This is a genomic window from Streptomyces sp. NPDC090798, assembly GCF_044768965.1.
In the GTDB taxonomy this organism is placed as follows: Bacteria; Actinomycetota; Actinomycetes; order Streptomycetales; family Streptomycetaceae; genus Streptomyces.
Genome location: NZ_JBIVXA010000004.1, coordinates 282,796 through 338,755 on the forward strand (window position 1 = coordinate 282,796; position 55,960 = coordinate 338,755).

The window sequence follows — 55,960 nt, forward strand, 5'->3', positions numbered from 1 at the left end:
GGCGAAACCGAGGAAGACACTGTTGGTACGCGGGGCTTCGCGGCTCGGCGCATCGGCCTGCGCATCGGTCGCCGGCATTCCGGACGTCGGCATGCCGGACGGCGGAGACTGGTCGCTCCCCGTCGCTCCGCGTCCTCGATTCGCGTCGGGTTGAGCCATCGGACACCTCCGCGGACGGCGCCTCCAGGTCGGAAACCGAGAGCGCGAGGAAACCCCCGGCCGAGCGCTGAGGCGAGGGCCTCTGCTTCTCATGCTGCGACCGCCCCAACCCCGCCGCATCCGCTGCGAAAGTCCCCCGGTATCTGTGCGGCATTCCGTTTGCAGGCGGCAGACCTCGGCGTTTGACGGAAGGGTGACGGCCGGCTGCCCGTCAGCGACGGGACAGTTCGCCCGCTCCCCGCCGCGCCGGGAATCACCATGACCTCGCACCCACCCACCACGTTGGACCCCGCCCGCGTCGCGCACCTCATGGGCTCCTTCGCCCCGGTCACCGAAGAGGTCGACGTCATCGATCTGGACGTCCAGGGGCGCCTGCCGGACGAACTGGACGGGCTGTACCTGCGCAACGGCCCCAATCCGCGCTTCAGCCCCCTCGGCTCCTACCTCTGTCCGCTCGACGGCGACGGCATGCTGCACGGGGTGTGGATCTCCCAGGGCGAAGCGCGCTACCGCAACCGGTTCGTGCGCACGCCCGCCGCGCTCGCCGAGGAGCAGGTCGGACGAGCGCTGTGGGGACCCTGATCGGCCGCCGCCACAGCCGCTGCGCGCCGGCAGCGCGTACCCCTGGCGCGGAACTCCTGTCGGGCGAATTCGACGCGTTGCGCTGGTACGACACTCAGGGCGCCGCGGGCTCGTGGCATGCGGGGAACCTGTCGGTTCGGGGAGCCGGTGTTCGCGCCGGTGCCGGGTGACCCGTCGGAGGATCACGGCTACTGGATGACGTACGCGACGGACAGGACGGACGGGACGAGCCTGCTGCTGGTCTTCGCGGCGCAGGAACGGGAGGCGGGCCCGGTGGCGCGCGTACGGATCCCCGTGCGAGTACCGCTGGGACTGCACGGATGCTGGCCGCCGACGGAGGAGTGACGGCGCGCACGGCGGATGAACTCGGCGATCCGCAGGGTGACGGGAAGTGCGCCCCGGGAACCTCTGTCCCGGGGCACACATCGGTCAGTTGAGTGAGCCGTCTATCGAGGACAGCGGTACGGAGAACAGCACCCGTTGCGGAATCGCGTTGTCGGTTCCTGTCCAGTGCCCCGTGCTGTCGGCCGCCCATTCGGTGAGCGTCCACACCCGGCCCGTACTCCACCAGTAGGACATGCTCTCGGTGTGCTGGCCCCAGCAGGCGTACATGATGTCCTGCCCGCAGTTGGCGGCCGCCGTGGCTCCGCTGGTGTTCTGCCGCCACAGGATGCCGTGCTGGCCGACACCGCCGCGCGCGTCGTCGACGTAGAAGTTCGGTGTGCCACCGCTGGTGGCGCTGTGCGACAGCACGCCCTGCAGCCCGACGGCGTTGGTCTCGTACGCCTTCGAGGCGTTCACGTCACCGTTGCCGTCCGTGGCGAGGTAGCCGGGCTCGGAGCTGAAGTTGTACCGCCAAATGCGCGCCGGCTGCGTGCCGCCGGAGGAGAACCACTCGGTGGCGACCAGGCTGTCCGGCACGCTGCTGCGGTCCAGCGAGATGGAGCCGAAGCACGGCCGGGAGTCGTCGTTGGCCGAACTACAGGACCCGCCGGCGAGGCTGTAGGAGCCGATGGCCGGCATCACGTACTGGTAGCCGTCCGCCGACCATCCGCCACTCACCTTGCCGACCGCGGAGCTGTTGACCGTCGCCTGGAGGATGCGCTTCATGTCGAAGATGTACATCACGTTGTTGTCGGCGTCCCCCTCCCACGACGTGACGATCAGCTTGTCCTGGTACCAGACCATGCCGCCCATGTGGGACTTGAGCGCGCGGTAGTCGGTGCCGCCGTTGAGCGGGATGACCGGCAGCACCCAGCGGTACTTGAGGTTGCTCGGGTCGTTGGCGTCGATGAAGGCGATACGGCCCATGTGGTCGGTGGTGGTGGTGCCGTTCTGTCCCCACCCGGACAGGATGACCTTGTTGGTGCCCCACGCGCCGTCGTTGTCCGCGTCTCCGGAGGAGGTCACCGACTGCGGCAGCCAGTCCTGTGTCACCGCGTCACCGGTGTCCCAGCAGTACGCGGACTCAGCGGTCGGTTTCACCGGTAGAGCGGCGGTCTCGGTGCTGTGGCAGTTCGCCGCGTTCCGCATCGGGTGGTTGGCACTGGCGAGGACCTGGTCGACCCCGCGGGACGTGCCCATCTCGCTCGCCAGGTTGTCGAGAGAGGCCGTCGGGACCCGGTGCTCGACCAGCTGGAGCTTGGACAGCTCCGAGGACGAGGTGATCGTGGTCAGCTTGTTGGGGTTGTCGCCGGGAGCCGCCTGAGCGGTGCCCGCCCCCACCAGCAGCATGGCCACCGCCACATACGCGGTGGCCGCAGCGGGTCTCAGGCCCTTGTTGAATATTCCATGGATCTTCACCTGACAGATGCTAGGACGATGTTGACCACGGTTCCCGGTAATTGAGGACGGAACTTCATCCTTCGTCAGGTCGAGCCCCGCGTCGGGGTCGGCCGCTGCCGTGGAGGCCGCGGAGACACGGAGCCGACCGCCACCTGCGTGGTTACCGAGGCTCCCTGACCGGCGCGTCTTGTGCGGGCACCGAACGTCGTTCACCTCGACCCGGCGCAGGCGGTGGCCGAACTCACCGCTCAGCAGCGCGAGATCACCCACGAGGTGCCGCACGCGCTGCCCCAGACCAGCCCCACACGCCACCTCCTTGGACGTTACGTAAGGCGATGGAAGGCTGGAGAAAATGATTGAGCGAAGGAAATTCCTCATGGCCGGTGGCCGACCCCTCGGGGACGCCGAACACCCCTTAGGACGGATGCTCCGGGCCCAGTCGCGCCTCGAAGTTACGGCTGCTGCTGGGCCGGAGCGGGGTGAGCGCCCACAGGGTGGCGGACCTTGGAGACGGCCGAGGCCGCGTCGGACGCAGGCACCGCCACCGTGCGCCACCACGGGGCTTGAGGCAGTTCGCCGCCAGGTTCGAAAGGCTGACCCGGTATGGGCACGGCAACCCGAACACCTGCTTCAGCAGCGGCAGCGTACGTGCGCTCGGCGGGCTCCTCCCACGGATGCGGAGCGAGGTTGAAGGTGCCCCAGTGGATCGGCAGCAGCACGCCGTGCGGCTCGCCTCCGGCCAGGTCGAGGTGGGCACGGAGGCCCTCCTCCGGTGTCATGTGAATGTCGGGCCAGAAATCGCTGTAGGCGCCGATCTGCATCATCGCCGCGTCGAACGGACCGTGCGCCGCCCCGATTTCGGCGAAGCCGGGAAAGTAACCCGTGTCCCCACTGTGGAAGACCCGGTGCCTGGGACCGGTCGCCACCCAGGATGCCCAGAGCGTGCGGCGGTGCAGCGCTCGTCCGCAGAAGTGCCGGGCGGGTGTGGCGGTCAGTGTCAGGCCTGCGACCTGTGTCGACTCGTGCCAGTCCAGTTCCGTGATCCGCCCGGGTGCGACTCCCCAGCGCTCCAGGTGCGCCCCCACGCCCAACGGGGCCGCGAACTGGGCGCCCGTGTCGGCGAGGGCGCGGATGGTGGGCATGTCCAGATGGTCGTAGTGGTCGTGCGAGATCACCACCACGTCCACGGGGCCGAGGTCCTCAAGAGGCAGCGGGACCGGGTGCAGCCGTCGGGGGCCCGCGAAGCCCACCGGTGAACAACGCTCGCCCCATACCGGGTCGAACAGCAGCCGTGCGCCGTCGATCTCGGTGAGAACGGTGGAGTGCCCCATCCAGGTCAGCCGCAGACCGGACTCCGGCGCCGCGTCGGGTCCCGTGAGGGCCGGTCGATGCAGGGGGATCGCCTCGGCCGGCCTGCGCCGGACGCGATCGGCCCGGCGGACGTTCGTCCGGGCCAAGTCGAGCGCGGAGCCGGAGGCCATGGTCAGGGTGGCCGTCGGGTTGCGGAAGCTGCCGTCGGTGTACTGGGGAGATGCCTGCATACGCTCCAGTCGTGCACCGGTGGGGATGCCGCCGAAGGCGGCGGGGCGAAGCAACCGCCCGAGGCGCGGCAGAGGCATGAGAGATCTCCGTAGTGATAGCCGGGTGGGCCGAGGCCGTGATGAGACGGAAGGTTCACTGTCGACCTGCCGCCTCGAACGAACAGCCCTCGGGGTTTCCGCAGGATCTGCGACCTTGAATGTAGTCACTGGAAACAATGATGTCAACGACAACAATGATGCCAGTGTCTACATCTTCCGCAGGTCGGCTTCGCGCTCACGCGCTCAGACCGTGCGCCCTGCGCCCGCACACCGCACGCCGCCCGGACGACCCCCTCCGTGCGGGACGGGCGGTGCCGTTCAGGCGTTGTGCGGCCGCCGGATGTCGTGGACGAGTTCGGCCGTGGCCTCCCACAGCGCACGCTGAATCGCTTCGCCTCGCCCGATCTCAGGGCACTGCAGGGGCTTCGCGGTCTTGGCGGTGAAGTAGCCACCGGCGCTGTCGGCGAACCCCGGGTCGGTCACGAGCTTCACGATGACGTCGTCCCCGTGCCGGGGGTTGCCGATGCTCAGCGCAGTGAGCACCTTTCCCAGGGCGCCGGCGACGGGGAGCTCACGCCCCAGGCCGGTGGCGTTGAAGCCGGGACAGCAGCAGGTGACCGCGACGCCCGCGCCCGCGAGGCGATGGCCGAGTTCCTGGGTGGACTGATGTCCATCAGCTTGGACCGGCCATACCGTGGGCTCGACCCGAGGCGCGCAACTCCGCCGTGTCGGTCAGGTCATTCAGCGGGTCGACGGTGCGCCGGCCCGCAGTGAGGCCCGGGAGGCGACCGTGACGATCCGGGCGGGTGCGGATGCCGTGAGCCTGTCACGCAGGGCGTCGGTGAGCACCCACGGCGCGAGGTAGTTCACGGCGGTCATCTCGGCGTACCCCTCCGAGGTGACCCGCTGGGAGAAGGCATGCAGGCCCGCGTTGTTGGTCAGTACGTCGATCCGTGGACAGTGCGCAGCGATCTCGTCGCCCGCCCGACGGCACTCGGCCCGCAGGGACAGATCGGCCTGGAAGACATCGATCGGCGTCCCCGGCGCCACCTGTTCGATCTCCTGCCGCAGGGCATCGGCCTTCGGTCGGCCGCGGGCGACGACGCCGAGGTGGGCACCGCGGCGGGCCAGGTCGAGAGCGGCGAGCCGGCCCGTGGGTCGAGATCCCCCGTTCGACGGACTCCATCCTCAGACTTGCGCCATTCCGCCGTCGACGCTCAGTTCCATGCCTGCGCGGAAGCCGCTCTCAGGCAAAGCCTTCGGGGCGGTGAAGAGGGTGCCACGGGCGCACCTTCCTCCACGAACTGTTGCGCGGCCGCAAACCCGATACCGCTACCCCCGCCGGTGGCGACGGCGACCTCGCCGTCCAGCCTGTTCATGGCTGTGACCTCTCATGTGTGCGTCGTATCAGCCCCGGTGCCCGATCCCTGCGTGAAGAGCGGGCGGGATCAGATGGCGGTGCGGCCGCCGTCGACGGCGATGGTCGCGCCGGTGACATAGCCGGCCTTCGGCGAGACGAGGAAGGCGACGACCTCGGCGACCTCGGCGGGCTCGGCCGCGCGTTTCATCGCGGTGGTCTCGGCGAGGGCGTCGAACAGGTCACGAGCCTCTGGCCGGGTGTAGACGGGACCGGGGGCAACGGTGTTGAAGCGGACGCCGCGGCCGCTGTACTCGGCCGTCCAGCCTTGCGTCAGGGATGCCAGCGCGGCCTTGGTCGCGCCGTACGCGGCACCGGTGGCCAGGCCGAGGCTGCCGGCCATGCTGCCGATGTTGATCACGCTGCCCGATCCCTTCGCCGCCATCGCCGGCGCGAATGCCGCCACGAGGAGGAACGGCGCGCGGACGTTGCCGGCGAACATCGCGTCGTAGTCGGACACCTTCATCTCCTCGGTCGGTGCCCAGACCGCGTGCCCGGCGTTGTTGACCAGGACGTCGATCTCACCGGCCTCGGCGGCGAGCCGGTCGATGCCGGCCGGGTCCTCGAGGTCCGCCTGGACGAACCGGGCGTGGCCGCCGTCCGCGGTGATTTCTTTGACGGTCTCGGCGCCACGCTGGGCGTTGCGGCCGGTCACGACGACGGACATTCCGTCAGCGGCGAGCCGCTTGGCGATCGCCCGGCCTATGCCGGACGTGGCCCCGGTGACCAGGGCAGTAACGGGTTTCAGGTCGAGGTTGTCCTCGCGCTCCACAGACATGGGATGCGCCTTCCGAAGATGTCATCCAGACAGGTCTGTCTGGCAACAAATCCAACCTAGACAGACCTGTCTGATCGCGTCAAGGCCGGCGAGCGATCAATTGAAGACAAACAGACCTGTCTGCTAATGTTCATCCATGTCTGAGAAGGTGCTCTCCCCCCGGGAACGCAGCGTGGCCGCACGGGCGCGGCTGCTGGCCGCCGCCAACGAGCTGTTCTACGCCGAGGGAGTCCAGTCGGTCGGGATCGACCGCGTCATCGAGCACGCCGGAGTCGCCAAGGCAACGCTGTACAGCGCCTTCGGCAGCAAGGACGGTCTGGTCCGCGCCTACCTCCAGGCACGGCACACCGCGACCGCCGAGCGTATGGCACGCGAACTCGAAGCCCGTTACGAGACTCCGAAAGAGCGGCTGGTCGGCGCGTTCGAGGTGCAGGGTCTGTCGTTCACCGAGCCGGGGTTCCGCGGCTGCGCGTTCATCAGCGCGAGTGCCGACGCCCCGCCCGGCGGTGTCGTCGAACAGGCCGCGCAGGACTACCGCACCTGGCTGCACGAGCTGTTCTTCGACCTCGCGCAGCAGGCGGGCGCCACGGACGCGAAGTCACTCGCCCACCAACTGATCCTGCTCTACGACGGCGCCGGGATCAGCGCCTGGCTGGACCGCGACCCCAGCGCCGAGACAGCGGCCCGGACCGTGGCCGCCGCCCTGGTCGACGCCGCCATCCCGGCCTGAGACGGACCGCCCGACGGCGCTCGGGCGTCGGCCACTCAGTCGCCGACGCCCGGGTCGACCGAGTGCCCGTTGGCGGTCAGGGTGACGTCGATGTTGCCCCGGGTGGCGTTCGAGTAGGGACACACCTGATGTGCGGCCGCGACGGTCCGCACTGCCTGCTCGGGATCCGAGATCTGCGGCAGCGTCACGTGGAGCTCCACGGCGAGTGCGAAACCACGATCCGCGGTGGGCAGGAGGCTGACACGGCTCTCGATCGAAGCGTCGCCCGTCTCGACCTTTTCGCGACGGCCCACCACGCCCAGTGCGCCCTCGAAGCAGGCCGCATAACCCACCGCGAAGAGCTGTTCGGGGTTCGTGCCACCCCCGTCGCCGCCCATCTCCTTCGGCACACGGAGCTGGACGTCCAGCACTCCGTCATGCGTGCGCCCGTGACCGCTTACGCGGCCGCCGGTCACGGTCGCCTCCGCGGTGTAGAGAACTCGTGCCATCTCGACCTCCGTTCCGGACCTGCGGATTGTCCCGGCCCACGGCCGGGACCTTTCCAAAGTCTGCCGCTGATCGCACCCCGACGAACCCATCCGTATGGCGCGAGCGACGCTCGCTCGGCCCGGTCGGGAAGCGTGCGCCTCGTCAGAAGGCGTGCAACTCGTACGTGGGCTCGGGGATTCGACGAGACGCCCTCATGTGAGTTGACCTCGTCGCCGCGGGTGGCCGTGTCGTGCCGCACCCGGCTCCGGTTCCTCGAGCCGTCGTGGAACGTGACGCGGCATCGCGGTGCCCGGCACAGCTTCGGCCGCCGGAATGAGTCCTGAGCGCGCCGAAAGCACCACGGTGGCCAACACGTTCATCGACTGGGGCACCCGCACCATCACCTACAGCAGCGCCGGCCACCCACCGCCGGCCCTTCTGACCGACGGCACCGTCGTGTTCCTGGACCGGGCCACCGACCCCCACTCGGAGCCCGCCCCGAACACGGCCCCCGACTCGAGGCGACCACGTCCTTCACGCAGGGCTCCGTCCTCGTGCTGTACACGGACGGCCTGATCGAACGCCGCCGAGAGGACATCGACACCGGCCTCGCGCGGCTCGCCGGCTCCCTGGCCCGCCACCGGACAGCCGAGCCCGAGGCCCTCGCCGACGCGCTGCTGGCCGACCTGCACCCACCAGGCGGCGCCACCGACGACACGGCCCTGGTCATCGTGCGCCTATGACCCGACCGGTCAGGAGAGTTGGCCGAGCAGTTCCTGCCGGTGCGCGGCGGCCCATGAGCCGAGGTGGACGGGCTCTCGGCCGAGCAGGTCCTGGACCGTGCTCGTGGTGACCGCGGAGTAGTCCATGCGGCCCTCGTAGGTCTGTCGCGCCCAGATCAGCGTGCTGGCCGCGTACGCGGCGTCCATGTTGGCAGGCGCGACGTCCAGCCCGGCATCGATCATCCGCTGCAGATCGTCCGGGCCCAGGACCAGCGCGGGGATGTCCTGCCCGAGGGTGGCGCTGAGGACCTCGGCCACCTCGGCACCGTTGAGGAGATCGGCGGACAGGTAGTAGTCCTTGCCCGTATGGATGTCGGGTCCGTCGGCCAGGATCCTGGCCACGACCGCCGCGATGTCGTCGCCGGCGATCCAGCCGACCTGCTTGTCGCCCATCGGCCACACCATCCGGCCGTCCCGCAGCCGGTTGATGCCCAGCAGGTTCTCCATGAACACGTGCGGATGCACATTCGCCCAGGCCACCTTGGAGCCTGCGATGTAGCGCTCCACCAGTTCGTGCCAGGCGAAGTGCGGGTCGGTGGAGCGTTTGTCGCCGAACACGCCCAGGTGCACCAGGAAGCTGACACCGGCATCCTCGGCGGCGTCCACCAGAGTCTTGGTCTGGTGGTTCATCGCCGACGTGTAGCCGGTCATCAGGAACACCCGGTCGATGCCCTCCAGCGCGTCCGGGAAGGTGTCGGGGTCATCGAGATCGATACGGACCGCTTCCTTCCCCTCTTTGATCCACTGCTCGACGGTCGTCTCGCTGCGCGAAGCCCGCACCGGGACCACTTGGCCCGGTGTCGCCTCCAGCTCCTTCACTACCGCCGCTCCGGTGCGGCCGGTGGCGCCGAGGACCAGCACCCGCGGAGTGTCCGTGTTCTGCATCCGTCTCTCCCTTGAACCATACGACAGCAATCACTTTCGTATGACACGATAGTGGTTGCTGTCGTATGCTCTGTCAAGCCGACGCGAAACCGGAGGAAGAACCGTGCGCACCTGGGCCGAGAACGACCCCAAGGCGCGCCTGATGGCGCGCAAACGCGAGGCGATCATCAACGCCGCCCTCGCGGCCTTTCTCGAAGAGGGGTACGGCGGAAGCTCGGTCAACCGCATCGCCGCGAGCGCAGGCGTGTCCATCACCACGCTGTACCGGCATTTCGAGAGCAAGGACGACCTCTTCGTCGCCGTCATCCAGGAGGCGTGCGACACCTCCCCGCGGACCGCGGCCCCGGAGTGGCTGGACCTGCCGCCCCCGGAAGGCCTGACGGAAGCGGGGTGTGAGCTTCTCCAGCACATCCTGTCCGAGCAGCAGTTGGCACTCTTCAGAGTGGTGGCCCGGGATGCGCGGCGCTTCCCCGAACTCGGCCGTCGCTACCAGCAGGAGATCCTCGGGGACCGCACAGCCCTGTTCACGCGCCACCTGTCCCACTGGCCGACGGAGCTGCGCGCCAAGATCAGCGACCCCACACGGGCCGCGCACGTCTTCTCCGCCCTCCTCCAGGCGGAGATCGTGGACACCGCCCTGCTCGGCGGGCCGGTCCCCGACCCGGCCGCCATCCGCATCCGCTCGCAGGAGGCCGCGAACGACCTGCTCGCCCTCGCCCAGGCCGGGCGGCTGTAACCGACGTTCACCCCTTGGATCATCGGCCTCGACGCCCCGGTCCCCCCGTGCGGCGTCTCACCCGGGTGGGTGTCGATGTCATCCGCCGGGCAGGTTCTCCGTCTGCCGAGGACATCCGTCCGGCGGGAACGGTAGGTCCAGCTGCCGAACGCCGCGGAGGGGGTTGTCGAGCGGCGTGAGGACGAGCGTCGCCGCGCAGGCGGCTTTCGGCGAACGGTGTCAGCGAAGGGTCGCGACCGAAGTGCGGTAGAGGAGTTCCCCGGCGCGGTCCCATGACCAGCCGTTCTCCACCACGAGCGTCCGCCAGCGGGTGGGACCGAACCAGTACCGGAGAAGGCGAGCCGGCGGGTTCCGGACCCGGCCGACCCGACCGTTCGCCGGCGTCCCGCCGACCGATCCGCCCCCTCCCCGGCGGGACGACAGCATCGGGGAGGGGCCGTCCGCCGTCTCCGGCCGGCGGGAATACCCGCCAATGATTTAATGCTAAACAATATGGACCTGATCGCGGACCGTATGGGAGGCTCACATGGGCACCACCGCCGAGATCGGGGATGGAACTATGTCTGAGCTGGGGCTCCTCGACACCGGCGGCATCCTGCGCCAGGCATGGGTCGCCCCGGACCGGACGAGCTCGGGTCTGGGCTGGGAGCACGCATATCTGTCCACCCAGCGGGAGACGCCGTACCACTCGACCTTCGACGGCGCCCCCACTCACCTGCTGATCCTTCACCTCAGTGGCCCGGTGACGGTCCGACGCCGGTCGGGCCGGTCGATGCGGGCCCAGCGGATTCCGGCGGGGGGGCTCTTTGTCCACCCGGCAGGTCGCGCACTGGATGTCGAACTCCAGGGGGGTCTCGACACCGTCCACCTCTATCTCAGCGACTCGGCCCTCCAGGAAGCGCACGGCGGCCGCGAGGCGGTGGAACTCGCCGAGGAACTGGGCAGCTCGGATCCCCTGATCGAGCAGGTCATGCTGACTCTGGACGGCGTCGTGCGGCAGTGGGAGCCCTCCGCCCGTACCTACGTCGATCACCTCGTCGGCATGCTCGCCGCCCAGCTCGCCCACGCACACACGGCCGGTCGGCCCGCGGCCCCGGCCGGCGCGATGTCGGGGCTGACCACTCAGCAGCTCGTGTCCGCACGGGAGTTGATGGAGCACCACATCTCCGATCCGCTGCGCGTCTCCGACCTGGCCGCGGCCACCGGGCTGAGCGCGAGCCAGTTCAGTCGGCAGTTCAGGACGAGCACCGGGAAGTCTCCGCACCAGTTCCTGTTGCAACTCCGGCTGGACCACGCACGCCGGATGCTGCGCACCACGGTCCTGCCCATCCCCGACGTGGCCGTCCACTGCGGTTTCTCCCATCAGGAACACCTGACGCGCGTGATGCGCGCCAAGCTCGGCACGACCCCCGCCGCGGTCCGGCGCGCGGGCTGACGTCGCTTTCCGCGGCCTGACCCGCGGCGCCCCTTTCCTCCGGTGCACCACAGGCACCGCACCCGCCACACGCCCCCGCATCGCGCCGATCCTGCAGAAACACGCTCGAAACGTGCAGGAGTCCGGGCGCCTGCCGTCCCCACACTCGGTGTCAGAAATTCAGGGACCCACGGCGACGCGAAGGCGGACCCCCATGAGGAATTTCGTGTACACCTCTCATCCCTCGCGGATCGTCTTCGGCACCGGAACGGTCAGCCAGGTCCGTGAGGAGGTCGAGCGACTCGGCTGTTCCCGAGTCCTCCTGCTGTCCACTCCGTCGGTGGCCAAGGCCGCCGCCCGGGTCCGTGACGTCCTCGGTGACGTCATCGTGGCGGAGTTCGACGGTGCCACCATGCACACTCCGGTGGACGTGACCGAGCGGGCCCTCGACGTCCTTCGGGAACACTCCGCCGACTGCCTGGTGGCTGTCGGCGGCGGTTCCACCACGGGGCTGGCCAAGGCCCTCGCGCTCCGCACCGATCTCCCCCAGCTGATCCTTCCCACCACCTACGCGGGTTCCGAAGTCACCCCCGTCCTCGGGGAGACGCAGGGCGGACGCAAGACCACCGTAGCCTCGCCCGCGATCCTGCCCGAGACCGTCGTCTACGACGTCGAGTTCACCCTCGGCATGCCGGTGGGCCTCTCGGTCACCAGCGCGGTCAACGCCATGGCACACGCCGTGGAAGCCCTGTACGCGCCACAGGCGAACCCCGTCATCGACGCCATGGCACTCGATGCGATCGCGCTGAGCGCCCGCGCCCTGCCGGCTCTCGTCGCCGAGCCGTCCGACACCGCCGCGCGCGCCGACCTCCTGCATGCCGCATGGCTGGCCGGTACCTGCCTCGGCTCGGTCGGTATGGGCCTGCATCACAAGCTGTGCCACACGCTGGGGGGTTCGTTCGACTTGGCGCACGCCGCAACGCACACCGTGATCCTGCCGCACGCGATGGCCTACAACGCCCCGGCCGCTCGGGACGCCATGAGCCGCATCGCCGGCGCACTCGGCGTGCCGGACGCTCCGAGCGGGATGTTCGATCTGATCGCCTCGCTCGGGGGCCCCACCTCGCTGCGCGAACTGGGCATGGCGGAGGCGGATCTGCCGCAGGCCGCGCGGCTGGCGGTCGCCACGCCGTACCCCAACCCCCGTGAGCTGACCCCCACGGGAATCGAGAGCCTGTTGCGCGATGCCTGGCAGGGCCGCCGTCCGACGGTTCCCGCGGCGTCGGCTCCCGCGCCGCGGGCCCCCGGGCTGTCGGCTCCCGCGGCGCACGGAGTGGCTTCGGACGTGGAGCGCCTCACCGCCCAGGTGGTGGCGAGCTTCGCGGACGCACCCGATCCCCGGGGCAGGCAGCTGCTCAGCGACCTCGTACGGCACCTGCACCACTTCGTGACGAGCAATGACGTCACCGAATCCGAGTGGCAGCGGGCCATCGACTTCCTGACCCGTACCGGACAGATCTCCAGCAGCACCCGCCAGGAGTTCGTGCTGCTGTCCGACACGCTCGGTGTCTCCAGCATCGTCGACCTGCTCACCCATTCACGCACCCCGCAGACCACACCGTCAGCGGTCCTCGGTCCCTTCTACACGGACGGGCCGCCGGAAACCGCGCAGGGCGGCGACCTCTCACAGGGGGTGGCCGGCACTCCGCTGTGGGCCGACATCCTCATCACCGATACGGACGGACGGCCCGTGCCGAATGCCGTCACGGACGTCTGGCAAGCCAACAAGGACGGTTTCTACGACGTCCAGTTGCCCGAGTTCGACGGACCGGTGCTGCGGGGCCGCCTTCGCACCGACGAGGCGGGACGCCTGCGCTTCTGGACCACCCTGCCGGCCGAGTACCCGATCCCGGACGACGGACCGGTGGGACAGCTGCTCCAAGCCGTCGAACGTCACCCCTACCGTGCGCCCCACCTGCACTTCATGATCTCCGCCGCCGGCCACCAGCGCCTGGTCACCCAGCTGTTCGTGAAGGGCGGCCACTACATCGACTCCGACACGGTGTTCGGCGTCAAGGAGGGCCTGATCGTGGATTTCACACCCCGGGTCGGGCCGACCCCGGACGGCCGTGCCGTCGACGGGGAGTGGCGCAGCCTGCAGTTCACCTTCCGCATCGCCCGCCTGGCCGACGGCCCCGCACACTGACCTGGAGCAGTCTCATGGACTCGACCCACACCTACGACACCGACGTCCTCGTGGTCGGCAGTGGCCCCGCCGGTGGATCCGCGGCCCTGCTCCTGGCCACGTACGGCATTCGCACCCTGCTCGTCACCAAGTACGGCTGGCTCGCCGACACCCCCCGTGCGCACATCACCAACCAGCGCACCATGGAGGTACTGCGCGACCTCGGCGTGGACGGCGAAGCCGCCGCGGCCGGGAGCCCCGCCGAACTCATGGGCGATACCGTTCTGTGCACCGCCCTGGCCGGCGAGGAGATAGGCCGGATCCGCAGCTGGGGCACCGGCCCGCACGCGGCGACCGAGTACGGTGCGGCCAGCCCCGCGCAGATGATCGACCTTCCGCAGACCTTTCTGGAACCGATCCTGGTGAAGAACGCCGCGGCGCGGGGAGCCAAGATCCGCTTCGACACCGAGTTCCTCAGCCTGGAACAGGACGCCGACGGCGTCACCGCCCGGCTCCGGGACCGGGTGCGCGGAGACGAGTTCACCGTGCGGGCCCGCTATCTGATCGGTGCGGACGGCGGACGCAGCAGCGTGGCGGAGCAGATCGGACTGCCGATCGCCGGGCAGAGCGGCAAGGCCGGCAGCATGAACATCGTCTTCAAGGCCGACCTGTCCCGGCACGTGGCCCACCGCCCGAGCGTTCTGTACTGGGTGATGCGTCCCGGCGCCCACATGGGCGGCATCGGCATGGGGCTGGTGCGCATGGTGCGGCCGTGGAACGAGTGGCTGCTGGTGTGGGGATACGACATCGACCAGCCCCCGCCCCATATGGACGAGGCGACCGCCCGGGACATCGTCCACGACCTCATCGGCGACCGCGACATTCCCGTCGAGATCATGTCGAGCTCGCTGTGGACGGTCAACCACAGCTATGCCACGACGTATTCGGCCGGGCGGGTCTTCTGCGCCGGGGACGCGGTGCACCGGCATCCGCCGTCCAACGGCCTCGGTTCCAACACCTCGATCCAGGACTCGTACAACCTCGCCTGGAAGCTCGCCATGGTCATCCGCGGTCAGGCAGGACCGGGGCTCCTCGACACGTACACCGCGGAGCGGGCACCGGTCGGCCGGCAGATCGTCGATCGCGCCAACCTCAGCCGTGACCAGTTCGGCCCGATCTTCCAGGCACTGGGACTCGACGAGTACAGCGAGGAGGAGGACATCGTCGACGGTCTCGCCGCGTGCCGCAGCGGGACGGCCGACGGCACCAAGCGCCGGCAGGCGCTGGAAGAGGCCATCCAGCTGAAGAACTACGAGTTCAACGCCCATGGCGTCGAGATGAACCAGCGCTACGACTCCTCCGCGGTCGTCCAGGACACCGGCGCCGCCGAGGAATGGCCCCGGGATCCGGAACTCTTCCACCAGCCGACGACCCGCCCCGGCGCGAAACTCCCGCACGCCTGGCTCGTCGACGGCAGCGGCCACCGCCTGTCCACGCTGGACGTCGTCGGCAAGGGAACCCTCACGCTGGTCACCGGCCTGTCCGGCGGAGTGTGGGAGTCGGCCGCGGCCGACTGCGCCGAAGCCCTGGGGATTCCCCTGAAGTGCGTCCGCATCGGCGCCGAGGACAGCCGCGACGCCTACGGCGAGTGGCGCCGGACCTCGGAGGTGGCCGAGGACGGGTGTCTGCTCGTCCGCCCGGACGGACACATCGCCTGGCGGGCCTCTTCGGCGCCGGACGCCGACTCCGCGGCATACGGCGAGCTGCTCGAAGTCCTGAGGACCGTACTGCACCGTTGACGACCGCGACGCGACACCCGCGTACAGCCACAACACTCACACCCCCACACGGAAACCCGAACAGAGGCAGACACCGCTCAGGGTGGGTCTGCCGGACCGGAACGGAGCGCAGTGCCCATGGACAAGGTGGTTGCCACGGCCGAGGAGGCACTGGCCGGCGTCATGGACGGAGCGTCCCTGGCCGTGGGCGGCTTCGGCCTCAGCGGCGTCCCCGACGTGCTGATCCACGCGCTGCACGCGACCGGCGTGACCGGGCTGAGCGTGGTCTCCAACAACTGCGGCGTGGACGGCGGCGGCCTGGGCATCCTGCTCGCCGCCGGCCGCATAGCCCGCGTCACCGGCTCATACGTCGGCGACAACAAGGAGTTCGCCCGCCAGTACCTCTCCGGGGAACTGCTGGTCGAACTGACGCCGCAGGGCACGCTCGCCGAGCGTCTGCGCGCCGGCGGATGCGGCATCCCCGCCTTCTTCACGCCCGCCGGTGTCGGTACCCAGGTCGCCGAGGGCGGCCTGCCCTGGCGCTACGCCCCCGACGGCACCGTGGCCGTCTCCTCACCGCCCAAAGAGGTCCGCGAGTTCGACGGCCGGAGTTACGTGCTCGAGCACGGCATCACCACCGACTTCGCACTGGTGCGGGCCGCCAGGGGCGACCGGCACGGCAATCTCGTCTTCCACCGCTCGGCCCGTAACTTCAACCCGCTCGCCGCGATGGCCGGCCGCGTCACGATCGCCGAGGTCGAGCAGTTGGCCGAGCCCGGCGAGCTCGACCCGGACGAGATCCATCTCCCCGGCGTATTCGTCCAGCGTGTAGTGGAACTGACGCCGGATCAGGCCGCGGACAAACACATCGAACGGCGCACTGTCTCCGCGCCGTCGGCACGAGGGACGGTGCGGCACTGATGCCATGGACCAGGGACGAGATGGCCGCGCGCGCGGCGGCGGAGATCCAGGACGGCGACTACGTCAACCTCGGCATCGGGCTGCCCACGCTGGTGCCCGAACACGTGGCCGAAGGAGTGCACGTGGTGCTCCAGTCGGAGAACGGTGTCCTCGGCGTCGGGCCGTACCCGGCCGAGGAGGACGTGGACCCCGATCTGATCAACGCGGGCAAGGAGACGGTCACCGTACTGCCGGGTGCGAGCTTCTTCGACTCCGCGTTGTCCTTCGGAATGATCCGGGGCGGTCACATCGACACCGCCATCCTGGGGGCCATGCAGGTCTCCGCCACCGGTGACCTCGCCAACTGGATGATCCCGGGCAAGATGGTGAAGGGCATGGGCGGTGCGATGGACCTCATCCACGGCGCCCGCCGAGTCGTCGTCGTGATGGACCACTGCGCCAAGGACGGCAGTCCGAAGCTCGTCGCCGCGTGCACCCTGCCTCTCACCGGCGTGGCCTGCGTCGACCGCGTCATCACCGACCTCGGCGTGCTGGACGTCACCGAGGACGGACTCGTCCTCGTGGAGACCGCTCCCGGCGTCAGCACGGACGAGATCGTCAGCCGTACCGCCGCGCCCGTGCGCGTGCCGGACCCCGTCGGCTGACCTCGCTCCAGCACTCCCCCTCCCAACTCCCCCCACCACAAGGAGTCCCGATGAACGAGCGCCTGCGGGACGTCTACGTCGTCGACGCCGTCCGCACCCCGATCGGCCGTTACGGCGGTGCCCTGTCCACTGTGCGCCCCGACGACCTCGCCGCCGGAGTCGTACGTGAACTGCTCCGCCGCAGCCCCGCCCTGGACCCGTCCCTCATCGGTGACGTGTTCTTCGGAAACGCCAACGGCGCCGGGGAGGAGAACCGGGATGTCGCCCGTATGGCCGTGCTGCTGGCCGGTCTTCCCGTGACGGTCCCCGGAACCACCGTCAACCGGTTGTGCGGCTCGGGGATGGAGGCGGTCATCCAGGCCGCCCGCGCGGTGGCGCTCGGCGACGCCTGCGTCGCCGTGGCCGGCGGAGTGGAGTCCATGAGCCGCGCCCCGTGGGTCCTGCCCAAACCGGAACGGGCCTTCCCGGTCGGCAATCAGCAGCTGTACTCCACCACCCTCGGCTGGAGGATGGTCAACCCGCGGATGCCCGATGAGTGGACCATCCCGCTCGGCGAGAGCGCCGAGCTGATCGCAGACAAGTACGGCATCACCCGCGAGGCCCAGGACGCCTTCGCACTCGCCAGCCATGAGAAGGCCGCCCGGGCGTGGAAGGACGGCGCGTACGACGCCGAGGTGGTCCCCGTCGAGGGTGTGGACCTGCCCCGCGACGAGGGGATCCGGGACGACACCTCACTCGAGGCGCTGGCCCGCCTCAAGCCGGTCTTCCGTGTGGGCGGCACGGTCACGGCCGGAAACGCCTCGCCTCTCAACGACGGCGCGGCGGCCCTGCTGCTGGTCGACGAGGCCGGGCTGGCCGAGACGGGCCGCGAACCGCTGGCCAGGATCCGGGCCAGTGCGGTGACGGGCATCGAGCCGCAGTACTTCGGTCTCGGCCCGGTCGACGCCATGCGCAAGGCCCTGACGAAGGCGGCCCGCAGCTTCGACGCCCTGCACACCGTCGAGCTCAACGAGGCATACGCCGCCCAGGCGCTGGGCTGTCTCGCCGCCCTGCCGGAACTCGACTCCGGCATCCTGAACCCGAAGGGCGGCGCCGTCGCCATCGGGCATCCCCTCGGCGCCTCCGGCGCTCGTATCACCGGAGCGGTCGCCCATCAGCTCGCGGCTGCGGGCTCGGGCACGGGTCTGGCCGCGCTCTGCATCGGCGTCGGGCAGGGCCTGGCCCTGGTCCTGGAGCGCTGAGGCGACCGCCGCAGGAGGGTCAGGGGGTCGTCGCCACGCGTTCGAGTGCGGCGGCGAGTGCGGCGAGGTCGTGGCCGGCGAGGTTGTCGAGGACGTGCCGTCGGATACTGGCCAGGTGGGCGGGCCAGGCCTCCTGGAGGCGGGCGAGGCCGTCGTCGGTGAGGACGGCGTTCCAACCGCGCAGGTCTTCCTGACACTTGGCTCGTTGGATGAATCCCTGCTTTTCGAGGCGGTTGACGACACGGGTCATACCGCTGAGCGAGAGGTTGCAGGCGAGGGCGAGCTCACTCATCCGCATCCGGCGGTGGGGCGCCTCGGACAGGAACATGAGGGGGGTGTACTCGGAAAGGGGCAGCCCTCCGTCGCCGACCATGTCCGCGTCCACTAGTCGTGGCAGCGCCATCATGACGTGAGCCAAGGCGCGCACGAGCGATTCCTCGGTCTGGTCCAAGGGGCGCAGGGGCTGTTCGTCGTAGGGCATGCCTCACACCCTATCTCCTTGACACGGCAAGCACCCATACATTTACTTGACTCGACAAGCACACATACAAGCGAAGGTGCAAAACATGACAAGGATCGGGATCATCCTCGGCAGCACGCGCCCCGGACGCAACGGCGAGGCCGTCGCCCACTGGGTGCACGAGCTGGCCACGCACCGCACCGACGCGCAGTACGAGCTCGTCGACCTGGTGGACTACAAGCTGCCGCTGCTGGATGAGGCCTACCCGCCGGCGATGGGCCAGTACACCCAGCCGCACACGCAGCAGTGGGCCGCGAAGATCGCCTCGTTCGACGGCTTCGTCATCGTGACCCCCGAGTACAACCACTCGGTGCCCGGCGCCCTGAAGAACGCCATCGACTTCCTGGCGGCCGAGTGGGCCAACAAGGCCGTCGGCTTCGTCAGTTACGGCTCCACCGGCGGCGTCCGCGCCGTCGAGCACCTGCGCCTGATAGCCGGTGAACTGCAGATGGCGGACGTCCGCTCCCAGGTGGCGCTCTCCCTGTTCACCGACTTCGAGAACTTCAGCGTCTTCAAGCCCGCCGAGAGCCACCGGGACGCCGTCACCGCCACCCTCGACCAGGTCGTGGCCTGGAGCAACGCTCTCGCTCCGCTGCGCGCCGCCTGACGCGAGGAATCACGGGGCGCCGCCCACCCATACCCCGCACCGGCGTCCGACACCGGTGCGGGGTGCGGGGCCCGAGCCCCCTTTCGACCGTTATGGGAAAAGAGAAATCCGCCGATGTCAGAACGTGCTGCCTCCCCCGCGGGCGGGCACCCGATCACACTTGGACTGGACACGTTCGGCGACGTGACCGACGACGCCCAGGGCCGACCACTCTCGCACGGAGAGACGATCCGCAACCTGGTGGCGGAGGGTGTCCTCGCGGATGAGGTCGGACTCGACCACTTCGCCATCGGTGAGCACCACGTCGACTGGATGCCGCTCTCGGCGGCGGATGTGGTGCTCGGGGCGATCGCGTCGCGTACCTCGCGCATACGTCTCGGCTCCGGTGTCACCGTCATCAGCTCGGACGATCCCGTGCGGGTCTACCAGCGGTACGCGACCCTCGACGCCGTGTCCGACGGCCGTGCCGAGCTGATTCTGGGCCGGGGCTCGAGCACGGAGTCCTTCCCGCTGTTCGGCTACGACCTCGGCGACTACGACACCCTCTTCGAGGAGAAGGTCGGCCTCTTCGCCGAACTGCGCAAGGAGAAGCCCGTCTCCTGGTCCGGCAGCACCCGGCCGGCGCTGGCGAACCAGCCCGTCTACCCGCGCAGCGAGTCCGGAGCGATTCCCACCTGGATCGGCGTCGGCGGCAATCCTCAGTCCGTCGTCCGTGCCGCACGCTACGGATTCCCGCTGATGCTCGCGATCATCAGCGGTCCGACGGCGCGGTTCGCCCCCTTCTCGCGGCTCTTCCGCCAGGCGCTGGAGAAGTTCGGCCGGCCTGATCAGCCGGTGGGCGTGCACAGTCCGGGGCATGTGGCCGCGACCGACGAGCAGGCGGTGGAGGAGTTCTGGCCCTACTACGAGAAGACCATCCGCATGATGGCCCGGCAGCGAGGATTCCGCGTCCCGACATTCGAGCACTTCATGAACGATGTCGGTCCCGGCGGCGGGCTGTTCGTCGGATCACCGCAGACCGTGGCACAGAAGATCGCCACCACCCTCCGGGAGCTCGACGCCAGCCGCTTCGACCTCAAGTACGGGATGAACGGTCTGCCGCACGAGACGCTCATGACCACCATCGAACTCTTCGGCACCAAGGTGGCCCCACGGGTGCGGGAGCTGATGACCTCGTGAGGTGTTCCACCCTCAGGCCGACCGGCGTCGCCTGCCAAGCCGCCTGCACCCCGTGATGGCTGACACGGGGGCAGGAGGGTCGCGACTGTGGGAGCACGCGCCCCATCGGACACGGCTGTAGCCGTGTCCGTCGGGGCGGTGTCCGTGGCCCGCGCACTGCGTGCGCGGGCCACGGACACCGCCCCCGGCGCGTGACGTTCGGCCGGTACAGGACCGGCCACAGTTTCAGCTCACGAACTCTTCGTCCCCGTAGCGCACCTCGGCTCTGTTCCAGTCGACGCCGAGTTCGGCCGTGAACCTCTGGGCCACCGGCAGGTCGGCGAGCGGGGCGAGGAGGATGAGCCGCCCGTCCACAGTGACCGAGCCGCCGCCGAACCGGTCGCGGGCCTCCGCGTCCGCGAGCAGCGCGTCATGCAGCCGGGTCCGGCCGACGCCGGGGGCCTGGATCTCGACCGCGTCGGTGTCCGGCGAGGTGCGCGGCAGACAGCGGAACGTGAGCACCGATTCCTGGTGGTACTGCTTGGCGACGACGTCGGCGATGTGATGGAGCCCGTCGCGGCCGACCTGGCTGACGTCGAACTCGCGTGAACGCTCGTAGGTGGCCCTCTTCAGGTCGCCGGACCAGAAGACGCCGTCCAGGAGGGTCGAGAAGCCGGGCCTTGCGCCGTTGGCGTGGATGATCTCGCGGACCTCGTGGTCGAAGCGCGTCAGGCGGGTCCGGAGCCGGGAGTCGGCCGGATCCGTGACGGTCGCCGTGTTGTCGGTGGCGAAGATCTCCGCAGTGGGGCAACCCCGGGCCGCCGGGCTGGCCTGTGCGCTTCCCGCACCCGCAACTCCCGGCGTCAGGGCGGCAACCGTGGCCAGGACGTGCAACCGCCGCCGCGTGATGACGTTCTTCATGCGGTGATCAACGAGCCTTGGCCGACTTCGTCGCGTCACCGCCCGCGCCGCACCGCGGATCCGACCGCGGGCCCCGGCCACCGCATCCGGCCACCTACACCGGATACTCCGGTGCCTGGGTGCTCGGGCGTCTCACTGCGAGGGCCGCGATGTCGTCGTTGAGCCTTCCGCCGCTGTGGTGGACCAGGTCCTGGTGAAGCCGGTCGAGGAGCTCACGGGGCGGCTTCGGGCCCTGCCTCCGCATCCAGTCCGGAAGCGGGAAGAACTCGCCGGTGCGGTCCCGGGCCTCCGATACGCCGTCGGTGTAGAGCAATAGCTGATCGCCCGGGGTGAAGGCGATGGTGTCGACACAGTAGTGGTCTCCGATGAGCGCCGCGAGGTGGAGAGGCGGCGAGGGAGTGGTGGGATCCAGGACGCGGATCTTCCCGCGATGCGAGAGCAGCGGCGGAGGGTGCCCGCAGTTGAGAAGTCTGACATGGCCGCCGCCGTGCGGGATCTCGGCGATGAGAGCGGTGGCGAAGCGCTCCGGGAGGTCCTGCGTCGGAAACGCGGCGCTGTGGCGGATGATGCTGACTTCCAGACGATGGACGACGCCTCTCAGGTCGGGCTCGTCGTATGCGGCCTCCCTGAAGCAGCTGATCACCGCCGAGGCGGCCCCCACCGCGGACAGGCCCTTGCCGCGTACGTCGCCGATGAGCAGCCGGACCCCGTACGGCGTGGCGACCGCTTCATAGAAGTCGCCGCCGATCCGGGCCTGTTGTTGGGCCGCCAGATACAACGACTCGATCTCGACGTCGTCCATGCGGCGTGGCAGGGGGCGCAGCAGTACCTTCTGTGCCGCGTCGGCGACGAGGCGGACGTGGAAGAGCGCCTCCTCCCGCTGGAGTCGGACATGGCTCGCGTACGCGGCCGCCAGGGTGACCGCGACGATCGCAGCCGCGGTGTACTGCGTCCCCAGGTCGGCGTAGACGAAGCTGAGGCTGATCATGACCAGCAGGCAGAACGTGCCCAGCAGGATCGTGGGGATCACGGGCCACATCGCGGCGGCGAGGGCGGGGGCGGCGGGCAGGAGCCGGCTGACGGCGATCTCCCTCGGTGTGGAGAACGCCAGGCAGGTGATGAGGAGGGTGAGGAGTACCGGTGACAGCGGGGCAGCTTCCCACCTGCCACCGCCGAGGGAACGACGGCGCCGCAGCCGTCCGGACATGATCACAAAAAGCATCATATCGGTCAAAGTGGATATTGAGCGGGGCACCGGGCGGTCAGGCCCAGCTCGGGGCGGGTGACGCGCGGTGGGACGGTGGAGCGGCGGAGCGGTGGAGCGGTGGGGCCGAAACGTTCGGTGCGAATGGTGGCGGTATCCGCCCCGTGCACGAGGAGCCCGCCGACCGCCTCGACGAAGCCGATGGAACCGCCGACGTGGACCGGGGCACCCGGAGGGAGCCGGGCCGTCGGCCTGGTCCAGATCGGCCCTGACCGTTGCGGCCGGGCTTGTGGGGGCTGCCGGACGGAGCCTGCCGGTGGGCGGGATCACGGCTGCCGGCGGAGGGACGCCTTGCCACCGCCGGCTGCCGCCCGGGCGATGACCGCCACTGCCCGCGGAGCGCGTGGTGGGCTCGTGTCCGAGTCCACGAGACCGGGCTCCCCGCCCGCCAGCCGTCACCGCCCTGCTCGCAGGCGACGCACCGCCCGTAACAGGCCACCGGGCACACCCGTGACCGCGGGACGCACCACGGCGAGATCACGCCCGCCGGCGGACCGTGAGTCGCGCTCCGTATTCCGCCTGTAGTGCTCACATATCTTCCCCGTCGAACTGTCGACCATGAGGAAAGGAAAGGAGTAAGGATGGGAGGGTGCGGCCGTGTCGCTGCACGAGAAATCGACCGGCGGCCTGACGCGATCCGACGCGAGAATTTCCTTTCCGGCCGCGTGCGGCAGCGTTGTGGCCCTCCATACATGGCGTCTTGAAGCTCTTGAACGCGCCATGGTGACCGGACAATCAACTCTGCGAGCTCCTGGATGGTCAGCCGGTACCGCTCCGGGGCACGTTGCAGAGAAGAGCACCCCGTGAATTACATATCGCAGCGAATGCGTCCCCCTGCCACCCCGACAGTCGACGCCCCCGCACGGGCAGCGGTCTCCGCCGGTGACTGCGGCCTGCTTCTCATCAGGCTTACGTTCGGCCTCCTCATGGCAGCACACGGTGCCCAGAAGCTCTTCGGGATACTCGGTGGCGACGGCCTCACCGCCACAGGCAAAGGTTTCGCCGCCCTGGGGTACCGTCCCGGAAACGTCTACGCCGCCATAGGCGGCGGCTCCGAACTGCTGGGCGGCATCGGCTTGGCCCTCGGGCTGTTCACGCCGCTGGCAGCGGCTGCCGTGATCGGCGTGATGATCAATGCCATGGCGACCGTGACCGGGGCGCATGGATTGTGGGATACCCAAGGCGGCGTGGAGTACAGCGTGTGTATCACTGTCACCGCACTCGCCATCGCGGCCATCGGGCCGGGAAAGCTGGCCGTCGACCGTATTTTCCCGTGGGGCAAGGGAGGCTGGGCCGAAGCGGCCGTCGCCCTGTTGCTGGGCGGCATAGGCGCCGCGATCGTCCTCCTCATCCTCTAGCCATTCGCCAGCCGCGCCACGGAGTCATGCCGCGGATCGTGTGGGAGGGCCACCCGCAGGGCCCGCCGCCGAGATCGCCGACGGGGCGCTGCCCGCCGTACAGCCTCCCGAGTTCACCGCAGGCCCGGCAGGTACTCGGTCGGGACAAGCTGCTGGTCGTCGGACTGTCCGTGGTCCCCGACAACGACCGCGACGGCGACCGCGACCGGGCGCACGCGAGCGCACGGGAGCGGGGGCCTGCCGGCCTCGGCCAGCCGTCGTACGCCGTCGGCTGGGCCCGCTGGGCCATTCGGCCCAGGAGATCGGGAGTACACCTTCAGACGTGCACCGGGGCAGCGGTGTCCGATACCGCCGTCAGTCCTTGAGTTTGAGGAGAATACGAGCCAGCTCCTCGAGTTCGGCCGGGGCCAGTCTGTCCGCCAGGACGGGAGCCAGGGTTTCGCGGCGGGCGGCGTCCGCGCGCTCGAAGAGGTCGCGGCCCTGCGGCGTGATCGTCACCTCGACGGACCTGGCGTCAATGGCCGAAGGGGCGCGGGTGACCAGTTCGCGGGCCTGGAGGGCGTCGATCACCCGCGAGACCTGGCTGCGGCTGATCAACGCGCAGGAGCCGAGATCGGTGGCCGACAGCGGCCCGTCCTGGTGGTAGAGCCAGAGCAGTACCTCGAACCAGGAGGCCGGCAGGCGGAAGTCCTCCTCGAGTCGGGCGCTCGCACGTGAGGTGAGGGCACTGCTCACCCCCACGAGGCGGTAGTACGCCTGGTCCTCGACAGGGAGTTCCGCCTGCTTGAGCTTGATGTCCGTCACCAGGCAAGTCTACCAATTTGCGTGCACGCACACACAACCGTAATATGTGTGTGTACACGCAACCATGGAGGTTCGTCATGAAGATCGCCCTTGTCACCGGCACGTCGACCGGCATCGGCCTGGAAACCGCCGTACTCGCCGCGAAGGCGGGCTACGAGGTCGTCGCGACCATGCGGAACACCGAGAAGGCCGCAGCGCTGCTCGAGCGGCTGCCCGACGCCGACGTCCGACAGCTCGACGTGACGGATCCGGACTCGGTCAGGGCCTGTGTCGACGGTGTGATCGCCGACCACGGGCGGCTGGACGCGCTGATCAACAATGCCGGGGCCGGACATCTCGGAACCATCGAGCTGGAGAGCGTCGACGACGTCCGCGACGTCATGGAAGTCAACTTCTTCGGAGTCGTCCAGGTCACCAAGGCCGCGCTGCCGCACCTTCGCGCTGCCAAGGGGCGCCTGATCACGGTCACCAGTGTCGGAGGCGTGGTCGGTCAGCCCTTCAACGAGGCTTATTGCGCCGCCAAGTTCGCGGTAGAGGGCTGGATGGAGAGTCTCGCCCCGGTCGTCGGCAAGCTCGGTGTCGCGGTGAGCGTGATCGAGCCCGGCGCGGTGGCCACCGAGTTCGTCGCGAACGTGCGGGCCGACCGGGACGTCGAGGCCCTGGTCGCCGGAGCCGGGGACTACCAGTCGGTCATCAACGGCTATCTGGCCCGCACCCAGCAGGCGTTCTCCGCGGCGCAGTCGGCCCGGGAGTGCGCGCAGACCGTCGTGGGCGCACTGACCGCCGCCGAGCCCCGGTTCCGCTACCAGAGCTCCGAGTCCGCGGCCGGCTTCACCGCGGTCAAGCTGGCCGACGCCGACGGCTCGGCCGTACAGGCTCTGACCACCTCCTGGCTCGAAGCGTGAGTCCGGAGATGTTCCCGGGCCGATCCATCAAGGGCTTCAGCCGATTGGCCACGGGCTTCACGGGAGACCCACGCTGACGAGCGTGGCCGGCACCCTCGCAGTGCCGCCGCGCCGACCCGGCCTTACCGGGTCGTCCTGGCCGGTCGTACGTCACCTCGATGCCCGGTCGAGGGCCAGAGCCGGTGGTCAGTGGTGCCGTTCAAGCCCCGTCGGCCAGCGAACCGGTATCCGGACATTCAGTCGGTACGGCTCAGTTGGGGCTTCCCCAAGTCCTGATGGCTTCGTGGTGAGCGGGGGATGACGGGGACGTGACGTCGGCCTTGCGCGCCATGGCGCAACTGGCGAGTTGGCCGGACCTCGCGGAGACACCGCCAGGCTTGGCGCAACCGCGGTCCGTTCGATGCCAGGTTCGGATTGGGTGACGATGGGCCTCGAGTCGAGACAGACATGGACCTGCTGCTGACCCTGGTGAGCGTCGCTCTTCGGGCCCATCAGCCGTGGCCGGTTTCCCGCGATACACCGTCGGCCGAGTGTAATGATCGCCACGACATGGCGCTTCCGCGTGGCAATTCCGGCGGAAGCCGAGGAAACATCTTTCGGGCAGGGGACGTCGTGGCTGTCGAGACGCGCGAGGAAGAAGCTATCCGTGGAGTCGTCGAACGTCTCACGAGCGCCTACGCCAAGACGTCTACGCCCGAGCAGGTCGAAGCGGCTGTAGCCGCGGCTCACGCCGACTTCAGTGAGCGGCCCGTGCGCGATTTCGTTCCGGTCCTGGTCGAACGCAAGGCACGTGCCCTTTTGAACGAGGCTTCGGGCTGAAATCGCGCTTCGCACGGCGGCGAGCCCAGGCGCGCTCTCCGAAATGAGTACCCGTGCACCCCTGCCCTGACCTGCGGGGGTCCGCAGGGCGTCGGTGGTTTGTCGCCGGGCGGCTGGACGGGGGTTTGTCGCCGGGCGGTTGGACGGGCTTGTTGACGCCCAGGGGGCATGGCACAGTCACGTCGGCGCGCCGCCGGTCGGGGCGCCCGCGGGCGCAGCAGAGTCGCGACCGCGGAAGCACCTCATCCAGGGGCCACCCGACCCCGTCCCAACCGCCCATTCGCCACGCTTTGCCTTGAGTTGGTGCAATATGGGTGACTACGGGGGAGTCGAGAGAGGGTGCTCTCATGACCGGGGAAGACGCCGGCAAGGTCGCGAAGTCCCCGGCCGGGGCCGGTCACGGGAGGGCGCGCAATCCCTGGGGGTGCGGCGAGCGGCTGCGCACCGAGATCCTGGAGGGCGCCAGTCGGCTCCTCGGCGAGCTCGGCACCGAGGACGGCTTCACGCTGCGGGGTGTTGCCCGGGAGGTCGGCATCGCACCGGCCAGCATCTACGGGCATTTCCATGACAAATCCGAGCTGATCGATGCGGTGCTCGACCATGAGTACGACCAGCTGATCAACCTCATGCGCGAGGCTCAGGACGCCGTGGAGGCAACCGATCCGCTCGGTCGGCTACGTGCTCAGTTGCACGCGTTCTGCCGCTACACGATGGCCAACCCGGGCCACTACCGCGTGATGTTCGGGGTGCGTTTCGCCAAGGGAGGCCGAGCTCCGCTCTGGAGGGTGATCGGCGAACTGACCGCCTCCCTGGCCGCCTGCGAACAGGCGGGGGCGCGGTTGCGGCTGCCGGCCGAGCGGGCGGCCATCATGCTGCTCGTCGGCGCACACGGGACCGTGACACTGTCGCACACCCGCCACCCGCGGAGGGACGCCGAGGCCGTGGTCCTGGAACTCGTGGACGAACTGCTGTCGCTGGTGTTCGACGGCAGTTGAGGTCTCCAGCGGGGACGGTAGTCCGGCCACCACAAGCGTTACCCGTGGCACGAAAAGCACTTTTTGCCCGTATTGCCGGAATCGACTAACATGTGTTTGGTGACTTACTGAACACTCGTTCGGCGAGTTGCCCGAGGAGGTGTCACCCATGACTCACCCAGCGGCCCCCGCAGCCACGGCCACCGCACCCACAGCCGCCGCCTCGGCCGGGACACCCGAGTATCCGATGGCCCGGGCATCCGGCTGCCCCTTCGACCCGCCCCCGGCTCTGCGGGCGTTGCAGACCGAAGGCCGGATCAGCCGGGTCCGGCTCTGGGACGGCAGCACTCCATGGCTGGTGACCCGCTACGACGACGCGCGTGCCCTGCTGTCCGACCCCCGCATCAGCTCCGACAACACGCGCCCCGGCTACCCGCACCTCAGCGCCGGCGCGGTCGAACGCAGGAGGCGGGCGCCGACCTTCATCAACATGGACGACCCCGACCACGCCCGGCTGCGCCGCATGGTGACCGCTCGGTTCGCCATCAAACAGGTCGAGGCCCTGCGGCCGGCGATCCAGCAGATCGTCGACGAGTTGATCGACGCGATGCTGACAGCACCCAAGCCGGTGGACCTCGTCGAGGAGTTCGCCCTCCCGGTGCCCTCGCGTGTGATCTGCGGACTGCTCGGCGTGCCCTATGCCGACCACGGCTTCTTCCAGAGCAACAGCAGGATCCTGGTCAAGCGCGACACATCGCCGAAGGCGTCGGGAGAAGCCATCGACAAGCTGTTGCACTATCTGGAAGCGCTGGTCACCGAGAAACTCGCGCACCCCGGCGACGACCTGCTCTCCAAGCTGGCCGTCGAGCAGGTGGCCACGGGCGAGATCTCCACGCGCGACGCGGCGTCCATGGGCACCCTGTTGCTGACAGCCGGGCATGAAACAACCGCGAACATGATCGCGCTGGGCACGCTGGCACTGCTGCGACACCCCGACCAGCTTGCGGCGCTCCGAGAAACCGACGACCCCAAGCTGATCGCCAGTGCGGTCGAAGAGCTGCTGCGCTACCTGTCCATCGTCCACACCGGACGGCGCCGGGTGGCACTCGCCGACATCGACTTCGGGGAAGTGGTCATCCGCGCCGGTGACGGCGTGGTCCTGGCGAACGATGCGGCCAACCGGGACACGTCGGTCTTCCCCGATCCCGATCGGCTGGACATCGACCGCGGCACCCGCCAACACCTCGCCTTCGGCTTCGGGGTGCACCAGTGCCTCGGCCAGCCACTGGCCAGAGTGGAACTCCAGGTCGTCTACGCCACCCTCTACCGGCGCATCCCCACTCTGCGCCTCGCCGTGGACCTCGATCAGGTGCCGTTCAAGTACGACGGACTGATCTACGGCGTCTACAGACTCCCCGTGACCTGGTGAGGCCCTCTTCCGTCGAACGGCCAGCCCACCGGATCACCGGAACCCACCCAGGAGGTCGTCATGCGCATCAGCGTCGACCAGGACAAATGCATCGCGTCAGGACTGTGCGTGCTCGCCGTACCGGAGGTCTTCGACCAGCGCGAAGAAGACGGCATCGTCATTCTGCGCAACGACGATCCGCCACCCGAGCTGCGCGAGGCCGCCCGCGAGGCCGCCGCGAACTGCCCCTCGTGGGCCATCACCGTCACGGAATCCTGACCCGGGCCCGATTCCTGCCGCTGTCGGACCCAGAAGGGCCGGGCCGGCCGCCCTTCGGGAGAATCAGAGGAGGCATTCCGATGTTCGTCGCCACCGTGTCCCGCCCCGAGCGGACCGGCCCTCCGGCGTGATGGCCCCGTCATGACGCTCCCCAGCATTGTCATCGTCGGGGCCTCGGCCGCCGGACTGTCCGCGGCCGAATCCCTGCGCAACCGGGGCTACGACGGCGCGCTGACCCTCATCGGGGACGAGCCCCACATCCCGTACGACCGGCCGCCGCTGTCCAAGCAGGTCCTCTCCGGCGTCTGGCCACCGGAACGCGTCTTCCTGCGCGACCAGAACGCGCTGGCAGCGCTCGGCCTCACCCTGATGCTCAACCACACCGCCGTGGCACTGGACATGACCGGCCGTCAGGTCGTGCTGGCCGACGGCGAGCGGATCGGCTTCGACGGCCTGGTCATCGCCACGGGGGCGGCTCCACGCCGCCTTGCCCGCTCCGCTCCGGCCGGTGTCCACGTTCTGCGCACCCTGGACGACGCGCTTGCCCTGCGCACCCAGTTGGTCGCACAGCCCGAAGTGGTTGTGGTCGGCGCCGGCTTCCTCGGCTCCGAGGTGGCCGCGACCGCCCGCACGATGGGCCTGAAGGTGACCCTGGTCGATCCCCTCCCGGTGCCCCTGCACCAGCAGCTCGGTGACCGGATCGGCGCCCTGATCGCGCAGTTGCACGCCGACCACGGCACCTCGCTGCGCTGCGGTCGGGGCGTACGCCGGCTTCTCGACGCCGAGGGCCGGGTGGTCGGAGTCGAACTGACCGACGGCTCGGTGCTCCACGCGGATGTGGTCGTCGTGGCCATCGGCGCCGCGCCGACGGTCGGCTGGCTGGCCGGCTCCGGCCTGTCCCTCGGCAACGGGGTGGACTGCGACGCGAAGTGCCGGGCGGCGCCCGGGATCTACGCCGTCGGCGATGTGGCCGGCTGGCCCAACCAGCACTTCGGCACCAAGATGCGACTGGAACACCGGCTCAATGCCACGCAACAGGCCGTGACCGTCGCCGGCAACCTCCTCGGCGACGACCAGCCCTACACCCCCGTACCGTACTTCTGGACCGACCAGTACGACGCCCGTATCCAGGTGCACGGCATCATCCCTCCGGGCGCGGATGTCACCGTACTGCAGGGCGACCCGGCCGACCGCAGGTTCGTAGCCGCCTACGGCCACCACGGCGTGGTCGTCGGCGTGCTCGGTTGGAACAGCCCGCGCGCGCTGCGCTCAGCGCGCGCACTCGTCGTCGGCCACGCACCCTGGCCTCCCCACCCGTACGAAGCGGCCGTGGCCGCCGCCGACGGGCACATGGCGGCGTCGTCATGACGAGCCGAGGTCAGCCGTGAAGCAGTCCATGCCGAAGAAGAGGCGGCACTTGACGCTCGCCCGGGACGACGTGGGCCGAGTCCGGCAGCCCGCGCCGAGACACACCCGCCACATCGCGGTGGACCATCCGCACTACAAGTGGGTGGCGCTCTCCAACACCACTCTCGGCACGCTCATCGCGACGGTCAACGCCTCGATCGTGCTGATCTCGCTGCCCGCCATCTTCAACGGCATCCGTCTGGAACCCTTGCAGCCCGGCAATGTCAGTTATCTGCTGTGGATGCTGATGGGTTACATGCTGATCATGGCTGTGCTGGTGGTCACCCTCGGCCGCCTCGGCGACATCTGGGGCCGCGTACGGATCTACAACGCAGGGTTCCTCATCTTCACCGTCACCTCGGTGGTGCTCTCCCTGGACCCGCTTCACGGTGGCCCCGGCGCCCTCTGGCTGATCGGCTGGCGGGTGATCCAGGCCGTCGGCGGCGCGATGCTCATGGCCAACTCCGCCGCGATCATCACCGACGCCTTCCCGGCGCGGCAACGCGGCATGGCGCTCGGCGTCAACATGGTCGCCGGCATCGCGGGTTCGTTCATCGGGCTGGTGCTCGGCGGGCTGCTGGCGGAGTGGGACTGGCGGTCGGTCTTCTGGGTCAACGTGCCCATCGGGCTCGCCGGCACGGTCTGGGCCTACCGCTCACTGCACGAAGCCGGCATACGCAAGCCCGCCCGCATCGACTGGTGGGGCAACATCACCTTCGCCGTCGGGCTGACCGCCCTGCTCGCCGCGATCACCTACGGGATTCAGCCGTACGGCGGACACACCATGGGCTGGACGAATCCCTTGGTGCTCGCCGGGCTGACCGGCGGAATCGCCGTACTCACCGTCTTCTGGCTGGTCGAAACCCGGTCGGACGACCCGATGTTCCCTCTGCGGCTCTTCCGCAACGCGGCCTTCGCGGGCGGCAACGCGGCCACGCTGCTCGGCTCCATCGCCCGCGGCGGCCTTCAGTTCATGCTGATCATCTGGCTGCAGGGGATCTGGCTGCCGCTGCACGGGTACGACTACGCCAACACCCCGCTGTGGGCCGGTATCTACCTGCTCCCGCTGACCGTTGGGTTCCTGGTCGCCGGGCCGGTGGCCGGGCACCTGTCGGACCGGTTCGGGGCACGGCCGTTCGCGGTCTCCGGGTTCATCGTGATGGCGGTCTCGTTCGCCGGGCTACTGGTACTGCCGACGGGCTTCGGCTATCCGCTCTTCGCCTGCCTTGTCTTCCTCAACGGACTGGGCGGCGGCCTGTTCGCGGCACCGAACACCTCCATCATCATGTCGAACGTGCCGCCCGAGGCCCGAGGGGCGGCCTCCGGCATGCGGGCCACCTTCCAGAACGCCGGGATGGTGCTGTCCATCGGTGTCTTCTTCTCTCTCATGATCGCCGGGCTCGCCGGATCCCTGCCGCACACCCTCGCGTCCGGGCTGACCTCCCAGGGCGTGCCGACCGGCCCCGCACACGCAGCCGCCGCCCTGCCCCCGGTCGGCACGCTCTTCGCCGCCTTCCTCGGCTACAACCCCATCAGACAGCTGCTCGGCCCCCACCTGCTCGCGCAACTGTCGCCGGCCAACGCGCGTACCGTGACCGGGCGCGAGTTCTTCCCGCATCTCATATCCGGCCCCTTCCACCACGGCCTGGTCGTGGTCTTCGCCCTCGCCATCGCGATGTCCTTGGTAGCCGCGGCCGCGTCACTGATCCAAGGCCGCACCGCGCCCGAGCCGACGACCGCACGGGCCCCGGTGCCGCCGGCGACGAACACCGCAGACGGCCACTCGGCCAGGTCCGATGAGCCTGTGCATCACAGGGACCACCCGCCGGTTCTCACTCACGGTGAGCAGTGCCAGTGCCTCGGACCGCCGAATGCCCACCCCAAGGAGACACCCGAGGTACGCCTCAAGCGCGGATTACGACGATCCCGCAGGGCCCAATGACGCCGCTGACACAGTGTGAACACCGCTCGTGTCGCTCACGCGTCCTTGCACGTGCCGGCTGGATCGGGACGCTGCCGAGGCCGTTGTCGATGTACGTCGCGAGCGAGGAGCGCAGGCCTTCGGACGTCGTCTTCTGATCGTCGATCAGGTGTGCCACGAGGTCGGCGCGGATGACGGCCGGCGGAGCGTGGGCGGTGAAATCCGCGTGGTGGACGCCGGACACCTGATCCAGTGCCGGAGGATTTCGTGCCACCGGCCGTAGTGCTCGGCCTGATAGGGGCTGCTGAGCCCCGCGTCCTGCGCTTGCCGCACGGCTTGCCGCAGCGGTTCGAGGCGGGAGTCGATCACGGCGCCGATCAGCCCGGCGCGGTCGCCGAAGCGGCGGAAGAGGGTGGCCTTGCCCACACCCGCGGCCTCGGCGATGTCGTCCATCGACACGCTGCGAGGCTGTTGCTGTCCGCGAAGAGGGCGTCGGCGGCGGCCAGGACGGCTTCTCGGTTGCGCAGGGCGTCCGCGCGTTCTGTGCGCCGGGCCACGGGGCCTCCTCGGTCCTCGGCCGGTCGCGGCCCCCGGGAATGATATTCGGTGGGTTCGCGTGAGTGGAGGCGCGCGCCCGGCCGCGCCTCCCGCCCACAGGTGCGCCAGCCGAGCGTTCCGCGTGACGCGCAAGGGGTCAGATCGTGTCGTCCGGCCGGTCGAGGATACGCGGTGGCGGACACCAGCGGTGTCTGCGCCGCCCAGCGCCTCACCCAGCGGCTGTGCACGCACGGACGGGTGGCGGACCACGATGCTCGAACGGATTACCTTCCCTCCCCCCATTTGACAGCTGATATCCGCAGGTCAACCCTCCGACCAGCGAGATCCGCACGAGAACGCCGGGGATTCCCGTGAAGTTGAGGCGTTGTTCACCCGAACTCCGAGCGGCGGCCGGACAGTACGGGATCAATCCATGACAGTCCTCCAAGGAGTTGCGCCTGATGTCGAGCACCACGCCCGCCGAGCTCCGTACCATCCCAGCGGGCGGCGGAACCGCACCACCTGGACGGCACTCGTTGAGGTTGGACATCCAGGGGCTGCGCGCGGTGGCCGTCACGCTCGTGGTGCTCTCCCACGCCGGAGTGCCACAGGTCAGCGGCGGATACGTCGGGGTCGACGTCTTCTTCGTGATCTCCGGCTTCCTCATCACGTCCCTGCTGCTGCGCGAACTCGCCACCACCGGTCGCTTGTCGGTCCGCACCTTCTACGCCCGCCGGGCGCTGCGGCTACTGCCCGCGTCGTCCCTGGTCATCGCGGTCACGCTGGCCGGGTCATGGCTGTTCCTGTCGAAGGCGCGGCTCGCCGAGTACGCGGGCGACGCCCTCGGCAGCGCGCTGTACGCGGTCAACTTCCGGCTGGCGGCGGCCGGTACGGACTATCTCGCCCAGAACAGTCCGCCTTCGCCGTTCCAGCACTTCTGGTCGCTCGCCGTGGAGGAGCAGTTCTACCTGGTGTGGCCGCTGCTCCTGCTGCTCAGCCGGCGGGCCGCCCGCGGCCGGCGCCGACTGATCGCTCTGGTGCTCGGGGCGCTGTGCCTGGGGTCGTTCGTGGTCGGTGTCCTGGTGACGAACTCTTCGGCGCCCTGGGCGTACTTCGGCTCCCCCACCCGGGGCTGGGAGCTCGGCGTCGGCGCGCTGCCGGCGCTGGCCACGGCCCGGCTCGAACGGCTGCCCGCCGCGCTCGCGGCGCCGCTGACCTGGCTCGGCCTGGCCTGCGTCGCGCTGGCGGCGGTCTGGTACGACGACGCGACGCCCTTCCCGGGCTACCACGCACTCCTGCCGGTCCTCGGCGCCGCGCTCGTCCTGGCCGGCGGCTGCGCACCCGCCTGGCGCGGCGCGGGGTGGCTGCTCGGGCGGCGGCCTCTGGTGTGGCTGGGCGGGCTCTCGTACGGCTGGTACCTGTGGCACTGGCCGCTGCTGGTCGTGGCCCCGGTGGCGCTGGGCCGTACGGACGGCACCGCCGAGGTGCCGCTCGCGCTCGGGCTGTGCGCGGTCGCGCTGGGCCTGGCCTGGCTGACGCTGCGCCTCGTCGAGAACCCGGTCCGCTTCCACCGGGCGTTCCGGGGACGGCCGAGCCGGGCCCTGGCACTCGGCGTCGGGCTGTCGGCGGGGGCCACGGTGCTGGCGCTGACGGCGGCGGCGGTCCCGCCGACGATCGAAGTCGGCGGGCCCGCGCCCGTACTTGCGGAGGAGCTGGCCGGCGCGCCGGACCCGCAGGCGCGGCTGGCCGAGCTCCTGGCGGCGTCCTCCGGCAGCCTGCCGAACAACCTCACCCCGGCCCTGCCGAAGGTGAAGTCCTCCCGGTCGGCGGTCTACCGGGACGGCTGCCACGTCGACTACGACAGCACACGGAATCCGCCATGCGTCTACGGCAACCGCGCGTCCTCCCGCACCGTCGTACTCTTCGGCGACTCCCACGCGGCCCAGTGGTTCCCGGCTCTGCTGGGCCTCGCGACCGAGCGCGGGTGGAAGCTGGTCTCGCTGACGAAGGCCTCCTGCAAGACCGCCGGCGTGACCATCATCAACCGCCACAAGCCGTACACGGCCTGCGACACCTGGCGTTCCAACGCCGTAGCGAGGATCAACGCCCTTCACCCTGCCCTGGTGGTCGTCTCCTCCTCGGACGCGGGCGACCCCGCGCGGCCCGCCGACGACACCCTGCGGCAGTGGACCGCCGGCTTCGAGGACACCTTCCGGGACCTCGGCACCTCCGGCGCCCACGTCGCCGCCCTGCTCGACACCCCGTGGCCCAAGGGCGACCCGGTCGACTGCGCGGCCGACAACTCCCTGCAACTGCACGCCTGCGCGAACCACCTGCCGGACGCGATCCACGATGCGACCCGACAGACCGCCGTCCGCAACGCGGCCGGCGCGACCGGCGCCGCGGTCATCGACCCACGCCCCTGGGTCTGCGCCATCCGCACGGGCATCTGCCCCGTCGTCGTCGGCAACACCGCCGTCTACCGCGACGAAAGCCACCTCTCCGAGGCTTACGCCGCGGCCCTCGCCCCCGTTCTCGCCGACTCCTTGGAACCTCTCGTCAGTTCAACCTGAGCACACGGGGCGATTGAAACCGTTCAATCGCCCCCGCCGCGGACGCGTCAGTGTCCACCGAAAGCGCATGCCCTCCTCGCAACTCGGCAACAAAATCCCGCACACTCATTGACCTCCATCCCGCACGCCCCTACGTTCACCGCCGTGAATCGATTCATCGCTTCTACGTGAGGGGCTCCAGTGATCAGCAGGAGGAACTTCCTGGCGGCATCGGCGGCCACAACGGCCGCAGCCGTCACCGACACCGGATCAGCACTGGCCGCGACGGCGTCCGCACCAGCCCGAGCGGGCGCACCACGCGGCGCCCTGCGCATCACCACACCCACCGTCGAGTACGTTCAGCACCCCCTGGGCCTCGACACGCAACGCCCGCGGCTGAGCTGGCCGATGGCCTCGGACGAACCGGGGGTACGCCAGAGCGCCTATCAGATCCGTGTCGCCTCCCGTGCGTCGGGCCTCCCGCACCCGGACGTCTGGGACAGCGGGAAGGTCACCTCCGGTGAGTCCGTACTCGTCCCGTACGCGGGCCCCCGACTGAAGCCGCGGACGCGCTACTTCTGGTCCGTACGCGTCTGGGACGCCAAGGGCGACGCCTCCGCCTGGAGCGCGGCGGCATGGTGGGAGACGGGCCTCATGGACGCCGCGCAGTGGTCGGCGGAGTGGGTCTCGGCTCCTCCGGCTCTCACCGACGCACCATCGCTGGAGGGCAGCGCGTGGATCTGGTTCCCCGAGGGCGAACCGGCCAACAGCGCGCCCGCGGGCACCCGTTGGTTCCGTCGCGCCCTCGATCTCCCGGACGGCGTCACGGCGGCGACCCTGGCCATCACCGCAGACAACGTGTACGCCGTTTCCGTGAACGGCACCGAGGTGGCCCATACGGACCTGGCGACGGACAACGAGGGCTGGCGCCGGCCGGCCGTCATCGACGTCCTCGCTCCGCTGCGTTCCGGGAAGAACGTCCTCGCGGTCTCGGCGACCAACGCGACCGAGGGACCCGCCGGTCTGGTCGCCGTCCTCGTCCTGCACACGGCGACCGGCGAACAGCGGATCGTCACCGACGACTCCTGGAGGTCGACGAACAAGGAGCCCGCCACCGACTGGCGCGTGACGGACTTCGACGACAGCGGCTGGCCGGCGGCGAAGGAGGCTGCCGTCTGGGGAGCCGGACCTTGGGGCCGGGTCGTCCCGGCGTCGTACGCGGCCAACCAGCTGCGCCACGAGTTCAGGCTCCCGGGCAAGAAGGTGTCCCGCGCCCGCCTGTACGCCACGGCTCTCGGCCTGTACGAGGCCCACCTCAACGGCCGCCGCGTGGGCCGCGATCAGCTCGCTCCCGGCTGGACGGACTACCGCGAACGCGTCCAGTACCAGACGTACGACGTCACCACGCTCCTGCGGCCCGGCGCCAACGCCATCGGCGCGTACGTGGCTCCGGGCTGGTACGCGGGCAACGTCGGGATGTTCGGACCCCATCAGTACGGCGAACGCCCCGCCTTGCTGGCTCAGTTGGAGGTCGAGTACGCCGACGGGACGAGTGAGCGCATCGCCTCGGGCACGGACTGGCGGGCCGCATCCGGACCGATCGTCTCCGCCGACCTCCTGAACGGCGAGACGTACGACGCGCGCAAGGAGACCTCCGGCTGGACCTCACCCGGCTTCGACGACCGTACCTGGCTCGACGTCCGCGCCGCCGGCGACGCCGCTCCCGACCTGATCGTCGCGCAGGTGGACGGCCCGGTCCGCGTGGCCGAGGAACTCACGGCAAGGACGGTGACCGAACCCGCGCCGGGCGTCTTCGTCTTCGACCTCGGCCAGAACATGGTCGGATCGGTACGGCTACGCGTCGCGGGCGAGGCGGGAACGACCGTGCGACTGAGGCACGCCGAGGTGCTCAACCCGGACGGCACCCTCTACACCGCGAATCTGCGCACCGCCGCGGCCACCGACACGTACACCCTCAGGGGCGGCGGCGAGGAGACGTACGAGCCGCGCTTCACCTTCCACGGATTCCGCTACGTCGAGGTGACCGGGTTTCCCGGCACTCCCCCGGCGCACGCCGTGACCGGCCGCGTGATGCACACCTCCGCACCCTTCACCCTCGACTTCGAGACCGACGTTCCGATGCTCAACAAGCTGCACAGCAACATCACTTGGGGGCAGCGCGGCAACTTCCTGTCCGTGCCGACGGACACACCCGCGCGCGACGAGCGCCTGGGGTGGACGGGCGACATCAACGTCTTCGCGCCCACGGCCGCGTACACGATGGAATCGGCCCGCTTCCTCACCAAGTGGCTCGTGGACCTGCGCGACGCGCAGACTCCCGAGGGCGCCTTCACGGATGTGGCACCCATGGTCGGCACGGTCGGCAACGGTGTCGCCGGATGGGGCGACGCGGGCGTGACGGTCCCCTGGTCCCTGTACCAGGCGTACGGGGACCGACAGGTCCTGGAGGATGCCTGGCCCTCCATCCAGGCCTGGCTGAAGTACCTGGAGAAGAACAGCGACAACCTGCTGCGGCCGGCCGGCGGGTACGGCGACTGGCTGAACGTCTCCGACGAGACACCCAAGGACGTCATCGCCACCGCGTACTTCGCGCACAGCGCCGACCTCGCGGCCCGCACGGCCACGGAGCTCGGCAAGGACTCCGCCCCCTACCTCGACCTCTTCGCGCGAGTGCGCACCGCTTTCCAGAATGCCTACGTCACCGCCGCCGGCAAGGTGAAGGGTGACACGCAGACGGCCTATGTCCTCGCCCTGTCGATGAACCTGCTGCCGGACACGCTGCGGAAGGCGTCGGCCGACCGCCTCGTCGCGCTCATCGAAACCAAGGACTGGCACCTTTCGACGGGCTTCCTCGGTACGCCCCGGCTGCTGCCCGTTCTCACCGACACCGGCCACACGGACGTCGCCCACCGGCTGCTCCAGCAACGTTCCTTCCCCAGCTGGGGCTACCCGATCGACAAGGGCTCCACCACGATGTGGGAACGCTGGGACTCCATCCAGCCCGACGGCAGCTTCCAGACCCCGGCCATGAACTCCTTCAACCACTACGCGTACGGGTCGGTGGGCGAATGGATGTACACCAACGTCGCCGGCATCTCGGCGGGCCGGCCCGGGTACCGCGAGATCGTCGTCCGCCCCCGCCCGGGCGGCGACGTCACCTCCTCCCGCGCCACGTTCGCCTCCCTCTACGGCCCGGTCTCCACACGGTGGCGGCAACGATCCGGCGGCTTCTTCCTGACGTGCACCGTGCCTCCCAACACGACCGCCGAGGTGTGGGTCCCCGGGGAAGATCCGGACTCGGTGACCCACACCCACGCGACGTTTCTGCGGACGGAGGACGGCTGCGTGGTGTACCGGGTCGCCTCCGGCACTCACCGCTTCACGACGTAAGGCGCACACGGGCCTGCCCGCGGCCCCAGTCACCAGTAGTGGCGGCGACCACCGACAGCGTGTCCGGCAGCCCCGAGGATCCACAGGATGAGTCCGATGACCACAAGGATCACGCCGATCGTCCAAAGAATGCTGAGGCCCGTGACGAAACCGACGACGAGCAGAATGATGCCGAGGACAAGCATTGCAACCTCCCGCAATGAGCCCCCCTCGTCCCTCCGTGTACCACCGCAGCGCAACTCCTAACGCGGTTACGGCATGCGATCGGGGGAGCTCTCCGGCTCCTGCGGTGGGGGTGGGATCTTCGCGGGTACGAGTTCGGTGAGCAGGAGCGTGCGGTCGTCCGCTCCGTCGTTGGTGGCCGACGTGCCATGAAGCAGCCGCCGGCACAGGGACTGCAGGGTGTCCGGGCCGGTGACGCGGCCGGGGCCGACGCCGTCCGTGTCAAGAAGGCCGGCGAGACGGGCGATGCCCTGGTCGATGTCGGTGTGGCGGGACTCGACCAGGCCGTCGCTGTAGAGCAGGAGCAGCACGGGGTCGGGCACGTGCAGGACGGTGGGTTCGTACGTCCCCATGCCGAGTCCGAGGGGCAGGCCCGGGCTGGTGAGAGTGACCGGCCTGGTCCGTCCGCCCGGATCGCGGATCAGCGGGGGCGGATGACCGGCTCCGACGAAGGTGCAGATGCGGCGCCTCGCGTCCCACTCGGCGTACATGCACGTGGCGAAGGAAGCTCCCGGTGTGTCACAGGCAAGTGCGTCGAGACGGCGCATCAGCTCGGCCGGTGTGATGTCCAGTCCCGCCAGGGTACGGACGGCGGTGCGCAGCTGGATCATGGCGACGGCCGATTCCGGACCGTGCCCCATGGCGTCCCCGACGATCAGACTGACGCGGCCCCCCGGCCGGGGCAGCACGTCGAACCAGTCACCGCCGATGATGTTGTCATGCCCGGCGGGGAGGTATCCGTGGGCGATACGGCATCCCTCGAACACCTGCTCGGTTGCGGGGAGCAGGCTTCGGCGGATGGCCAGTGCCGTACGGCGTTCGCGTTCGTACCGGCGCGCGTTGTCCAGGGCTACACAGGCGCGCGCGGCCAGCGACTCCACGGCCTCGGCGTCGGCGGCCAGGAAGGGCTCTTCGTCCGGGCCGCGCGTGCAGGCGATGAATCCGACGGCGGTACCGCGCAGATGCAGCGGGACGACGAGGAAGGAAGCCGTGCGCAGGAGGACGTCCATGCGGGCGTCGCCGCCACCGGAGGTGCTGAGCCGCGCGGACGTATGGGCGTCCACCGTGTCGAGCAGTTGCGTCTTGAGGGTGGCGATGGCACGTGTGTAGGGCGTCCCGCGCGGAAAGACGATGACCTCGCCGACCGGCAGCAGCCCCTCCCAGTCCTCGGGCGCGTCGGTTCCGATGCGCAGCGCCAGTCGGCGGGCCTCGATCTGTGGTGGTTCCGCGGAGGCGTACGCCTTCTCCTCCAGCAGCCATCGCTCCAGCAGGTAGACGGAGGCCGCGTCGCAGAACCCGGGCGTCAGCGCGTGGACGACATGGCTGCCGGTCAGGCCCAGGTCGAGTTCCGAGCCGATGGCGTCCGCCGCGGGGGAAAGGGCCGGCTGACGGCGTGAACGCGCGGTGGCGGGTTCGCCGTCCGTGGGACAGTGCGCTTCGTACCGCAGGGTTGTGCCTTTCCGGTGGGGCTCGACTCCGGCAGTGCGGCCTGGACATCGTCCCGCCACACATGGTCGGCAACTATATGATGAGGCGTCAAGATCACGGACATGACAGGGAGTTGAGTTGGCCGACAACGACGGTCTCCCGCAGGGGATCGATCCCGACAAGGCGAGCGTTGCCCGGATGTACGACGCGATGCTCGGCGGGCAGCACAATTTCCCCATAGACCGGGAGGCGTTGGCGGCCTTCACGGCGATCGATCCCCAGGTGCGCACGCTGGCGCGGGCCAATCGCGCCTTTCTCGGCCGGGCCGTGCGCTTTCTGGTCGAGGCCGGAATACGGCAGTTCATCGACCTCGGATCGGGCATCCCGACACAGGGCAACGTCCACGAGGTGGCACAGGCGGCCAGCCCGGACGCCCGGGTGGTCTACGTGGACAGTGACCCGGTGGCCGTGGCCCACAGCACTGCCCTGCTCGCCGACAATCCCGGCGCGGACATCGTCGACGCCGACATCCGCCGGCCGGCCGACATCCTGTCGTCCCCGCAGGTACAGAAGCTCATCGACTTCGGGCAGCCCGTCGCGGTACTGATGATCACGATCCTGCACTTCATCACGCCCGAGGAGAACCCCGCCGGCATCGTGGCCGCGTTCCGGGACGCCCTGCCCGAGGGAAGCTGGCTGGCGCTCACACACGCGACGAACCAGGATCGCCCGGACACGGCCGCCGCCGTGGGGCAGCTGTACCGGTCCAAGGCCACCTCCCCGGTCACCGCCCGCTCCCGCGGCGAGATCCGCGATCTCTTCGGCGGCTTCGACCTGGTGGAGCCCGACCTGGTCTACGTACCCCTGTGGCGCCCGGACCCGGACGACCACATCCCGGAGAACCCGTCGGAGTACTGGGTCTACGCGGGCGTCGGCCGCAAGCGTGCGTGACGGGGCTTCGGCGAGTTCGGCGAGAGGGACGTGAGCGTCAGCAGGAAGGGCGGGTGCGGGCGGTAAGGCCGGAGGCCAGGGATCAGAGCGGGTCCGCCGACAGATCGCGACGTTGGTCGGACACCGGCAGCGCGCTTCTCTCACCGTCCGGCTGTGAGCTCCGGTCGGCGAGAGAGCGCCACTCGGCGGTCGGATGGTTGGGGGCATGGGGACCGAGGACCTCGGCGACCGCCGCGGAGACCCGTTGCCGGAGAAGGTCGGGAAGCGGATCTCCGTTGACGGCGCCGACCAGGTCTTCGGCGACATGGTGGACCTTGGTGTTGGTGTGCTGGGACACCTCGACCAATACATTCCAGGCGTCGTCGGCGCTCAGGCCGAACGAGGCCATCAGGACTCCCCGGGCCAGATCGATGACCGGCCGGGTCTGCATGGCCCGTTTGAGCTGGACGACTTCGGTGCGCAGGTCCTGCTCGGCGTCGTCGCTCAACCCATCCTCCTTGTGCGCTCTGTCGTACTTGCCGGGATGCCCGTCACGGCCGTCGGCGGACCGCCGATCGGCCGCGGGAGGGCTTGGCGCAGGGAGCGCTGGAGTGGGTGCTCGGTGTCGATGTCACCGGAGACCGCGGCGGCCGTGCCGACCTGGACAGGGAGTGGACGTTCGTGCATGGCAGTCGCTCCTGAGGCATCCGCCTATCTCACTACTCCAAGCCTCAGCCTTCGGATCCTCACACGTCAAGAGATACAGGAACTTTCTTTCACCCTTTTGAATACGCGAATGCTGAGCCGTATCCTCGAGACATGGGTGACGTACCGCAGGGACATTCCGGCTGGACCTTTCTCACCAACCACGCCCGGGTGCTGGCCGCCATCTCCAGGGATCAGGGAACCCGTATCCGCGACATCGCCGCACGGTGCAGACTCACCGAGCGCGCCGTCCAGAAGATCATTTCCGATCTGGAGGAGGACGGCTATCTCACCCACACCCGCCAGGGCCGCTCCAACGTCTACCACATCGAACCGGGGACCATCCTCCGGCACCCGGCGGAGGCCGGGTTGAGCGTGGAGGGTTTGCTGACCCTCCTCGACCAGCACGACGCACGGCGCGACCGCAGGCCCGAACCCGAGCAGCCCTCACTCGCGTTCGATCATTCCGCTCGGCGCGCGAAGGACTGACCTCTACAGCCCGGACCAGAGCATTGGCCAACCAGCGCTTAGCCAGGGCCTGTTGAGCGAGCCCAGCCCCCAGCGGCTCCGTCGAAACCTCAACACGACTCCAGGAAAGGGGTTTCGACTCGTCGGTCCGTTCGCCGCCCTGTGCTGAGCGCGTCCCTGGACCTGGCTTCCTGGGCGGGGTGGTCAGACCTCGCAGTTGATCTCGACTTCGATCGACCCCGCCCGCTCCCGGGAGGCTCTGGGTGTTCTGGTCGATGTTGTCGCCGATCAGAGGTCCCCGCCGTCGACGGCGTCAGCGCCCGTGGTGGCGATGTTCACGTCCGGCCCCGGCGTCTCGCTCCAACGAGGGCGGTCGCCGCCGAGACGACGGCACCCCAGGGCAGGACACCCGGACGCCCCGGTCCCTTCCGACGGTTCCCCGGGTCCGGGGCGCGTCGCCGGAGCAGCCCGGCGGGGGCCGTTTTCATCCTTTCAGTGGCGTGGCACACCTGGGATTGCACTGCGTACCGGTCGGACATACTGATCGGTACGGCCCTCCGTAGCCGGTACGACAAGAGGATGAATGTGATCACAGGCGGTTAACCTTCTCATCACATGATGCACCCGCTCAAAGGAGGCGCTCGTGACCACATCGTCGCAGCCACGGGTATCGGGTCTGGAAATCCGCTCCATCGACTACGTCCCTCTGGACGAGCGGCACGGAAAGCTCTGGCACCTGGGGCCTCTGTGGTTCATGTCCAACGCGCAGATCGCCACCCTGGCGGTAGGGCTGATCAGCATCACCGAGGGCGGCAACCTCATCTGGTCGCTGATCGCGATCGCCGCGGGCACCATCCTCGGCACGTTCTTCATGGCCTTCCACTCCGCGCAGGGCCCGCAGCTGGGACTGCCGCAGATGATCCAGTCACGGCCGCAGTTCGGCTACGTCGGGGCCCTGCTCGTCTGGCTGTTCGCCTATGTGCAGTACGCGGGGTTCAACATCTTCAACACGATCCTGGCCGGCGAGGCCCTGCACACCACACTGCACGGCGGCGTCAAGCTGTGGGTCGTCGTGGTCACACTCGTCGGGTTCGTCATCGCGCTGGTGGGCTACGACGTCATCCACCGCGCCGAACGGGTCCTCACCTACACCTTCCTGGTCGTCTTCGGGATCTTCACCGTGGGCATCCTTCTCACCCTGCACTACCCCCCGGGCTCCTTCGACCTCGGCGGCTTCCAGTGGACCCCGTTCCTCGCGCAGTTCGGCGTGGTCGCCGGATACCAGATCAGCTGGGCCATCTACGTCTCGGACTACTCCCGCTACCTCCCGCCGGACGTGACCGTCCGCAAGACCTTCTACTGGACGTACTTCGGGTCGGCGCTCGGCGGCATCTGGCTGATGTGTCTCGGGGCTCTGCTCGCCGCATGGGCGGGCAAGGACTTCGAGACCGTCCGCTCGATCAACGCGGCGGGCGACAAGGTCTTCAGCGGCTTCGGCGCGATCGTCCTGCTGTTCTCCGCCCTCGGTCTGATCTCGGTGACCGCCCTGAACATGTACGGCGGATCCCTCACGCTCATCAGCGCGATCGACTCGTTCAAGAGAGTGCGGCCGACCGTCGGCGTACGGCTCGTGACGATCGGCCTCACCGCGGCGCTCTCCGTGGTGGGGGCACTGGCCTCCACCTCCCACTTCCTTGAGAACTTCAACAACTTCCTGCTGTTGGTGCTCTACCTGTTCATTCCGTGGACCGCCGTGAACCTCATGGACTACTACGTGGTGCGCCGCGGCCACTACGCGGTCGCCGAGATCTTCAACCCGCACGGCATCTACGGCCGCTGGGGCTGGCACGGCATCATCGCCTACCTGGTCGGCTTCGCCGTCATGGTGCCCTTCTTCTCCGTCGGCACCCTCTACGTCGGACCCGCCGCCCACGCGCTCGGCGGTGCGGACATCGCCTTGTTCATCGGGCTGCCCGTCTCCGCGGTGCTCTACTGGCTGCTCACCCGTTCGATCGACGTCGATGCCGAGACCCGTCTGGCCGAGGCGGAGGCCGCGGCGCTGGAATCGGCGGCCCACGAGCACCGCGAGCCATGACCTTTCCATGGGCGCCCGCGACAACGGCCCAGGGGCGCCCGACGCGATGACCTAGACCGCCGCGAGCAACGGCGCGACCAGGCCCCGCGCCCACTCTCCGGACGCGGGCTCCCCGCTGAAGATCGCGCGGTAGTACAGCGGACCGAGCAGTCCGTCGACGGCCCGCTCCACGCTCGGCACCTTGCCTCCTCGAGCTCGCTCCCGCTCGATGATCGCCCCGAGCTGAGCGTGTCGGTCAGCCGTGCAGGCGCTGCCGCCCTCCGGACCCGAGCCGATCGTCGCCCGCATCAGGGCGAGGACGTCGGGATCGGCGAGGTCGGTGGCGACATCGCCCGTCCACCGCTCCAGGTCACCCACCAGAGAGCCGGTGTCCGGCACCACGACATCGCCACTGAACCGACTGGTGGCGACGTCGGCCAGGAGCTGCGCCACTGAACCCCACCGCCGGTACACCGTGGTCGCGTGCACGCCGGCGCGCGCCGCGATGGCGGGAATGGTCAGCGCCTCGGCGGGCTCTTCGGCGAGCAGCTCCCCGACCGCGCGGTGAACGGCCGCGCGCACCCGCGCGGAGCGGCCGCCGGGACGGGGCTGGACTGTTGCTTCGGTCATGCGGAAATTATCGCACTGATCACTGCGTTAGGGTAGGACTACTAACGCAGTGATCACTGCTTTCGGAGAGAGCGCATGTCTGACGCACCCACGTCCTACAAGAAGGTCCCGTCAACCTCAGCCCCGAGTGGCCCACCGTCCGGTCGTGTGCGGCGCGGGCTGAGCCGGCCGATGGCCTTCGCCTCCATCGCGGCCGTCTTCGTCCTCTTCATGGCCGCGTCCAGCGCGCCGTCGCCGCTCTACGTCATCTACCAGCACGAATGGAGCTTCTCGGCAACCACGCTGACCACCGTTTTCGCGGTGTACGTCGTCGGAATGATCGGGGCACTCCTCGTGCTCGGCGCACTGTCCGATCACATCGGCCGCCGACCGGTCCTGGCCTCGGCCATCGCCCTCGAAGCGGTGGCGATGGCACTGTTCATCGCCGCCGACGACGTCTCGATCCTTCTGACGGCCCGCTTCGTCCAGGGCGTCGCCACCGGCGCGGCCATGACGACACTCGGCGCGACCCTGGTCGATCTCAACCCGCCCCACGCGCCGCACCGCGCCGGCGTCATCACCGGTGCGGCCCCGACGTTCGGGCTCGGCCTCGGTGCACTGGGCTGCGGCGTCCTTGCGCAGTACGGGCCGCACCCGACCCGATTGGTCTACGGTCTGCTGCTCGCGGCTCTGGCCCTCGCCGGTCTGCTCATCGCCCTCATGCCCGAGACGGCACAGCGCCGGCCCGGCGTCGTACGGTCGCTTCAGCCGCGCCTCGGCGTTGCTCCGCGCCTGCGCACGGACCTGATAGCACTCGTGCCGATCCTGGTGGCGAGCTGGGCACTGGGCGGACTGTATCTCTCGCTCGGTCCGTCAGTGGCCGCCAACCTGTTCGGCCTGTCCAGCCATGTCGTCGGCGGCCTCGTGGTCACCCTGCTCTGCGCGCCCGCCTCGATCACGGCGTTCGCGTTGCGCGGCTGGCCCACCGAGCGCACGCTCGCCCTTTCGGCCACCTTGCTGCTCCTCGGCACGGCAGTGGGTCTGGGCGGTGTGGAGGCGAACTCGCTCACCATGGCCGCAGCCGGCACCGCCATCGCCGGAATCGGCTTCGGCGGCTCGGCCCTGGCCGGCTTCGGCACACTGGCCCGGATCGCCGGGCCGGCCGAGCGGGGCGAACTGTTCGCGGTCGCGTTCGTCATCTCCTACCTGGCCTTCAGCGTCCCGGCCGTGGTCGCGGGGATCGCCACCACGAACGTCGGCCTGCGCGAGACCTCGGTCGTCTACAGCGCGGCCGTCATCGCCTTCAGCGCCCTCGCGCTCGCCGCCCAACGGCTCCGCACGGGACGGGCCAGGAACACCGGCGCCTGCGGACAGCCTGCCGGGGCCCGCAACTGAGGAACCTCCGACACACGCGCCCTCACCCCGATCCATGACAGGTGGGCAGACACGCGAAGCTCCCGGCAGCCACAGAGGTCACTGCCGGGAGCTTCGCGGTTCTCGCGTCACAAGCGGGGCCGACGATCGCGCCGGAGCGTCCCGTCCGGAATCCGATGAGGGCAAGCCCCACGCAAGGGAGAAATCAGCGGTCGGCGATGTCCTCGCGCAGACCGTCGGAGAATTCCCACCACGACAGGGGAAGCCAGTCGCCGTTGACGAAGGCGTCGACCGTAGCGCCTCGGCCGCGGACCGTCACGGTCGTTCCCGGCGGGTAGGTGGTGCCGGACAATCCCGGCACGGGAACAAGCAGCGTTCCCAGTCGCTGTGCTGACATTTTCGGCCTCCCTCTCCACTGCATTTCTCTGCACGACACCGGGCAGTTATTCACATCGACGTTACCGGCTTGTCCGATCGCGCAGGACGGAGAATCATGAGAGATGGGTCACGCGGAGAATGCGGGCGGGGGCGTGGACATCACATACATGCGTCACCGACTGGAGGTGGCAGCCGTGAAGGCCGTCGTATACAAAGGGCCGTTCAGCGTTGCGGTCGAAGAGGTTGAAAAGCCCAGCATCCAGCATCCGAACGATGTGATCGTACGGGTCACTTCCACCGCGATATGCGGATCCGACCTGCACATGTACGAGGGCCGTACCGCTGCCGAGCCCGGCATCGTCTTCGGCCACGAGAACATGGGAATCATCGAAGAACTCGGCCAGGGCGTCACCTCACTCAAGGAGGGCGACCGCGTGGTCATGCCCTTCAACGTCGCCTGCGGGTTCTGCATGAACTGCGTCGAGGGTTTCACCGGATACTGTCTGACCGTCAATCCCGGTTTCGCGGGCGGCGCGTACGGATACGTCGCGATGGGCCCCTGGAAGGGCGGCCAGGCCGAATACCTGCGCGTACCCTTCGCCGACTTCAACTGCCTGAAGCTGCCGCCGGGAAACGACCACGAGAGTGATTTCATATTGCTCGCCGACATTTTCCCCACCGGATACCACGGTTGTGAGCTCGCCCAGGTCCGCCCGGGCGAGAGCGTCGCGGTGTACGGCGGAGGCCCGGTCGGACTCATGGCCGCCTACTCGGCTCTGCTGCGCGGCGCGAAGCAGGTCTTCGTTGTGGACCGGGTCCCCGAACGGCTGCAGAAGGCCGAGGAGATAGGCGCGGTTCCGATCAACTTCGCCGAGGGCAACCCGATCGAGCAGATCAAGGAACACACGGACGGCATCGGCACGGACAAGGGCGTTGACGCCGTCGGCTACCAGGCGACAGGGCACGGCACGGACCGCGAGGAACCGGCGACCGTCCTGAACTCGCTCGTCGGCACGGTTCGAGCCACCGGAGCGCTCGGCGTGCCCGGCCTCTATGTGCCCTCCGACCCCGGCGGCCCGGACGAGCAGGCCAAGCAGGGCATGCTCCTCGTCTCGATCGGCAAGCTCTTCGAGAAGGGCCTGCGGATGGGGACGGGACAGTGCAACGTGAAGCGCTACAACCGGTACCTGCGCGACATGATCATCGAGGGCAGGGCGAAGCCCAGTTTCGTCGTCTCCCACGAACTGACCCTGGATCAGGCGCCGTCGGCCTACGACAAGTTCGACAAGCGGATCGAGGGCTATACGAAGGTGATACTGCACCCGTAGCCCTGCTGACCACAGCCTTCGCGTGAGGTCGCTGTCGGCGACGGAGCCAAGCGGTGAGCCCCTCCCCCGCGCGCAGCGGACGACGGCGGGCCCCGGCGGAACAGAATCCGCCGGGGCCCGCCGCCCAGGTGCGTACGACCGGTCACCGGCGTCAGTCCGTGCCGGACTCCATCGCGGCGCGGTCCAGCATCGTCTCCTCGTCCGTGGCCTCGCCCCGCGAGGCGATGACCTCGGCGCCGCCCTCGTCCATGGCGCCGATCAGCCCGGTCGAGGCCGCCTGCGCGGCGCCGATCGGCGTCGGGTGGTCGCTGCCGACCAGGCCCAGGCCCGCGTACTGCTCGAGACGGGCACGGGAGTCGGCGATGTCCAGGTTCCGCATGGTGAGCTGGCCGATGCGGTCCACCGGGCCGAACGCCGAGTCCTCGGTCCGCTCCATGGAGAGCTTGTCCGGGTGGTAGCTGAGCGCCGGGCCCCGGGTGTCGAGCACCGAGTAGTCCTCGCCGCGCCGCAGCCGCAGGGTCACCTCGCCGGTGATCGCCGTGCCGACCCAGCGCTGCAGCGACTCGCGCACCATCAGCGCCTGCGGGTCCAGCCAGCGGCCTTCGTAGAGCAGCCGGCCCAGCCGCCGACCCTCGTTGTGGTACGCGGCCACGGTGTCCTCGTTGTGGATCGCGTTGACCAGACGCTCGTAGGCGATGTGCAGCAGCGCCATGCCGGGCGCCTCGTAGATGCCGCGGCTCTTGGCTTCGATGATCCGGTTCTCGATCTGGTCGGACATGCCGAGGCCGTGCCGGCCGCCGATCGCGTTGGCCTCCATGACGAGGTCGACCGCGGAGCCGAACTCCTTGCCGTTGATGGTGACCGGACGGCCTTGGTCGAAGCCGACCGTCACGTCCTCCGTGGCGATCTCCACCGACGGGTCCCAGAACCGCACGCCCATGATCGGGTCGACCGTCTCGATACCGGTGTCAAGGTGCTCCAGGGTCTTGGCCTCGTGCGTGGCGCCCCAGATGTTGGCGTCCGTGGAGTACGCCTTCTCCGTCGAGTCCCGGTACGGCAGCCCGTGCGCGAGCAGCCACTCCGACATCTCCTTGCGGCCGCCGAGCTCCGTGACGAAGTCCGCGTCCAGCCAGGGCTTGTAGATCCGCAGGTGCGGGTTGGCGAGCAGCCCGTACCGGTAGAACCGCTCGATGTCATTGCCCTTGAACGTGGAGCCGTCACCCCAGATCTGCACCCCGTCCTCGAGCATGGCCCGCACCAGCAGCGTGCCGGTCACGGCACGCCCCAGCGGCGTGGTGTTGAAGTACGGGCGCCCGCCCGACCTGATGTGGAACGCGCCGCAGGCGAGTGCGGCCAGCCCTTCCTCGACCAGCGCGGCACGGCAGTCGACGAGCCGGGTGATCTCGGCGCCGTACGCCGTGGCACGGCCGGGCACGGACGCGATGTCGGGCTCGTCGTACTGACCGATGTCGGCGGTGTACGTGCACGGTACGGCGCCCTTGTCGCGCATCCAGGCGACGGCGACCGAAGTGTCGAGCCCGCCGGAGAAGGCAATGCCGACGCGCTCGCCGGTGGGGAGGGAAGTGAGGACCTTGGACATGGCAAGATTATGCAACATCACGCATGATCATGCAAGGTCGCACCGCCGGGCCATCGGGGAGTGACCGAGGCCACAAAGGAAACGATGCCGTTTCGATACTGCCGGGTCTACGCTGATGAGACCGAGGTGAACGAAACCGTTTCGTTCACGGGGGGTGCGGTGGCGGACACCCGGCCCACGCCGGCCGTCGCGCGCACCCCACCCTCACGAAGGGCGCCCGTCATGACCTCCGTACTCGTCGTGCACAGCCAGTCCCTGCACCGTCTCGGTCTGCACATGCTTCTGGCGGCCGAGCCCGACCTGACCGTCGTCGGCGAGGCGACGAGTGACGCCGAGGCGATCCGCATGAGCGCCGCGCTCGGTCCCGACGTCGTCGTGATGGCCAACCACGTAGCCGATCCGAACGGCGTCGAGGCCATCCGCCGCATCACCCGGCCCCTCACCCCACTCCCGGCGACCGAGCCCGTCAGAGCCGGCGGGCGTCCCCCGCGCGTACTGGTCCTGACGCCCAGCAGCCACGAGGGGTACGCCTACGCGGCACTGCGCGCCGGAGCCGGCGGGTTCCTCCCCCAGGACGCCACCCCCGACGAACTGACCGCGGCCGTCCGCATCGTGGCCGCCGGAGACGCCGTCACCACTCCCGGCGTCACCCGTGCGCTCATCGACGCGGTCCGCCAGGAGCGCCCGGCCCGCACCACCGAGCAGGAAACAGGGCTCGACATGCTCACCGAGCGGGAACGCGACGTCCTCACCGCCGTCGCCTCCGGCTGGTCCAACGCCGAGATCGCCGCGCGGCTGTCCATCGCGCCGACCACCGTCAAGTCACACGTCAGCCACATCCTCGCCAAGATCGGCGCCCGCGCCCGTGTGCAGGCGGTGACCTTCGCCTACGAGTCGGGCCTGGTGCGACCGGCCGCCTGACGCCGACCCGCGCCGCAAGGCCGCCGACCCCGCGAGCGTGAGCACCGCGCGGACGGCCGCGACGAATCCCAGAACCCCGCGTACCCGAGTGCTCCGTCACGCCCCCTGCACGATGTCCACGCGCCGCACCCGCGCGTACTCGTCCACCTCCTTCCGGTGCGGTCGCGTCGGGCCTACTGCTGGTAGGGAAGTTCTTCCCGTACGTTTCCGGAGTGGTCCCGGGCGACCAGGACGGCCGTGACGGGGCCGCGCTCCGGCAGGTCGGCGAGGTCGGGCCCGGCGATGAGGAACGTACCTCCGGCGATTCGTGCCGCCAGGTCGGGCATGCCGTCGCGGCGCAGGACGACCGAGGCGATGTGGACGTCTTCCACCAGGCCCACCACGGCGATGGTGCCGCTGGCGCCGTCCGCGAAGTCGTAGTACATCCGGGTGGCCGAGATGTCCTTTCCGACCACGGTGAAGTCCCGAATCGGGCCCTGTTGAGGAGTGAAGTCGAACACGAACGGGTCCTCGGTACTCGCCCGGTCACCGGTGGTGTGCCAGACGAGCAGCTTGCCGTAGCGGCCGAGCCTGACTCGTTCGCGCGGTGTGAGATCGGCGTGAGCACCGGATCGCCACTGCTCCGGATCGACGACCGGAGGGGCGTCGGCCGCCGCGAGAACCGTGGTCAGATCCTCGGTGGCGAGCGCGGGGTCCTCGACGGCCGGTGCGGGCCGGTCCACCACGGCGGTTGCGCGCGATGGCAGTGCCGCGAGGGGCACGATCTCACCCTTCGGGCTGCCGTTGGTCCGCAGAACGAGGCCGGTGGAGTCGACGACGAACGCGTTGGGAGCCACGAACAGACCGTCGGCGACCAGCGTCCATCCCAGCGGGCGCCGGTCCGCGGGCCGTTCCACGACCAGGCTGGCGACCTCGGGTGCGACAACACCCGCGATGGTGCCGAACTCGGTGTGGAACGTCACCGACGCTCCCTGACCGGCCGACGCGCCGACGGCGGGCCGGGACAACGTGACCCGCTTCGGAGTGAGTTCCGCGAACACCACTCCGCCCGGCGAGCCGAATGCGACCACCCTGATGCCGTTGCGGCGCGCGGTGAGCAACGGCTGCCAGTCGGCGGGATCGGGATGCGCACGCGTCGCGGCCGCGGCGCAACGGCGTACGTCCGCCGTGGAGGCCCACCCGGTCCGCAGGCGGTAGAAGTCCTCCACCCTACGAGCGCCGGAGCGTGGTTGGTCAACGGGCGCTCCGGAATGCGCGGCAAGGTGCTGTCGAAGGCGCGGCCAACTCGGGAAGCCATGAAGGCGGGCGATCACCAACTGCGCGGTGTCGAGGCCGAATTCGACCTGCGGATTCCGACTCTCGGGCGCGTGTCGCGCGACGAGTGCCAAGGCGGTGGGCTGCTGGGAGCGCACGGCCCGCCGCAAGTCCTTCGCCCGCTTCTTGAGCTGTTCCAGACTGGCGCGCTCGGGCAGGGGCACGGTCTGCGGTGTGGTCGGCACGGAGCCTCCTTCGGTGAACCGGTGGTCCGCCGAACCGGCCGAAGGACGGTAGGCCATCATGACGCTCGTACAAGCCAGGTGGGCTCTGCCCTTCCCGCGGACCCGGAGGCGCCCCGCGCGCCTGTTCGACCACTCTACTGCGTCCCCTGCCCCGTCCGTCGAACGATGCCGACCCCGAGGTCCCGCCGGGGTCGGTAGGGTGCGGGCGTGCGCGCGCCTGAAGAGCTGAACGAGGTGGACTGGGCGGCCCTTGAGCATGCCTATGGGCCGGCCGGCGACGTTCCGGAGATGATCCGCGTCCTGTACGCGGAAGAGTCCCCGCAGACGGAGCGCGGCGAGAACGTCGGTGAGGAGCTGATCAACAACCTCAACCACCAGGGGTCGTTGTATCCGGCGACGCTGGAAGCGGTGCCGTTCCTGGCCCATCTGGCGCTGCACGTGTCCTGGCATCGGGAAGCTGTCCTGGAGGTGCTGACCGGGCTCGCCGAGCTCGACGAGTGGGGGGTGCCCGCGCCGGAGTCCCTCGGTGGACGGGTGCGCGCGGCGGTCCTGGCCGAACTTCCGCTGTTGATGGGGTGTTTGACCGACCCCGATCCCTTCGTGCGGCAGGCCGCGATCCGGCTGGCGTGCGTCGGACCGCGTCCGGCCGGCCCTGCCGTGGTCCGCACGCTCGCGGACCTGTACGAGAGCGATCCGTCCGCCTCGACGCGGGCCGACGCCCTCACCGCCCTCGCCCTCCTCGATCCTGACCCGGCGACCGTACGGGACCGTGTGGCCGCGGCAGTTGGCGACCACGATCGGGAAGTCCGCCTGGCGGCCGCGCTGTCGGGCCTGGACCGGGCCGAACCGCCCTATCCCGCGACCCTGGTGGCGGTCGTCGCGGCTGACGGGGCCGTTGTCCCGAGCTCACACCGTTTCGCCGCCCGCCCGCGGCCCTTCCCGTATCCCGGCGCGCCCCGCGACCGCGAGACGGAGCTCCTGACCGAGGACCCGGAGGGCGCGCTGAGCATCGCGCGCGCATGGATCGCGGCCGGTGACACCCACCGACGGGGCTCCCGCCTGGTCGGACAAGTCGATGAGCGGTGGCGGGACCGCGAGGCACAGTGCGTGGCCGCGCTGGCCGAGGCACTGCCCCTGCATCAGGACGGCGCCGAGCGCCTTTCGATCGTCCGCGCGATCGCAGGCCTGATGCCCCGCGCCGGGGACCCCGGCAGCGACGTCCGCGACCTGTTGCTCGCCGAGGCCGCCGGTGACGAGCAGGAATACGCGGCCGGCTCCCCGTACGCTCCCGGCGTCGCCGGCCGCGAGTCGAGCCGCGGGAAGGGGCACGGGCTCCTGTGGGTCGACGTCGGAGTCACGGACGACGACCGCGCCGGTGTCCCACACAGCGCCGCTGCCACGGTTGCCGATGGGCCGGGAGCTCTCCGGACCCGCTCAGCCAGGCGGGAGCGGACGGCGGCAGCCCAACGGGCCCTGGCCCGCGCCGAAGTGGTCGAGTGCGCGCGCCTGGCGCTGGCCGGCTGCGGCGACCCGCGGCTGCTCGAACAGCCTGGCAACCTCAGCGGGCCGGTCCTCGCCACGTTCCTGACCCACCACCGTGACGAGGCCCTGCCCCGCCTGCACCCGGTGCTTCCCGAACTGATCGCCCGCGGCGGTGCGCGGCTGCTCGACGCCCTCGGATCCGACCTGGCCGCCGCGCACCTCCCTCAGCTCAAGCAGGCTCTGCGCGAGCGCCCCACCGTCGCGGCCGCCCGTCTGCTGGGGGAACTCGGGCCGTCCGGCACGGATACCGAGACCGCCGACCTGCTGGCCACCGTGGACCCCACGGCGTGGGACGGCCTTTGCGCGGAGGCCGCCGTTTCCAGGGCCCTGATCACCGGGGATGCCGAACCGGCCGTCAAGGGCCTGCGCGACCTGCTGCGCACGCAGTCCCCGCCGGACATCCTCCCGGCCATCGGACGGCTCGGCCCCCTCGGTGCGCCACTCGCCCCCGAAGTCGCCGCGGTGCTGCACGGCCCACAAAAATACGGCCGTGCGCAGGCCGCCGACGCCTACTGGCGCATCACCGGCGACCCGCGGCCAGTGCTTCCCCTGCTTCTCGAGTGGGCCGCGCCCACCACCACCTACGCCTCTGACGACACCGCCTGGTACGGCCGCCGTGATGCCTTGCACATCCTCGCGGACATGCGGACAGCCGGCGCCCTCACGACCACCCCGCCGGAGCTGCGGCCCCTGCTGGAGCTCTGCGCCACCTCCCCGCGTCGCGTCGCATGGAAGGACGACGAAGAGCTGCGCCGTCTCGCCCACACCCTCCTCGACGAGCCGATGCCGTCCTGAAGCAACTCACCAGCGTGGCCCGCTTTCACGCCCGAAGCTGACGAACGGCGTTCCGGCCGCCTGCGCGTGTGGCTTGGTGAGGTACATGGTGACGCCGGCGCAGGCGCCGACCGTCGGCCGTCCGGGATCGAAGCCGGGGTCGGACAGTTGCTCCCACCAGTCCGCACCCGCCTCGAAGTCGACCGGCACCAGTCGCAGCCGGTCGGGGATCCCGTAGCCGAGTTCGATCAGGCCGACCTGCTCGGCCACCAGGTCCTCGATGAAACGAGCCTCGGGCCACGATGGCCGCCCGGAACCCGCTGGTGCCCCGCGGATCCATGTCCGGGCGGCGCTCCCATCGTCAGTCTCTTGGCCAACGCCTCTTCAACGATCTGACGTGACCGTCGGCACGCCGGGGCGTCAGTAGCCGAAGCTCGTCGTGTAGGCGCACTCCGTATAGATGTAGCCGGACCTCAGCTTGGCCGTGTCCGAGGCCGGGGACTTCCCGGTTCCGCCCCGGGCCTTGTGCACGAAGTACGTGGTGCCCGCGGGCAGTCGGATGGTCCGTTGCGGGTAGTTCTTCCCGCTGTCGTTGCACGGTGTGAAGCCCCGCACCAGCGTGCTGGCGAGGGAGTAGGAAGTGCAGCTCCCGCAGGCCTTGAGAGGGAAGCTTCCCGTCACCGGCCCCGTGTACATCACGGTGATGTCGTCGGGGCTGTCGTTCTTGACGGTGACCGAGATACTGCCGCCGGATGCCGTCGTGGGCAGTCTCCTGCCCGCGGCGGGCACCGTCTGGGCGATGTCCGCCGCGATGGCGATCTTCTGGGCGCGGGCTCGGTTCGTGTGGTGCGGGTTGTTCTTGACGAACTCGTTCATCGTGGTGACGGCGTCGTCGAAGCGCCCGTCCTTGTACTGGTCCACTCCGCAGGCGTACGCACCCGAATCCGCGGTCCTGTCGGCCCGGTCGGCGTCCTTGCCGAGGTCCGCGGCCACGCCCGCTTCTTCTCCCGGCAGCGCACGGACCTGGGTACCCAGGCTGTTGAGATGCTGGACGGCCGTGCAGGGATCGCCGCCATCCACTTGTTTCACGGCCTTGTCGACCGCCGTTTTGACCGCCGGCTCCACCTTCGCAGCCGACGCGGACCGCGGGAACGTCGTCAGGAGATCGCCGAAGTGCG

At 69.6% G+C, this 55,960-nt stretch carries 51 protein-coding genes and 3 pseudogenes (2 of these 54 running past the window's edge); 31 read left to right on the top strand and 23 right to left on the bottom strand.

Annotation, left to right across the window (positions count from 1 at the left end; translation table 11 throughout):
- Nucleotides 1-93: the 5' portion of a hypothetical protein gene (locus ACIQTP_RS11430; protein ID WP_403398673.1), read on the bottom strand. 528 nt of this gene lie to the left of the window's left edge; only the first 93 of its 621 coding nucleotides appear in the window; the start codon lies at nt 91-93; its stop codon lies beyond the left edge, outside the window.
- A 324-nt stretch (nt 94-417) separates the two neighbouring features.
- On the opposite strand from ACIQTP_RS11430, the gene ACIQTP_RS11435 reads away from it, so the two are divergent.
- Together ACIQTP_RS11435 and ACIQTP_RS11440 are read left to right on the top strand one after the other, a co-directional pair.
- Complete coding sequence (locus ACIQTP_RS11435; RefSeq protein ID WP_403398676.1) at nt 418-741, top strand: carotenoid oxygenase family protein; 324 nt, start codon at nt 418-420, stop codon at nt 739-741.
- Nucleotides 742-858: 117 nt separating this feature from the next.
- Nucleotides 859-1,086 carry a carotenoid oxygenase family protein gene (locus tag ACIQTP_RS11440; protein ID WP_403398679.1) on the top strand — a complete coding sequence of 76 codons (228 nt, stop codon included), beginning with the start codon at nt 859-861 and terminating at the stop codon, nt 1,084-1,086.
- A gap of 84 nt (nt 1,087-1,170) precedes the next feature.
- On the opposite strand, the gene ACIQTP_RS11445 is transcribed toward ACIQTP_RS11440, so the two are convergent.
- The 5 genes and pseudogenes from ACIQTP_RS11445 to ACIQTP_RS11465 all read right to left on the bottom strand — a co-directional run bounded on the left by ACIQTP_RS11445 (nt 1,171) and on the right by ACIQTP_RS11465 (nt 6,301).
- Nucleotides 1,171-2,544 carry a hypothetical protein gene (locus ACIQTP_RS11445; RefSeq protein ID WP_403398681.1) on the bottom strand — a complete coding sequence of 458 codons (1,374 nt, stop codon included), beginning with the start codon at nt 2,542-2,544 and terminating at the stop codon, nt 1,171-1,173.
- A gap of 434 nt (nt 2,545-2,978) precedes the next feature.
- Nucleotides 2,979-4,145 (bottom strand): MBL fold metallo-hydrolase, encoded by a 1,167-nt coding sequence (locus tag ACIQTP_RS11450; RefSeq protein ID WP_403398683.1) that lies wholly within the window; start codon nt 4,143-4,145, stop codon nt 2,979-2,981.
- A gap of 279 nt (nt 4,146-4,424) precedes the next feature.
- On the bottom strand, nt 4,425-4,649 hold the full coding sequence (locus ACIQTP_RS11455) for a hypothetical protein (RefSeq protein WP_403398685.1): 225 nt from the start codon (nt 4,647-4,649) through the stop codon (nt 4,425-4,427).
- A 198-nt stretch (nt 4,650-4,847) separates the two neighbouring features.
- Nucleotides 4,848-5,264 (bottom strand): annotated as a pseudogene (locus ACIQTP_RS11460) (SDR family NAD(P)-dependent oxidoreductase); the annotation flags it as partial.
- Nucleotides 5,265-5,554: 290 nt separating this feature from the next.
- Complete coding sequence (locus ACIQTP_RS11465) at nt 5,555-6,301, bottom strand: SDR family NAD(P)-dependent oxidoreductase (protein ID WP_403398687.1); 747 nt, start codon at nt 6,299-6,301, stop codon at nt 5,555-5,557.
- A gap of 136 nt (nt 6,302-6,437) precedes the next feature.
- Between ACIQTP_RS11465 and ACIQTP_RS11470 the strand changes: the two genes are divergently transcribed.
- Complete coding sequence (locus tag ACIQTP_RS11470; RefSeq protein ID WP_403398690.1) at nt 6,438-7,031, top strand: TetR/AcrR family transcriptional regulator; 594 nt, start codon at nt 6,438-6,440, stop codon at nt 7,029-7,031.
- Nucleotides 7,032-7,066: 35 nt separating this feature from the next.
- Here the strand turns inward: ACIQTP_RS11470 and ACIQTP_RS11475 are convergent, their stop codons facing one another.
- Nucleotides 7,067-7,519 (bottom strand): organic hydroperoxide resistance protein, encoded by a 453-nt coding sequence (locus ACIQTP_RS11475; RefSeq protein ID WP_403398692.1) that lies wholly within the window; start codon nt 7,517-7,519, stop codon nt 7,067-7,069.
- A 313-nt stretch (nt 7,520-7,832) separates the two neighbouring features.
- Here ACIQTP_RS11475 and ACIQTP_RS11480 point away from each other — a divergent pair.
- Nucleotides 7,833-8,242 (top strand): annotated as a pseudogene (locus ACIQTP_RS11480) (PP2C family protein-serine/threonine phosphatase).
- A gap of 9 nt (nt 8,243-8,251) precedes the next feature.
- On the opposite strand, the gene ACIQTP_RS11485 reads toward ACIQTP_RS11480, so the two are convergent.
- Nucleotides 8,252-9,166, bottom strand: a complete 915-nt coding sequence (locus tag ACIQTP_RS11485) for an NmrA family NAD(P)-binding protein (RefSeq protein WP_403398694.1) — start codon at nt 9,164-9,166, stop codon at nt 8,252-8,254.
- A gap of 103 nt (nt 9,167-9,269) precedes the next feature.
- Here ACIQTP_RS11485 and ACIQTP_RS11490 point away from each other — a divergent pair, with 103 nt between their 5' ends.
- The 7 genes from ACIQTP_RS11490 (at nt 9,270) to ACIQTP_RS11520 (ending at nt 18,085) form a co-directional block, all read left to right on the top strand.
- A complete protein-coding gene (locus ACIQTP_RS11490; RefSeq protein WP_403398696.1) occupies nt 9,270-9,902 on the top strand; it encodes a TetR/AcrR family transcriptional regulator in 633 nt (210 codons plus the stop codon).
- 559 nt (nt 9,903-10,461) lie between these two features.
- Complete coding sequence (locus ACIQTP_RS11495) at nt 10,462-11,337, top strand: helix-turn-helix domain-containing protein (protein WP_403398698.1); 876 nt, start codon at nt 10,462-10,464, stop codon at nt 11,335-11,337.
- Between the two features lie 193 nt (nt 11,338-11,530).
- Entirely contained in the window at nt 11,531-13,522 is a 1,992-nt protein-coding gene (locus ACIQTP_RS11500) for a maleylacetate reductase and hydroxyquinol 1,2-dioxygenase domain-containing protein (protein ID WP_403398700.1), read from the top strand.
- 14 nt (nt 13,523-13,536) lie between these two features.
- Nucleotides 13,537-15,300 carry an FAD-dependent oxidoreductase gene (locus tag ACIQTP_RS11505; protein ID WP_403398703.1) on the top strand — a complete coding sequence of 588 codons (1,764 nt, stop codon included), beginning with the start codon at nt 13,537-13,539 and terminating at the stop codon, nt 15,298-15,300.
- 117 nt (nt 15,301-15,417) lie between these two features.
- Entirely contained in the window at nt 15,418-16,200 is a 783-nt protein-coding gene (locus tag ACIQTP_RS11510) for a CoA transferase subunit A (RefSeq protein ID WP_403398705.1), read from the top strand.
- Nucleotides 16,200-16,844, top strand: coding sequence for a CoA transferase subunit B (locus tag ACIQTP_RS11515; protein ID WP_403398707.1), 645 nt, complete (start codon nt 16,200-16,202; stop codon nt 16,842-16,844). Before ACIQTP_RS11510 ends, ACIQTP_RS11515 begins: the two co-directional genes overlap by 1 nt.
- Before the next feature lie 50 nt (nt 16,845-16,894).
- Nucleotides 16,895-18,085 (top strand): thiolase family protein, encoded by a 1,191-nt coding sequence (locus tag ACIQTP_RS11520; RefSeq protein WP_403398710.1) that lies wholly within the window; start codon nt 16,895-16,897, stop codon nt 18,083-18,085.
- A gap of 19 nt (nt 18,086-18,104) precedes the next feature.
- Here the strand turns inward: ACIQTP_RS11520 and ACIQTP_RS11525 are convergent, their stop codons facing one another.
- Nucleotides 18,105-18,566, bottom strand: coding sequence for a MarR family winged helix-turn-helix transcriptional regulator (locus ACIQTP_RS11525; protein ID WP_403398712.1), 462 nt, complete (start codon nt 18,564-18,566; stop codon nt 18,105-18,107).
- 85 nt (nt 18,567-18,651) lie between these two features.
- Between ACIQTP_RS11525 and ACIQTP_RS11530 the strand changes: the two genes are divergently transcribed.
- Together ACIQTP_RS11530 and ACIQTP_RS11535 are read left to right on the top strand one after the other, a co-directional pair.
- On the top strand, nt 18,652-19,212 hold the full coding sequence (locus ACIQTP_RS11530; protein ID WP_403398714.1) for an NADPH-dependent FMN reductase: 561 nt from the start codon (nt 18,652-18,654) through the stop codon (nt 19,210-19,212).
- 114 nt (nt 19,213-19,326) lie between these two features.
- Complete coding sequence (locus ACIQTP_RS11535) at nt 19,327-20,391, top strand: LLM class flavin-dependent oxidoreductase (protein ID WP_403398716.1); 1,065 nt, start codon at nt 19,327-19,329, stop codon at nt 20,389-20,391.
- Nucleotides 20,392-20,616: 225 nt separating this feature from the next.
- Here ACIQTP_RS11535 and ACIQTP_RS11540 read toward each other — a convergent pair whose 3' ends face one another.
- Together ACIQTP_RS11540 and ACIQTP_RS11545 are read right to left on the bottom strand one after the other, a co-directional pair.
- Nucleotides 20,617-21,291 (bottom strand): hypothetical protein, encoded by a 675-nt coding sequence (locus tag ACIQTP_RS11540; protein WP_403398718.1) that lies wholly within the window; start codon nt 21,289-21,291, stop codon nt 20,617-20,619.
- Between the two features lie 94 nt (nt 21,292-21,385).
- Nucleotides 21,386-22,504, bottom strand: coding sequence for a PP2C family protein-serine/threonine phosphatase (locus ACIQTP_RS11545; protein ID WP_403398720.1), 1,119 nt, complete (start codon nt 22,502-22,504; stop codon nt 21,386-21,388).
- An 875-nt stretch (nt 22,505-23,379) separates the two neighbouring features.
- Here ACIQTP_RS11545 and ACIQTP_RS11550 point away from each other — a divergent pair.
- Together ACIQTP_RS11550 and ACIQTP_RS11555 are read left to right on the top strand one after the other, a co-directional pair.
- Nucleotides 23,380-23,913 (top strand): DoxX family protein, encoded by a 534-nt coding sequence (locus ACIQTP_RS11550; RefSeq protein WP_403399100.1) that lies wholly within the window; start codon nt 23,380-23,382, stop codon nt 23,911-23,913.
- Between the two features lie 26 nt (nt 23,914-23,939).
- Nucleotides 23,940-24,278, top strand: coding sequence for a hypothetical protein (locus tag ACIQTP_RS11555; protein ID WP_403398722.1), 339 nt, complete (start codon nt 23,940-23,942; stop codon nt 24,276-24,278).
- Here ACIQTP_RS11555 and ACIQTP_RS11560 read toward each other — a convergent pair.
- On the bottom strand, nt 24,268-24,717 hold the full coding sequence (locus ACIQTP_RS11560) for a MarR family winged helix-turn-helix transcriptional regulator (RefSeq protein ID WP_403398724.1): 450 nt from the start codon (nt 24,715-24,717) through the stop codon (nt 24,268-24,270). The two genes, ACIQTP_RS11555 and ACIQTP_RS11560, sit on opposite strands and share 11 nt — an antisense overlap.
- Nucleotides 24,718-24,794: 77 nt before the next feature.
- Here ACIQTP_RS11560 and ACIQTP_RS11565 point away from each other — a divergent pair, with 77 nt between their 5' ends.
- From ACIQTP_RS11565 to ACIQTP_RS11595, 7 genes are all read left to right on the top strand, one after another.
- Nucleotides 24,795-25,622 (top strand): SDR family oxidoreductase, encoded by an 828-nt coding sequence (locus tag ACIQTP_RS11565; RefSeq protein WP_403398726.1) that lies wholly within the window; start codon nt 24,795-24,797, stop codon nt 25,620-25,622.
- Nucleotides 25,623-26,069: 447 nt separating this feature from the next.
- Nucleotides 26,070-26,441: a three-helix bundle dimerization domain-containing protein gene (locus ACIQTP_RS11570; RefSeq protein ID WP_403398728.1), complete on the top strand. Its 372-nt coding sequence runs from the start codon at nt 26,070-26,072 to the stop codon at nt 26,439-26,441.
- A 347-nt stretch (nt 26,442-26,788) separates the two neighbouring features.
- Nucleotides 26,789-27,436 carry a TetR/AcrR family transcriptional regulator gene (locus ACIQTP_RS11575; RefSeq protein WP_402046696.1) on the top strand — a complete coding sequence of 216 codons (648 nt, stop codon included), beginning with the start codon at nt 26,789-26,791 and terminating at the stop codon, nt 27,434-27,436.
- Between the two features lie 226 nt (nt 27,437-27,662).
- Nucleotides 27,663-28,844, top strand: coding sequence for a cytochrome P450 (locus ACIQTP_RS11580; protein ID WP_403399102.1), 1,182 nt, complete (start codon nt 27,663-27,665; stop codon nt 28,842-28,844).
- Nucleotides 28,845-28,904: 60 nt separating this feature from the next.
- Nucleotides 28,905-29,102, top strand: coding sequence for a ferredoxin (locus ACIQTP_RS11585; RefSeq protein ID WP_403398730.1), 198 nt, complete (start codon nt 28,905-28,907; stop codon nt 29,100-29,102).
- 141 nt (nt 29,103-29,243) lie between these two features.
- Nucleotides 29,244-30,470 (top strand): NAD(P)/FAD-dependent oxidoreductase, encoded by a 1,227-nt coding sequence (locus ACIQTP_RS11590; RefSeq protein ID WP_403398731.1) that lies wholly within the window; start codon nt 29,244-29,246, stop codon nt 30,468-30,470.
- Nucleotides 30,471-30,498: 28 nt separating this feature from the next.
- Nucleotides 30,499-32,451 carry an MFS transporter gene (locus ACIQTP_RS11595; protein WP_403398733.1) on the top strand — a complete coding sequence of 651 codons (1,953 nt, stop codon included), beginning with the start codon at nt 30,499-30,501 and terminating at the stop codon, nt 32,449-32,451.
- Nucleotides 32,452-32,595: 144 nt separating this feature from the next.
- Here ACIQTP_RS11595 and ACIQTP_RS11600 read toward each other — a convergent pair whose 3' ends face one another.
- Complete coding sequence (locus ACIQTP_RS11600; RefSeq protein WP_403399105.1) at nt 32,596-32,883, bottom strand: TetR/AcrR family transcriptional regulator; 288 nt, start codon at nt 32,881-32,883, stop codon at nt 32,596-32,598.
- A gap of 545 nt (nt 32,884-33,428) precedes the next feature.
- Between ACIQTP_RS11600 and ACIQTP_RS11605 the strand changes: the two genes are divergently transcribed.
- Both ACIQTP_RS11605 and ACIQTP_RS11610 read left to right on the top strand, forming a co-directional pair.
- Nucleotides 33,429-35,540 (top strand): acyltransferase family protein, encoded by a 2,112-nt coding sequence (locus ACIQTP_RS11605; protein ID WP_403398735.1) that lies wholly within the window; start codon nt 33,429-33,431, stop codon nt 35,538-35,540.
- A gap of 180 nt (nt 35,541-35,720) precedes the next feature.
- Complete coding sequence (locus tag ACIQTP_RS11610; protein WP_403398737.1) at nt 35,721-38,930, top strand: alpha-L-rhamnosidase; 3,210 nt, start codon at nt 35,721-35,723, stop codon at nt 38,928-38,930.
- A 29-nt stretch (nt 38,931-38,959) separates the two neighbouring features.
- On the opposite strand, the gene ACIQTP_RS11615 is transcribed toward ACIQTP_RS11610, so the two are convergent.
- Entirely contained in the window at nt 38,960-39,115 is a 156-nt protein-coding gene (locus tag ACIQTP_RS11615; protein ID WP_099939195.1) for a DUF6131 family protein, read from the bottom strand.
- Nucleotides 39,116-39,181: 66 nt separating this feature from the next.
- The gene (locus ACIQTP_RS11620; RefSeq protein WP_403398739.1) at nt 39,182-40,660 is read right to left on the bottom strand and encodes a PP2C family protein-serine/threonine phosphatase; all 1,479 of its coding nucleotides are present in this window, start codon (nt 40,658-40,660) and stop codon (nt 39,182-39,184) included.
- 58 nt (nt 40,661-40,718) lie between these two features.
- Between ACIQTP_RS11620 and ACIQTP_RS11625 the strand changes: the two genes are divergently transcribed.
- Nucleotides 40,719-41,531 (top strand): SAM-dependent methyltransferase, encoded by an 813-nt coding sequence (locus ACIQTP_RS11625; protein WP_403398741.1) that lies wholly within the window; start codon nt 40,719-40,721, stop codon nt 41,529-41,531.
- Between the two features lie 82 nt (nt 41,532-41,613).
- Here the strand turns inward: ACIQTP_RS11625 and ACIQTP_RS11630 are convergent, their stop codons facing one another.
- Both ACIQTP_RS11630 and ACIQTP_RS11635 read right to left on the bottom strand, forming a co-directional pair.
- On the bottom strand, nt 41,614-42,018 hold the full coding sequence (locus tag ACIQTP_RS11630) for an ANTAR domain-containing protein (protein WP_403398743.1): 405 nt from the start codon (nt 42,016-42,018) through the stop codon (nt 41,614-41,616).
- Nucleotides 42,015-42,197 carry a hypothetical protein gene (locus ACIQTP_RS11635; RefSeq protein ID WP_403398745.1) on the bottom strand — a complete coding sequence of 61 codons (183 nt, stop codon included), beginning with the start codon at nt 42,195-42,197 and terminating at the stop codon, nt 42,015-42,017. Before ACIQTP_RS11635 ends, ACIQTP_RS11630 begins: the two co-directional genes overlap by 4 nt.
- Before the next feature lie 132 nt (nt 42,198-42,329).
- Between ACIQTP_RS11635 and ACIQTP_RS11640 the strand changes: the two genes are divergently transcribed.
- Complete coding sequence (locus ACIQTP_RS11640) at nt 42,330-42,704, top strand: helix-turn-helix transcriptional regulator (RefSeq protein WP_403398747.1); 375 nt, start codon at nt 42,330-42,332, stop codon at nt 42,702-42,704.
- A 622-nt stretch (nt 42,705-43,326) separates the two neighbouring features.
- Nucleotides 43,327-44,778, top strand: coding sequence for a purine-cytosine permease family protein (locus tag ACIQTP_RS11645; RefSeq protein ID WP_403398749.1), 1,452 nt, complete (start codon nt 43,327-43,329; stop codon nt 44,776-44,778).
- Nucleotides 44,779-44,829: 51 nt separating this feature from the next.
- Here ACIQTP_RS11645 and ACIQTP_RS11650 read toward each other — a convergent pair whose 3' ends face one another.
- Nucleotides 44,830-45,387: a TetR/AcrR family transcriptional regulator gene (locus ACIQTP_RS11650; RefSeq protein WP_266937119.1), complete on the bottom strand. Its 558-nt coding sequence runs from the start codon at nt 45,385-45,387 to the stop codon at nt 44,830-44,832.
- A 171-nt stretch (nt 45,388-45,558) separates the two neighbouring features.
- Between ACIQTP_RS11650 and ACIQTP_RS11655 the strand changes: the two genes are divergently transcribed.
- Entirely contained in the window at nt 45,559-46,761 is a 1,203-nt protein-coding gene (locus ACIQTP_RS11655) for an MFS transporter (RefSeq protein ID WP_403398751.1), read from the top strand.
- Between the two features lie 184 nt (nt 46,762-46,945).
- On the opposite strand, the gene ACIQTP_RS11660 is transcribed toward ACIQTP_RS11655, so the two are convergent.
- A complete protein-coding gene (locus tag ACIQTP_RS11660) occupies nt 46,946-47,137 on the bottom strand; it encodes a hypothetical protein (protein ID WP_030190387.1) in 192 nt (63 codons plus the stop codon).
- A gap of 175 nt (nt 47,138-47,312) precedes the next feature.
- Here ACIQTP_RS11660 and ACIQTP_RS11665 point away from each other — a divergent pair, with 175 nt between their 5' ends.
- Nucleotides 47,313-48,446 (top strand): glutathione-independent formaldehyde dehydrogenase, encoded by a 1,134-nt coding sequence (locus ACIQTP_RS11665; protein WP_402046742.1) that lies wholly within the window; start codon nt 47,313-47,315, stop codon nt 48,444-48,446.
- A 151-nt stretch (nt 48,447-48,597) separates the two neighbouring features.
- On the opposite strand, the gene argG is transcribed toward ACIQTP_RS11665, so the two are convergent.
- Nucleotides 48,598-50,046 (bottom strand): argininosuccinate synthase, encoded by a 1,449-nt coding sequence (argG, locus tag ACIQTP_RS11670; protein WP_402046745.1) that lies wholly within the window; start codon nt 50,044-50,046, stop codon nt 48,598-48,600.
- 222 nt (nt 50,047-50,268) lie between these two features.
- On the opposite strand from argG, the gene ACIQTP_RS11675 reads away from it, so the two are divergent.
- Entirely contained in the window at nt 50,269-50,967 is a 699-nt protein-coding gene (locus tag ACIQTP_RS11675; protein WP_403398754.1) for a LuxR C-terminal-related transcriptional regulator, read from the top strand.
- A gap of 173 nt (nt 50,968-51,140) precedes the next feature.
- Here the strand turns inward: ACIQTP_RS11675 and ACIQTP_RS11680 are convergent, their stop codons facing one another.
- Nucleotides 51,141-52,466 (bottom strand): hypothetical protein, encoded by a 1,326-nt coding sequence (locus tag ACIQTP_RS11680; protein ID WP_403398755.1) that lies wholly within the window; start codon nt 52,464-52,466, stop codon nt 51,141-51,143.
- Between the two features lie 207 nt (nt 52,467-52,673).
- On the opposite strand from ACIQTP_RS11680, the gene ACIQTP_RS11685 reads away from it, so the two are divergent.
- Nucleotides 52,674-54,803 (top strand): hypothetical protein, encoded by a 2,130-nt coding sequence (locus tag ACIQTP_RS11685; RefSeq protein ID WP_403398757.1) that lies wholly within the window; start codon nt 52,674-52,676, stop codon nt 54,801-54,803.
- 72 nt (nt 54,804-54,875) lie between these two features.
- On the opposite strand, the pseudogene ACIQTP_RS11690 reads toward ACIQTP_RS11685, so the two are convergent.
- Both ACIQTP_RS11690 and ACIQTP_RS11695 read right to left on the bottom strand, forming a co-directional pair.
- A pseudogene (locus ACIQTP_RS11690) lies at nt 54,876-55,140 on the bottom strand (class I SAM-dependent methyltransferase); the annotation flags it as partial.
- 62 nt (nt 55,141-55,202) lie between these two features.
- On the bottom strand, nt 55,203-55,960 hold the final stretch of the coding sequence (locus ACIQTP_RS11695) for a hypothetical protein (RefSeq protein WP_403398760.1). Its footprint extends 799 nt past the window's final position; only the last 758 of its 1,557 coding nucleotides appear in the window; its start codon lies beyond the right edge, outside the window — the gene reads right to left on this strand; it ends in the stop codon at nt 55,203-55,205.

What these genes read in the sequence shown, in the direction of transcription:
- ACIQTP_RS11435 (WP_403398676.1), top strand. Translation starts at nt 418, where the DNA reads ATGACCTCGCACCCACCCACCACGTTGGACCCCGCCCGCGTCGCGCAC.
- ACIQTP_RS11440 (WP_403398679.1), top strand. Translation starts at nt 859, where the DNA reads ATGCGGGGAACCTGTCGGTTCGGGGAGCCGGTGTTCGCGCCGGTGCCG.
- ACIQTP_RS11450 (WP_403398683.1), bottom strand. Translation starts at nt 4,145, where the DNA reads ATGCCTCTGCCGCGCCTCGGGCGGTTGCTTCGCCCCGCCGCCTTCGGC.
- ACIQTP_RS11465 (WP_403398687.1), bottom strand. Translation starts at nt 6,301, where the DNA reads ATGTCTGTGGAGCGCGAGGACAACCTCGACCTGAAACCCGTTACTGCC.
- ACIQTP_RS11470 (WP_403398690.1), top strand. Translation starts at nt 6,438, where the DNA reads ATGTCTGAGAAGGTGCTCTCCCCCCGGGAACGCAGCGTGGCCGCACGG.
- ACIQTP_RS11475 (WP_403398692.1), bottom strand. Translation starts at nt 7,519, where the DNA reads ATGGCACGAGTTCTCTACACCGCGGAGGCGACCGTGACCGGCGGCCGC.
- ACIQTP_RS11485 (WP_403398694.1), bottom strand. Translation starts at nt 9,166, where the DNA reads ATGCAGAACACGGACACTCCGCGGGTGCTGGTCCTCGGCGCCACCGGC.
- ACIQTP_RS11495 (WP_403398698.1), top strand. Translation starts at nt 10,462, where the DNA reads ATGTCTGAGCTGGGGCTCCTCGACACCGGCGGCATCCTGCGCCAGGCA.
- ACIQTP_RS11500 (WP_403398700.1), top strand. Translation starts at nt 11,531, where the DNA reads ATGAGGAATTTCGTGTACACCTCTCATCCCTCGCGGATCGTCTTCGGC.
- ACIQTP_RS11505 (WP_403398703.1), top strand. Translation starts at nt 13,537, where the DNA reads ATGGACTCGACCCACACCTACGACACCGACGTCCTCGTGGTCGGCAGT.
- ACIQTP_RS11510 (WP_403398705.1), top strand. Translation starts at nt 15,418, where the DNA reads ATGGACAAGGTGGTTGCCACGGCCGAGGAGGCACTGGCCGGCGTCATG.
- ACIQTP_RS11515 (WP_403398707.1), top strand. Translation starts at nt 16,200, where the DNA reads ATGCCATGGACCAGGGACGAGATGGCCGCGCGCGCGGCGGCGGAGATC.
- ACIQTP_RS11520 (WP_403398710.1), top strand. Translation starts at nt 16,895, where the DNA reads ATGAACGAGCGCCTGCGGGACGTCTACGTCGTCGACGCCGTCCGCACC.
- ACIQTP_RS11525 (WP_403398712.1), bottom strand. Translation starts at nt 18,566, where the DNA reads ATGCCCTACGACGAACAGCCCCTGCGCCCCTTGGACCAGACCGAGGAA.
- ACIQTP_RS11530 (WP_403398714.1), top strand. Translation starts at nt 18,652, where the DNA reads ATGACAAGGATCGGGATCATCCTCGGCAGCACGCGCCCCGGACGCAAC.
- ACIQTP_RS11535 (WP_403398716.1), top strand. Translation starts at nt 19,327, where the DNA reads ATGTCAGAACGTGCTGCCTCCCCCGCGGGCGGGCACCCGATCACACTT.
- ACIQTP_RS11540 (WP_403398718.1), bottom strand. Translation starts at nt 21,291, where the DNA reads ATGAAGAACGTCATCACGCGGCGGCGGTTGCACGTCCTGGCCACGGTT.
- ACIQTP_RS11550 (WP_403399100.1), top strand. Translation starts at nt 23,380, where the DNA reads ATGCGTCCCCCTGCCACCCCGACAGTCGACGCCCCCGCACGGGCAGCG.
- ACIQTP_RS11555 (WP_403398722.1), top strand. Translation starts at nt 23,940, where the DNA reads ATGCCGCGGATCGTGTGGGAGGGCCACCCGCAGGGCCCGCCGCCGAGA.
- ACIQTP_RS11565 (WP_403398726.1), top strand. Translation starts at nt 24,795, where the DNA reads ATGAAGATCGCCCTTGTCACCGGCACGTCGACCGGCATCGGCCTGGAA.
- ACIQTP_RS11570 (WP_403398728.1), top strand. Translation starts at nt 26,070, where the DNA reads ATGGACCTGCTGCTGACCCTGGTGAGCGTCGCTCTTCGGGCCCATCAG.
- ACIQTP_RS11575 (WP_402046696.1), top strand. Translation starts at nt 26,789, where the DNA reads ATGACCGGGGAAGACGCCGGCAAGGTCGCGAAGTCCCCGGCCGGGGCC.
- ACIQTP_RS11580 (WP_403399102.1), top strand. Translation starts at nt 27,663, where the DNA reads ATGGCCCGGGCATCCGGCTGCCCCTTCGACCCGCCCCCGGCTCTGCGG.
- ACIQTP_RS11585 (WP_403398730.1), top strand. Translation starts at nt 28,905, where the DNA reads ATGCGCATCAGCGTCGACCAGGACAAATGCATCGCGTCAGGACTGTGC.
- ACIQTP_RS11590 (WP_403398731.1), top strand. Translation starts at nt 29,244, where the DNA reads ATGACGCTCCCCAGCATTGTCATCGTCGGGGCCTCGGCCGCCGGACTG.
- ACIQTP_RS11595 (WP_403398733.1), top strand. Translation starts at nt 30,499, where the DNA reads ATGCCGAAGAAGAGGCGGCACTTGACGCTCGCCCGGGACGACGTGGGC.
- ACIQTP_RS11600 (WP_403399105.1), bottom strand. Translation starts at nt 32,883, where the DNA reads ATGGACGACATCGCCGAGGCCGCGGGTGTGGGCAAGGCCACCCTCTTC.
- ACIQTP_RS11605 (WP_403398735.1), top strand. Translation starts at nt 33,429, where the DNA reads ATGTCGAGCACCACGCCCGCCGAGCTCCGTACCATCCCAGCGGGCGGC.
- ACIQTP_RS11615 (WP_099939195.1), bottom strand. Translation starts at nt 39,115, where the DNA reads ATGCTTGTCCTCGGCATCATTCTGCTCGTCGTCGGTTTCGTCACGGGC.
- ACIQTP_RS11635 (WP_403398745.1), bottom strand. Translation starts at nt 42,197, where the DNA reads ATGCACGAACGTCCACTCCCTGTCCAGGTCGGCACGGCCGCCGCGGTC.
- ACIQTP_RS11640 (WP_403398747.1), top strand. Translation starts at nt 42,330, where the DNA reads ATGGGTGACGTACCGCAGGGACATTCCGGCTGGACCTTTCTCACCAAC.
- ACIQTP_RS11650 (WP_266937119.1), bottom strand. Translation starts at nt 45,387, where the DNA reads ATGACCGAAGCAACAGTCCAGCCCCGTCCCGGCGGCCGCTCCGCGCGG.
- ACIQTP_RS11655 (WP_403398751.1), top strand. Translation starts at nt 45,559, where the DNA reads ATGGCCTTCGCCTCCATCGCGGCCGTCTTCGTCCTCTTCATGGCCGCG.
- ACIQTP_RS11660 (WP_030190387.1), bottom strand. Translation starts at nt 47,137, where the DNA reads ATGTCAGCACAGCGACTGGGAACGCTGCTTGTTCCCGTGCCGGGATTG.
- argG (WP_402046745.1), bottom strand. Translation starts at nt 50,046, where the DNA reads ATGTCCAAGGTCCTCACTTCCCTCCCCACCGGCGAGCGCGTCGGCATT.
- ACIQTP_RS11675 (WP_403398754.1), top strand. Translation starts at nt 50,269, where the DNA reads ATGACCTCCGTACTCGTCGTGCACAGCCAGTCCCTGCACCGTCTCGGT.